Origin of the sequence: Actinoplanes sp. NBRC 103695, from assembly GCF_030269485.1 — a bacterium.
Classification (GTDB): domain Bacteria; phylum Actinomycetota; class Actinomycetes; order Mycobacteriales; family Micromonosporaceae; genus Actinoplanes.
Window position 1 is genome coordinate 57672 of record NZ_BSTL01000028.1, and the last position, 57671, is coordinate 115342.

Genomic DNA, 57671 nt, shown 5'->3' on the forward strand with positions numbered 1-57671 from the left:
CTGGATGGTGAACCCGAAGACGTTGCCGTTGCCGTTCGGGCGGGCCGTCATGACCAGGCCGGTGCTGTCGTAGGTGACCGCGGCGTTCCAGGTCGCCAGGACACGCTGCGGGGACTGCAGCGTCACCGTGACCGTCCAGTTGGTCGCGCCGGAGACGGTGACCTGGCCGTTGAAGCGGTCGTTCCACTTCTGACCCTCGGCGTACGTCGTGGTGCAGGTGCTGCCGCCGGGCGGCGGAGTGGAGCCGCCGTCCGGGGCCACGGCACGGCCGGTCGTCGGCGAGATCATGCCGGCGCACAGCCCGCGGCTGTTCAGACCCGCCGCGATCCGCGGGATCGCCGCGACGGTCGTCGCGTACTGGTCATGCATGAGGATCAGCTGGCCGTTGGTGAGCCGGCTCGCGGCCTGGACGATCTGGTCGGTGCTCGCACCGTTCCAGTCCTGTGAGTCGACGTCCCAGGTGACGGTGCGCAGGCCCAGCGCGGAAGCGGCCGACTGGAGCGTCGCGTTGGTCTCGCCGTAGGGCGGGCGGAACAGGCGCGGGGTGCCGCCGCCGGCGTTCTGGATCGCCGACTGGGTGCGGGACAGCTCCGACGACATCTGCGACTGCGAGAGCGTCAGCATGTGCGGGTGGGTGTAGCTGTGGTTCGCGACCCACATCCCGGCGTTCACCTGGGCGGCGACCAGGCCGGGGTTGGCGGCGGCGTTCTGGCCGACGTTGAACATCGTCGCCCGCACGTTGTTGTTGCGCAGCGCCGTCAGCAGGGTGTTCGTGTTGCCGGGATTGGGGCCGTCGTCGTAGGTGAGACCGACGTAGCCGTTCTGACAGGTGGCGGCCGGGGCTGCTTGTGCGGCGGCCGGCGCCACGATCGCCAGGGCGGCGACGCTGAGGACGAGCGCGCCGGTGCGGAACGGTTTCGGCATTGCGGGGCTCCTTGTCGGGGAGATTCCGGGGGTACGCCGTTCGGGCGGCCGGTGGAACCGCCCGAGCGGCTCCCTCATCGTGGCGGGTTGTTCGATGAGCGTCAATGCCTGAATTACCGACAATTTTCGGAAGTTCCATGGGCTCTCCGGCTGCTGTTGTGGAGGGAGCCGACTACGGCTGGGCGGGCCGACCGGCCGAAACTTCCGGGACAACCCGGCGGCAGCGCGCGGAGAGCTTGGACCGCCCAGCCGGGCTCGATGACGGGACCGTGCTGTGCGCGTACCTAAGAATGGTTGTGATTGAGGTGTGAGCGCTCGCCGGCGTGATCGAGGATGCAGAGGATCTCGGCCGGGCCCTCGGCGGCGCCGAACGCGTGCGGGACCATCGTGTCGAACTCGGCCGCCTCCCCCGCACGGACCACGATCGTGCGCTCGCCGAGGCGCAGCGTGAGGGCGCCGGACAGCACCGTGAACCAGTCGCGGCCCGGATGCACGCGCAGGTCGGCCGGGACCGGGCGGGTGACCCGCATCTTGGCCACCATCATCGGGGCACCCTCGCGCGACAGCAGCCAGGTGGTGGTGCCGCGGGCGTCGTTGTGGTGCGGGCGGATCACCACGTCCTCGTCGGAGCCGGACTCGACCAGCTGGTCCAGCGACGTGTCGAGCGCCCGGGCGATCGAGGCCAGCTGATCGAGCGCGATGCGGCGGTGACCGGTCTCGATGCGGCTCAGCGTGGACGGGCTCAGGTGACAGCGGGCGGCCAGCTCGTCCAGCGACCAGCCACGGGCGATGCGCAGCCCGCGGATCCGCTGCCGGACCAGCTCCTCCAACTCGGCGTCTTGCTTCATACGCAAGATGCTATGCGTTAGCCGCAACTGCTGGGTAGCGTTGCCGGCATGGCTCACACCCACTTCGCCGAACTCCTCGACCTCGACGCCGAGGTCCTGTCCGACTACCACGCCACGGTCTTCGCGTGGGTGGGCGCGACGGCCCCCGACCGCCCGCACGTCCTCGACCTGGGCGCCGGCACCGGCATCGGCTCCCTGTCCCTGGCCCGGGCCCTCCCCGGCGCCACGGTCACCGCCCTCGACGTCGACGAGGAGATGCTCGGCCACCTCAGGCACAAGGCCGAGGCGGCCGGCCTCGCCGACCGGATCCGTACCGTGCGGGCCGACCTCGACCAGCCGTGGCCCGACCTGGGCGGCCCCGCCGATCTGATCTGGGCGTCGGCGTCCATGCACCACATGGCCGACCCCGGCGCGGCACTGTCCCGGGCGTACGCGGCGCTGCGGCCCGGCGGCGTTCTCGCGGTCACGGAACTGGACGCGTTCCCACTGTTCCTGCCCGCCACCGACCCCCACTCCGTCCTGGAACGGCGCGCCCACGAGGCGATGGCCGCCATGCGCGACGAGGCCGGCCTGCACATGCACGAGGATTGGGCGGCACGCCTGAAGGCGGCCGGCTTCGACCCGGTCGAGGAGCGCCGCTTCGACATCGCCCTGGAGCCTCCCCTGCCGGCGGCCGGCGGGCGTTACGCCCAGCTGTCCCTGGAGCGCATGAGCCACGGCCTCGCGGAGCGCCTGTCCCCCGCCGACGTGGCGTCACTGGCGGCGGTCGCGGCGGCCGTCCCCCAGCGCGACGACCTCGTGGTCCGGGCGAAGCGCATGGTCTATCTGGCCCGCCGCTGAGTCCTGTCACGGACTGACACCTGTGCCGGCTCGCGCCCGGTGTCAGCCGGCTTCGGTGAGGAGTCGCAGGCGGAACTCGATCAGCTGGTCGACCTGGCGGCGGTCGTAGCCGCGCAAGGAGACCGGGAAGTCGGCGGTGACCAAGGCTTGGCGGGCCGCGGCTCGGGAGATTTCGCTCCCGGAAGCCAGCGCGTCATCGACCTGGGTGAAGAGTTTGTCCACCTCGGGCACCGCGTAGCCACGGAGAACGACGGTGAATTCGGGCGGGGCAGGGCGTGCCGCCGGCGAGAGAGGACGGTCACCGAACTGAGCGCCGCCACGCTGGTCGGGCTGGGCAGTGCCGGGTCGGTCGGGGCCGCTGCCGGATCGGCCGGGGTCGTCACCGCTGAAATGGTCGGAGTTGTCAGCGCTGGAGCGGTCGCCGGGGCCGGGGCGGTCGGAGCTGCCGGCGCCGGACTGGAGCTGGCTGCCGGCGGCTAGTCGGTCTCGGCGTTGGTTGAGGGCGCGGTCGACCTCGGCACGGTCGTAGCCGCGTAAGGAGACGCCTGGCTTTGCGCCGTTCAACGTTTGCAGGGCCGCCAGCCTGGCCGTCTCGCTGCCCGAGGCGAGCGCCTGGTCGGCCTGGGAGACGAGGCGGTCGACCTGCGTCCGGTCGTAGCCGCGCAGGACGACGGTGAAGGCATGGCTCATGAGCGGGAGCTTAAGCGCGACGGGCTGCCGGCAGGGGGCTCGGCGCGACCGAGGCGGGGCACGCGGGTAGGCCCGGCGTGACCGATCGGGCTGCGGTGGGCGGGCACGGCGGTGACCGGATGGGCTTCGCGGGTGCGGGACTGCGGGCGGGCCGGGCGGGCGTCGTGGGTGGGCCGGGGCTCTGGGGTGGGTGGCTGTGCGGGGCCGGCGACCGGCTCGCAGGGTGGGAAGCAGGGGCTCGCGGGTGGTCTGGCCGGAGCACCGGGAACAACCCGGGGCGCAGCGCGGAGCGTGCCCATCTTCGCAGGTCAGAGTGGGGGCGAGCAGGTGCTGTGGGCGTACGCGGGGAAGGGCTTTCGAAGATCTTGGGAGGGGGTTCCCGGTGACCGTCGGTGTCTGGTGCGATGCTGAGGAGGACGCCTACCAGCAGCGCAGCAGTGGGAGGACACGTGATGTCGCCGCTCACCCAACAGAATCTGACCGAACTGCCCAGTGAGGTGCCCGGGCCCGGGTATGACCGCAACGAGCTGCGGACCGGGATCGTGCATTTCGGGGTGGGTGGCTTCCACCGTGCCCACGAGGCGATGTATCTGGATCGGCTGATGAACGAGGGCAAAGCGCTGGACTGGGCCATCTGCGGGGTCGGGGTGATGCCTCAGGACCTGCAGATGCGGGACGTGCTCGATGCCCAGGACGGGCTCTACACGCTGGTCGTCAAGGCGCCGGACGGGACTTTCGAGCCTCGGGTCGTCGGGTCGATCAAGGAATATCTGTTCGCGCCGGAGGACCCGGAGGCGGTCATCGCGAAGATGGTCTCCGACGACGTGCGGATCGTGTCGCTGACCGTGACCGAAGGTGGGTACAACATCAATGCGGTCACCGGCGAGTTCGTGACCGACAACCCGGACGTGCAGCACGATCTGCGGGCGGGGAATCTGCCGAAGACCACGTTCGGGCTGATCACCGAGGCGCTGGCTCGTCGTCGCGCGCAGGACAAGGCGCCGTTCACGATCATGAGCTGCGACAACATCCAGGGGAACGGGCACGCCGCGCGGCGCAGCTTCGTCGCGTTCGCGAACCTGCGCGACCCGGAGCTGGGCACGTGGATCGAGGAGAACGTCGAGTTCCCGAACAGCATGGTGGACCGGATCACGCCGGTGACCACCGACCAGGACCGGGCGCTCGTGCGGGACCGGTGGGGCATCGACGACGGCTGGCCGGTGGTGTGCGAGCCGTTCACCCAGTGGGTGCTCGAGGACACGTTCAACCAGGGGCGGCCGCCGTTCGAGGACGCGGGCGTGCAGGTGGTCGAGGACGTCGAGCCGTACGAGCTGATGAAGCTCCGCCTCCTCAACGCCAGCCACCAGGCGCTCTGCTACTTCGGGTACCTCGCCGGGTACCGCCTCGTGCACGACGTCGCGCAGGAGCCGCTCTTCGCCGACTTCCTGCTGGCCTACATGGAACGCGAGGCCTCCCCCACCCTGGAGCCGGTGCCGGGCATCGACCTCGACGCCTACCGTCACCAGCTGATCGAACGTTTCTCCAACGCCCAGGTCCGGGACACCGTGGCGCGGTTGTGCGCGGAGAGCTCGGACCGCATCCCCAAGTGGCTGCTCCCGGTGATCCGGCACAACCTGGAGAACGACGGGGAGATCCTGCGCGCCACCGCGGTCGTCGCGTCGTGGGCCCGGTACGCCGAGGGCCGGGACGAGGAGGGCCAGCCGATCGAGGTGGTCGACCGGCTGGCCCCTGAACTCAAGGAGAGGGCGCGCACGCGGACCTTCATCCAGAACCACGACCTCTTCGGCGACCTGGCGGACAACGAGCGCTTCGCCTCGACGTACGACTACGTGCTCGGGCTCCTTCATGAGAGGGGTTCCCGCAAGACGCTGAAGGAGCTCGAGTAGCGCATCAGGCCGCCAGCGCCACCTGGGCGGTCGCCCCGGACAGGTGCCGCAGGTAGGCCGGCAGGGTGAGGAACTCCGTGCAGGTGCGCTCGGTGAGCAGCACGGTCAGGAGGGTGCGGGCCTGCCCGTACCGCCGGGCCGCGTCCTCGTCGAGCGCACCCGTCGCGGACAGCACGTCCAGTTCCTCGCGGAGCATCCGGGTGACCATGCCGGCCGAGATCGGCACGCCGTAGTCGGTGGGGGTGGCCGACGCGATCCACTGCCACAGCTGCGCCCGGCAGATCTCGGCGGTGGCCGCGTCCTCCATCAGCCCGTTCAGCGCGACCGCACCCTGACCGCCGAGCCAGGCCGCGATGTAGCGCACCGCCACGCTGATCGACGTGCGCAGCGCCACCTCGCTGATGCCGCCGTAGTTGCGTTTCACGTCCAGCAGGTCCTTGGCCGTGACCCGCACGTCGTCGCGGCGGCGGACGATCTGGTGCGGCTCGAAGCCCAGCCACTGGTCGAAGACGTCGCGGCAGGTCTCGACCAGGCCGGGGTGCGCCACCCAGGAGCCGTCGAAGCCGTCGCCGACCTCGCGCCGCTTGTCCTGCCGCACCTGGTTGAGCGCGCGTTTCGCGGCGACCGGGTCCTTGCTGGGCACGACCGCGGCCATCCCGCCGATCGCGTGGGCGCCGCGCCGGTGGCAGGTCGCCACGAGCAGTTCGGTGTACGACCGCATGAACGGCGCCGTCATCGTCAGCTGCGAGCGCTCGGCCAGCACCACGTCCGGACGGTTCTTGATCATGCTGAACAGGTAGTCCCAGCGCCCCGCGTTCAGGCCCGCGGAGTGCTCGCGGAGCTCGTACAGGATCTCCTCCATCTCGAACGCCGCGGTGACCGTCTCGATCAGCACGGTCGCCCGGATGGTGCCGCGCGGGATGCCGAGCAGTTCCTGGGCGTGCACGAAGACGTCGTTCCAGAGGCGGGCCTCCAGATGTGACTCGAGCTTGGGCAGGTAGAAGTACGGGCCGCTGCCACGCTCGATCTGCTTGCGGCCGCAGTGGAACAGGTACATGCCGAAGTCGAACAGCGACGCCGAGATGGCCCGCCCGCCGATCCGGATGTGGCACTCGGGCAGGTGCCAGCCCCGCGGCCGGACCATGATCGTGGCGTGTGCGTCGTTGTCCAGAGGCATCGCGTCCAGCAGGTTGAGCTGGCCCTCGATGAGGTTGTCCCAGGTCGGCGACGTGGCGTCCTCGAAGTCGGCCATCCACACCATGGCGCCGCTCTCCAGCGCCTTGACGGTCTTCTTGCGGGCCGGCGGCCCGGTGATCTCCACCCGCCGGTCCATCAGGTCCTCGGCCGGCGGCGCGACCGTCCACGACGTGTCCGTGCGGATGTGCCGGGTCGACTCCAGAAAGTCCAGCTCATCGGTACGCGCGGCGCGCCGGCGCCGCCGCCGGTCGAGCAGTTGCACCCGCCGCGCCCCGAACTCCCTGTCCAGAGCCACCACGAACGCGACCGCCTCGGGGGTCAGGATCTCCGAGTATCGCCCGGCCGTGCTGCCGGTGATGACGATCTCTTCAACGGTCATCAGAACTGCTCCGCTTCGGTCGAGCCGGAAAGGGCCGTGGTCGAGCTGTCGGGGTTGAGGGCGGTCGAGACGGCGTCGAAGTAGCCGGTGCCCACCTCGGCCTGGTGCTTGGTCGCGGTGTAGCCGTCCGCCTCCGCGGCGAACTCGGCCTCCTGCAACTTCACATACGCGCTCATGCCGTTGTCGGCGTAGCCGCGGGCCAGCTCGAACATCGAGTGGTTCAGCGCGTGGAAGCCGGCCAGCGTGACGAACTGGAACTTGTAGCCCATCGCGCCGAGCTCCTTCTGGAAGCGGGCGATCGTCGCGTCGTCCAGGTTGCGTTTCCAGTTGAACGACGGCGAGCAGTTGTAGGCCAGCATCTTGTCCGGGTGTTTCGCGTGGATCGCCTCGGCGAACTCGCGGGCGAACTCCAGGTCGGGCTTGCCGGTCTCGACCCACAGAAGGTCCGCGTAGTCGGCGTAGGCGGTTCCTCGGGCGATCGCGGCCTCCGGCCCGCTCCGCACCCGGAAGAAACCCTCCGCGGTGCGGTCGCCGGTGAGGAAGGGCTGGTCGCGCTCGTCCACGTCGGTGGTGATCAGGTCCGCGGCCAAGGCATCGGTACGGGCGATGACCAGCGACGGGACACCGCAGACGTCGGCGGCGAGCCGGGCCGCGTTGAGCGTGCGGATGTGCTGCTGGGTCGGGACCAGAACCTTGCCGCCCAGGTGCCCGCACTTTTTCTCGCTGGCGAGCTGGTCCTCCCAGTGCACGCCCGCGGCGCCGGCGGCGATCATGGCCTTCATCAGCTCGAACGCGTTCAGCGGGCCACCGAACCCGGCCTCCGCGTCGGCGACGATCGGCGCGAACCAGTCGCGGTCGTGGCGACCCGCGGCGGTGTCGATCTGGTCGGCGCGCAGCAGGGCGTTGTTGATCCGCCGGACCACCGCGGGCACCGAGTTGGCCGGATAGAGACTCTGGTCCGGGTACGTGTGCCCGGACAGGTTCGCGTCGGCCGCCACCTGCCAGCCGGACAGGTAGATCGCCTGGAGCCCGGCGCGCACCATCTGGACGGCCTGGCCGCCGGTCAGGGCGCCGAGCGCGTTGACGTAATCCTCGTCGTGCAGCAGCTCCCACAGCCGGGCCGCGCCCCGCTCGGCGAGCGTGTGCCGTTCCTGGAGCGTGCCCCGCAGCCGCACCACGTCCTGCGCGGTGTAGTCCCGGCGGATGCCCAGCCACCGAGGATCGCCGGCCCAGGTCCGAGTGAGGTCCGCTGCGGTACCGCCTCTGACATCGGTCATCGTGTTCCCCTCCGTCGTAAGAACCTCACTCTTGCCGGTCGGAACGCGACTATGGCAGGGCTTTGTGAGCAGAAGATTGCAAGTTTTTCTGTTAGCGTTAAATCATGGATCTCGTCCTCCTCGGGCAGCGGCTCCGCCACCACCGCCGGGCGAGAGGCATGACCCTCGACCAGCTCAGCGCCGCCGTCGGACGCGCCCCGTCGCAGCTCTCACTGATCGAGAACGGGAAACGGGAGCCCAAGCTGTCGATGCTCCAGGCGCTGGCCGCCGCGCTGGACGTGCCCCTGGCAGACCTGCTGGTCCCCGAGCCGCCGTCCCGGCGCGCCGCCCTGGAGATCGAGCTGGCACATTTTCAAGACTCTTCCGCGTACGGGGTGCTGGACCTCCCGCCCGTGCGGGTCGGTCGCCGGCTCCCCGCCGACGCGCTGGAGTCGCTGATCGGGTTGCACCGTGAGCTCGCCCGCCGGCAGGCCGAGCAGAGCGCGACCCCCGAGGTGGCCCGCCGCGCCAACGCGCAGCTGCGGGTGGACATGCGCGAGCGGGACAACTACTTCCCGGAGATCGAGGCGCCCGCGGCGTCGGTGCTGCGATCGGTACGCCACTCCACGGGACCGTTGTCCCAGCGGGGAATCCTCGACATCGCCGCGCAGATCGGCTTCACCCTGCACTACGTACCGGATCTGCCGAACTCGACCCGGTCCGTGACCGACCTGCGCAACCGGCGGATCTACCTGCCGCAGGTGGCCAGCGGCAAGGGCCACGACCCGCGGGCCGTCGTCCTGCAGACCCTCGGCCACTTCGTGCTCGGCCACAACGACCCGGTCGACTACGGCGACTTCCTGCGCCAGCGGGTCGAGGCCAACTACTTCGCGGCGGCGCTGCTCATGCCGGAGAAGTTCGCGGTCGAGTTCCTGCGCGACGCCAAGGCTGACCGGGCGCTGGCGATCGACGACTTCCGGGACGCGTTCGGCGTCTCCTACGAGACGGCCGCCCACCGCTTCACCAACCTGGCGACCCATCACTTCGGCATTCCGGTGCACTTCACCCGCGTGCACGAGAGCGGGGTGGTCTACAAGGCCTACGAGAATGACAACGTACGCTTCCCCGCCGACGTCACCGGTGCCATCGAGGGCCAGCCGATCTGCCGCCGCTGGGCGTCGCGCACGGTCTTCGGCTCGGAGGACCCGTACTCCAGCTTCTACCAGTTCACCGACACGGTGGCCGGCACCTACTGGTGCACGGTCCACGTCGAGTCGACCCGCTCCGGCGAGTTCTCGGTCACCGTCGGCACGCCGTACGAGCACGCCCGCTGGTTCCGCGGCGGCGACACCACCCGGCGTACGGTCTCCCGCTGCCCCGACCCGGACTGCTGCAGCCGGCCCCCGTCCGAGCTGGTCTCCCGCTGGGAGGGCCAGGCGTGGCCGAGCGCCCGCGTGCACAGCCACCTGCTGGCCGCCCTCCCGCCGGGCACTTTCCCCGGCGTCGACGCCCAGGACGTGTACGAGTTCCTCCAGCGCCGTTCCTCCTGACGTCCCGCGGTGCACACACGCCCGCAGAATCCTCAGAAGGTGACGACCTACTTGCGCGGCCACATCCGCGCCCTTTGACTGGCCACTGTGGACATGAGCGAAGGAAGCTGATGGCCGGACGCGTGCATCGTCGATCACAGTCCGAGACCGGCGATCCGAGACCGGCGGGCAGCGAACCTCTGCACACCGACGGCGGCCATCGACGACTGCTACGCCTGCAGCGCACCGCCGGGAACCAAGCAGTGGCCGCGTTGCTGGGTGAGCGGGCGACGGTGCAACGTACAGCCGCCTTCGTCAACGGCGCGGAGATCCCCGGAACGCGCGCCGAGGACACCACGATGTTCAACGCCCATCGCATCAGCCTCGGCGCCAATGCGGTGTCCCATGCCGATCTCGTGGCGGCTTTCGGAGCGTTGCCGCACCCCTCGCAGTGGGACAACGATCGCATCATCGAGTTGCAGGCCGGGCCGCTCACGGTCGTCGCTGGACATGGGCGCTACAGCGACGAGAACACCAAGCGGCTCAAACGCGCCGCACCTGCGCAAGGGAATGCGCCTAGATCGAAAAGAGCAAAGGTCGAGCCTTTCTTCGCCGTTCCCGCGGGGATGCAGATAACCATGTACGGCCCGCCTGGAACTGCCATGGACGACAGCGTGGGCCATCAGGTCGAGCTCGGCAACTTCCCCGGCACTCAGGACCTGAAGCTGGCTCCCGGCCACGGCGGCGAAACCAAGCCGATGCCACCCGAGTTCCCCAAGACCTACCAGGCAGGCGATCAAGTCCTGAACTACACCGTTTCCCACCCGGGAAATCTTCAGGTCGTGGGCACGTCCTACACGGTGAACGCGAGCACTCTGCTCAGCGATGTGATGAACGACCTTCAGAACCAAGGTTTCACGCACGTTCATTACGCCTGCTGCGGATCAGCCTATTCCGAAAAAGGTATCGACCTCAAATACTTCGGGTACTACATCAAGTACCGGGCCGCCGTCCGCAGGCAACTTGGAATTCCATGAACGTTCGGCCGGCGACTGCACTTCGATGACCGGACGCACGGCGCGTGCATATCGGGCATCGCGACGGTTCGGGTTGCGAACTACCGCTGCTAGGGTCGGCGGGATGAGGGAGCAGCTCGACGTCGTGGCCGCGTTGGTACGGGCGTCGTTCCTGGTGAATGCGGTTTATGGCGAGGCGGCTCGGGAGCACGGGCTCACCCAGCAGCAGGGTCAGCTGCTGTGCGTGCTGATGAAGCAGGCGTACGGGATGGGTGAGCTGTCGTCGACGCTGGGGCTGGCCAAGTCCAGCCTGTCCGGACTGGTCGACCGCACCGAGCGGAACGGGCTGGTGGAGCGCGCCGTCGACAGCCAGGACACGCGCGCCGTGCGGGTGCGGCTCACCCCGCGCGGACGGCGGGTGGCCGGCGCCTTCTACGACGACGCGTGCCGGCGGATCGAGTCGCTGACCGCGGGGCTCTCCGCGGACGAACGTTCGGCGCTGACCGGATCGCTCGGCGGCATCGTGTTCTCCAACGCAGTTCCTGTCGTGTTCCCCTCGACCTGAATTACTGTTCGTTCTACGAACTATCAGGCGGGGGAATCATGACGGTAACTTTCGGATTCGGAGCGGACGACGCGACACTGCTGCCGTCGGCGCGGGCCGCGGACCGGGACGGGCTGGACTACATCTCGCTCTCCGACCATCCCTATCTGGGCGGGCGGATCGACGCGTACGCCGCGCTCGGGTTCGTGCTCGGCGCCACCGAGCGGCTGAGCGGCTTCGTCAACGTCACCAACCTGCCGCTGCGGCCCGCACCGATGCTCGCCCGGACCGTCGCCGGGCTGTCGGCACTCTCCGGCGGCCGGATCGTGCTGGGCGCCGGGGCCGGCGGCCGCTGGGAGCGGATCGCGTCGATGGGCGTGCCGGCGCTCTCCCCCGGCCAGGCGGTGGACGCCTTCGAGGAGGCGATCACGCTGATCCGGTCGCTGTGCGGCGGCGGGGCGCCGGTCACCCACCACGGCCAGTACTACTCGGTCACCGGGCTGGAGACGTCGCCCGAGGCGGCGCCGCCGGTGTGGACCGGGTCGGTGGGGCCGCGATCGCTGGCCGCGACCGGCCGCGTCGCCGACGGCTGGATCCCGGGCCACGCCGCCGATTGGCGCAGCGACCGCTACCGGGCCGGGCGGGCGATCATCGACGAGGCGGCGGCCTCGGCAGGGCGCGACCCGGGTGATGTCCGGACGATCTTCAATCTGCCGGGACGCATCACCGATCAGCCGTTGCCGGCCACCCGCAGCGAGGAGGGGCGGTGGATCGGCGGCTCACCGGCCCAATGGGTCGCCGAGCTCACCGAGGCGGTTCGTGACCATGGGGCGTCGGGCTTCATGCTCTTCTCCCCCACCGGCGGCGCGCCCGACGAGACAACGCTCGCCCGCTGGGCGCACGAGATCGCCCCAGCCGTCCGCCATGCCGTGCCCACCTCTTAGCCATCCGGCGTACCGCCGATCGACCGCCGGCCGCGGTCATCCGGCTGATGCCCTGTCGTCGGCGTGCAGACCACAATGGACGCCTCGAAGGGAGGCCCCGCGATGACCGGGCTGTTCGACGGGTTTGAGGGCTACCAGGTGGTGAGCGAAACCGAGCAGCGTCACGCGCTGACGGCCGCCCTCGTCGCGGTCGACGCGAACGTCCTGCTCAACCTCTATCGGTACAACTCACGCACCACTCAGGATCTGCTCGCGATCTTCGAGCGTCTCGGCGACCGGCTCGTGGTGCCGCACCAGGCGATGCGGGAGTTCCACCGCAACCGGCTCAAGGCGATCGGCAATCCGGCGCAGGCGACCGACGCGGCCCGATCGGCACTGGACAAGAGCCGGTCGGGCGCCGCCCGGGCCTTGGACATCTGGTCCCGGCAGGTCGCCCTCGACGAACATGAGCTCAAGGCCCTGCACGACCAGGTTGACACGGTGTTCGAGGCGTTGCAGGAAGCGATCGACCGGGCCGCGCCGGACCGCGTCCACGCGACCACCCCCACCGGCGACGACCCCGTGCTCAGTCGGCTGGCGAGCCTGCTGCGGGGCAGGGTGCTGGCCCGGCCTGACGAGAAGACCTGGAATGATCTGATCGCCGAGGGTGCGCAGCGCGTGGAGAACCTGGTGCCGCCCGGCTACCTGGACGCCGACAAAGGTGACGAGAACCCCGAAGGCGCGACGGGTGACTTCCTCATCTACATCCAGGCGTGCAACGAGGCCCAGACCCGTCAGCTCGACCTCATCATCGTCACGAACGACGAGAAGGAGGACTGGTGGTGGCGCCGGGGGGCGGACGTCATCGGCCCGCGTCAGGAGATGGTGAAGGAGTTCTTCGACCGCACCGGACGGCGGCTGTTCCTGATGCGTCCGAGCGACCTGCTGATCAGGTCGCAGGCGCTGGACCTCGACGTCAGCCCGGCCTCCGCCCAAGACGCCGTGGTCACCCGGTCGGCGCCCCCCGAGGAGGTCGGCCGGTGGACCGACAAGGCGGTTCTCATGCTGCTGGAAAGGCTGCGCGGGGAGGGCCGCCGGGATCTCGCCGACGTGATCGTGGAGGCGGCGCGACGGGGCGGCACTATCGACCGCGACCACATCTACGCGCTGGGCGGCTATGACGAGGAGCGCATGCTGCGCGGCATAACCCGGCCGACCGCGCGAATCACGGCCGACCTTCAGTCCGAGGGAGAGCTGCCGGACCCGGTCACGCCGATGCTCAAGGCGCTCTACAACGGGCCTGGGCCGCTCTACGCGATGCGTATCCCGAGCGAGGTCGTCGACATCCTCGGTCGCGGCGCTCCGCCGATCACGGACGACAGCGGGTGGGGCGAGGTACTACGGGCGCAGGAAGAGGCGGCCGAGGCGGCCCGGGAATCTCTCTGATTCGGTGGTGATCGGATGCGGCGGTCCTATCGTGAGCGCGCGCTGAGCCCACCTGATGACCTGACTGAGACGGCAACTGTGTGGGCGCCGATCTTGATCTCCCCCACCGGGAACAACCCGGCGGTCATCGCGGAGGTCTCCCCGCGCTCAGGCCGTGGGTGATGACGGGACTTTGCGGACACACGTACTTCAGCAAGGTTTTGACCTTGGGTAGGACTGTGACGGTTGAGGAGCGCAACCTCGTGGCGGCGTGATCGCGGGCTGGTGGTCCGCTAGCCCAAAGGGTACGGCGACTGGGCCCAGGGCGGGCGTGGTGCGGGCTGGATGTCGGTCACCCACTTGACCCACCAGAAGCCCCGGCGGCCCGGGGCGACGATGCGGGCCGGGTAGCCGTGGCCGTAGGAGAGGGGGCTGCCGTTCAGGGCGGTGGCCAGCCAGATGTCGTCGTGGGCGTCGAACCAGCGGGTGTAGCCGGTGACGGAACGGACCTCCACGGTGCCTGTCCGCACGCCGGCCGCTTCGAGGAGGGTGGTCAGGCGGACCCCGGACCACTGCTGAGTGCTGTACCAGCCGCTGGTGCAGTCCAGGGTCGCGGTCAGGGTTTCGTGCGGGAGGGCTCGGAGGGCGTCAAGGTCGAATTCCTTCTGGTGTACGCGCAGGGTCCACGCCTGGCGGTCGATGCGCTGGATGCCGTCGTCGAACCAGGACGTGACGCGTAGCTCGGGCTTGGGGACCGAACCCGTGTAGCGGCGGGGCGTGGCGGCCGCGGTGTCCCAGACGGCCGTCGCCACCGTGGCGCCGGCGCCCAGGACGGCCAGGCGCAGGAGGGCCCGCCGGTCGGCGTCGGTGCGGCGGGGGCGGACGGCGTGGCCGGTGAAGTGCAGGATCACGGCCAGCAGCGAGCCCACCGCGGCGCCCACGTGGATCTGCATCAGGGTCAGCGGGCCGACGTACTCGACCTTGCCGGTCGCATGCAGCAGGCCGGTGCCGATCGTCAGCAGGATCAGCACGGCCAGGATGAGGGACAGCGCCTTGGTCGACCAGGCTCGCGCTGCCCGGCGCAGGCCTCGCCGGATCACCGCGACCTTCCACGGGGCGATCAGCAGGATGGCCAGGGCGGCACCGGCGTGCAACTGGATCGGGTCGATGGGCAGGTTCGCGTCCACCGACCAGCCGAGCAGGCCGGTGAGCACGCCGGCGGCGACCAGCAGGCCGAGGACGAGGTCGACCCGTCTCCCGGCCTGTCTGCTGCGCAGCCGCACCCGCATGCCGGAACGCTAGCGCGGCGGGCAGGGCCGTAAGCCTGCACGGACGGTCATTGTCGGGGTGAAAGCGGTCTGGAACTCTGGTGCGATGACTTTGCCGCTACGGGTGAGTGTGACGCCGGAGCGGGCGGACGCGTCGCCGGGGGATGCGCTGACCTTTGATGTCACGGTGCGCAATGCCAGTGACATCGTGGAGCACTACGGGGTCGAGTTTCTCGGGCTGCCCGACGGGGCTCAGGTGCGCACCGAGCCCGACGTCGCGAAACTGCGGCCGTCGGAGTCGGGGACCTTGACCGTGCGGATCACGCTGCCCGTTCAGCCGCCCGCGCCGGCGGGGACCTACGTGCTGGGCGCGCTCGTGCGGTCCAAGTACCGGCATGACGTGTCGCGGTGCGTCGAGGTGCCGGTGCAGCTTGCCTCGATCGAGTCGATCGCCGTCAAGGCCATCCCGGAAGTCGTCACGGGTGGGCGGGCGGGGCGGTACACCGTCGAGGTGTCCAACGGCGGGAACGCGCCGGTGCGGCTCTACCTCGCGGCCACCGATCCGGAACGGCGGGTCATCGCGACCTTCGAGCCGGGGTGGGTGGATCTGCCTCCGGGGACCTCGGCGCAGGCCCTGCTCACCGTGCAGGCGCCGCTGCCGTGGAACCGGGAGAAGCAGCGGGCGCTGACCATCACCGCGACGCCGGACCTGCCGGGGGCCACGCCGGGCACGGGCAACGCCTCGTTCGTGCAGAAGCCGCGGTTCGCGTCGAAGTTCGCCAAGTTCGCGGGGATCGCGGCGGGGGTGCTGGTGCTCGCCGCCGCGGTCGCGGTGCCGGCGCTGCTGATGGCTCGCAACGCCAAGGACGATCCGCCACAGAACCCGGCGGCCGCCACCGCGCCGGTCGTGGTGCCGCCGACCGTGCCGGTCCAGCCCAGTGCCGCCGCCCAGCCGTCCCAGGCGCCGCCGTCGGCCGCGCCGTCGGAAGCGGCGTCCTCTCCGGCGGCAGAGGAGGAGCAGCCGCCGGGGGCACAGGCGCCGCGCCGGGTCGACCTGACCAAGCCCAAGGACGGGGTGCTGGCCTCCGACACCTTCCGCGACCAGGGCTTCCTGTCCAGCGCCGACCCGGGCTCGATTTCCGTGCCGGGCTGCGAGAACGCGACCGCCACCGCCGTGGTCACCGACGCCGACCAGAAGCGGTTCCTCACCTCGGCCAACCCGGACGACGCCACCAAGTGTCACAGCGTGCCGGTGTTGCTGGACTTCCTGCAGGGGGCGCCGGCCGGCGGGCTGACCGTGGTGCCGCTGACCAAGGACACCCTGGAGATGGAGGTCGGGTACACCGACCTGTCCCGGACCACCGAGCCGTCGCTGGCCGTGCCGGAGGACAAGGCCAAGGCCCGCGGCGGCATCGACTTCGTGCTGGTCCGGCCGCGTTCGCAGGACGGCGCGGCCACGCCGCCGGTCGCGCTGACCGAGCTGGTGATCACACCACTGCGTTAGAGGAGACCGCGGCGTTAGAAGAAGAAGTAGGCCACCACGGCACTGGCGATCGACAGGACGGCGAGGATCGCCAGGATGATCAGCAGGATCACCAGCCAGCGGCGGTCCGGGGCCGCCACCGGCGGCGGGGCGAGCCGGACCTGCTGCGGCCGGGCGGCGCGCAGCTCGCGGCCGCAGCGCTCGCAGCGGACCCGGGTCCGCTCGTTCGGATAGCCGCAGCCCGCGCACTGCGTCCCCGGCCCGGTGTAAGTCGGCTGCGGGGTGGTCACGCCGATACCGCGGTAGACGCCGGTCTGTTCGATCGTCTCGTTCGGCTTGCGCGGCACCGCACGGGCCTCGTCCCCGGCCGGCTGCCGCAGGAACATCAGCGGATACCCGCAGTTCGGGCACAGCTGATCCACCTCGGGCCGGACCGGCGACCCGCAGTCGGGACACGGCATCTGCCTAGCCATTGCTACCTCCAGGCCGCGCCCGGCCCTGCGCCTTGTCGTCCCGCTTGAACCGCACGTCCAGCTGCACCTGCGCCCCCAGCGGCAGCTCACTCTGCAGGAAGCCCAGCACCTGCCGCTCGGTGAGATGCCCGGTATGTTCCATCTGCACGACCACCACCGGGTTCTCGGCCGGCACGTTGTCGTTGCGGCCGTAGATGCCGCCCACGTCGACGACGGTCACGCGGGCGCCGGTCGCCGCCTCCAGCAGCGCCTCCACGCCGTAGCGGGTGCCGCGCCAGCCGAGCAGCCGGCCCACCTCGCGGACCATCGAGCGCCGGTACTCGGCCGGGTCGGTCGGCTCCAGCTCGACACCCAGCCAGGAGCCGAGGAACTGCAGCATCTCGGGGCTCGCCAGGCCGGTGTCCATCTGGTACTCGATGCTGTCGATGCGTTCCCGGACGGTGTCGGCCACCTCCTGGAACGCGAGCACGAAGTCGCGCAGCACCGGATCCTGCGCCATCGCCCGGGGCAACTGGTCCACGAGCCAGGTCATTGCTGGACCACCACCCGGTGCTCGTACGACATGAACAGCGCCTCCGGCAGCAGCCGCAACCGCTGCTCCACCTGGTCGAGGGTGCGCTTGCGGCGCAGGTCGGCGGAGAAGAAGTGCACCGCCTCCACGCCCTGCACGCCGAACGAGCCGTGCAGCACGCCGTACACGTCGCCCAGGCGCAGGTCGGTGTCGAACGGCCAGCCCTGGCCGCTCGGGCCGCCGGTCAGCGGGTTCAGGTACTCGTAGAGGGCCCTCTCGGCGCGCTCGCGCACGGTCTCCGGGCGTACCCCCGGACCTGCCCGCACCTCCGAGACCACCTTGACCCCCTGGTAGCGGGGCGGTTCGATGCGGATCCGCATGGTGAGCAGCCGGCGCGGCTCGAGGTAGGCCTTGATCTGCTCCTCGAGCTCCTCGGGGATGGCCAGATCATCCAAGGTCACATTCTCCGGGGGTACGTCGAGCCGCGGCACCACGAACAGCCGGGCCGGTTCGCCGGGCGACGACGGCGGCAGGCACCGGGCGCGGGCCACGTTCGGGGCCGCGTCCAGGGTGAGGCGCTCGACGTCCTCGGCGGTGACCGCACGCCGCCCGCCGCGCAGCAGCAGCGGGCCGCGGACCTTCGCGTTGTCGACGCTCTCCGCGTCCACGCCGCCGGCGCTCGGGTCGAGGTTGGTGACCGAGGCGACGAACGGGATCGACGTGTGCAGGACGGTCAGCCGTTCGGCCGCCACGTTGCCGCGCTTGCCGCCGCCGAAGCGGTAGCCGGTCACGTAGATCTGAGCGTCGATCGCCGGGATCGCGCCGTGCTGCCAGACCTGGCCGCCGCGGTCCAGCACGCGCGGGCCGAAGCGGATCTCGCCGGTCGCGCCGGACCACGTGTAGACCTTGTCGTGGACGGTCGCGTCGGCCAGGTCGGCGACCTCGGTCCACTCCTCCTCTTCCGGCTCCCCGTGCCGGTCGCGGCGAGGCAGCACCACTTTGACGTACTCGTCGAACCGGCGGGGCAGAACCGGCACGCGGCGCACCTGGAAGGTCTGGCCCGGGCGGCCGCTGCTGGCGCCGAGCAGCTCGGCGGGGGCCGGTTCGGCGTGATGTGCCGGGATGGCGCCACCGAGCGACACCGCCGACAGCGTCTCGAGTTCCGGCGGGTTGGCGTACTGCGGCTGCCCCTCCTCGGCCTGGACCAACCGGCAGCGCAACCAGTGCGCCCGCCGCGAGCCGATCGCCAGGGCCTCGTGCCGGGACGGGAGCAGCAGCGTCACGTCGCCGCTGCTGTTGAAACCGGCGGTGGTGTCGGAGAGGATCCGCACGCCCGTCCACTGCTGGCCGTCCCACGCCTCCCAGACCCGGGGCGGGCGGCGCGGGTCGACGCCGGCGCCCTCCGGGCCGGTCTGCACCTCGAGCCGCAGCACGTTGCCCGCGGCCGAGTCGGCGAGGCCGAAATACACCGCCTCGTCGACGCGCAGGTTCGGGAAGAGCCGCACCGACGACGCCTCTCGGCGCAGCTCCTCCCAGTGGTCGGAGTAGCGGTCGCCGGTGTGCGTCATGCACGCCACCAGCTTGGGCGGGCTGATCGTCAGCTCGGAGTCGGTGAGGAAGACGACCGGCTCCTCGTCGTCCCGGCGCTCGGTGCTGACCTGCGTCCCGGCGGGCACCCGCACCGGTTCGTCCCGCGGCGCGGTCAGCGTGAACATCAGATCCACCCGCGCCGGTACGGCCGAGAACAGCTCGACGCCGACCAGTTCCAGGAACTTCACGTAGAGCCGGTCCGGCACCTGGTTGAGCCGGTACAGGGTCATCTCGGTCATCCAGGCGAACAACTCGACCAGCGCGACGCCCGGGTCGGAGACGTTGTGGTCGGTCCACTCCGGGCACAGCCGGTTGATGCGCCGCTTCGCCTCGTCGACGATGTCCTGGAACCGGCGGTCGTCCAACTCGGGGGCGGGAAGGCTCACGGCTGGGGCTCCTCGTGGGGAATGGTGTAGAAGGGGAACACCAGGTTGCGCACGTCGTTGGTGGACCGGATGCGGTAGCCGACGGAGATGTGCACCGTACCGGTGGACTGCTCGGCCTCGGCCAGGACCTTCTCACATGTGATCCGCGGTTCCCAGCGTTCCAGGGCCTCCCGGACGTACTGCTCGATCAGGCCGAGCGTGCCGGCGGTGAGCGGGGCGAACAGCATCTCCCACATGGCGCAGCCGAAGTCGGGGCGCATCACCCGTTCCCCCGGCACCGTGGACAGGATCATCCGGATCGCCGCGTCGATCTCGTCGACGCCGCTGACCAGGCGGACCGAGCCGGTGCGGTTGATCGCGGCCGGGAACGCCCAGCCGCTGCCGATGAACTCCTCCTCGCGCACCCCGATCACCCCGCCATCACGTCGGTGGAGCCCGCGGTGATGGAGCTGACCGGCAGGTCGACCGGGTCGTTGCAGGTGGCGACCGGGTCACCGACCCGGGCCAGCGGTCTGCCGTTGACGAGGACGGCCGGCGAGCCCGCCACCACGCGTCCCATGTTGGTCGGCGGCTTGCTGAAACTGGCGGGCGCGACGTGTGGCGGCATGTTCTGCGCGACGCTGCCCTGGATCGCCGCCGGTAGGCCGTTGACCAGCACATCGGTGGACAACTGCGCCATCAGCTTCCCGTTGAAGGGCAGCGGGGTGGGCGTGGGCGACGGGGTCAGCAGGATGTGCGTGTCCACCCCGATGACCGGGTCGTTCTGGCGGGCTACGGGCTGCGGCATCAGTTCAACCTGATCGGCTTGCCGGACTGGGTCAGCGGTCCGGAGGCGGTGATCTCGACCTGCGCGCCGGAGAGCGCGAGCTTCTGGGTCGCCTTGATCTCGATGTTCGTCGCGGAGAGCACCAGCTTCTGCTCGCCGGTGACCTGCGACTCGGCCTTGTCCAGCTTCACCAGGCAGGTCGTGCCGCCGAGGCTGAGCGTGACCGTCGGGGTGTCCTCGTCGGCGAACACCAGCCGGGAGTCCTTGCGGCTGACCAGCAGACGCTGCTCGACCTTCCCACCGGTGGCGGCGCCCGGCTCGGGGATCGCGTCGGTGCGGTTCCACAGGCCGCCCAGCACGACCGGCCGGGTGTGGTCGTTGAGCTCGAAGCCGACCAGCACCTCGTCGTCGACCTCGGGCAGCCACTGCATGCCGCGCGCCTTGCCGCCGCCGGGGGTGGCGACGCGCGCCCAGGCGCTCTCGTCGTCGGCGGACAACGTGGGGAACTTGACCCTGACGCGGCCGAGCTTCTCCGGGTCGTCATTGTTGGTCACGACGCCGATGACCAGGCCGTTCCAACCTTTTTTCTCGGTCGGCGTCGTCATGTCGGCCAGGGATCCAGGCTCCTTACCCCCACAGACGAACCTCGTGAGGTACGGCCGGCCGGCGCCGTACGTGTGCTCCACACTGGTCACTCGCCATTTTCCGGTCATGCGGGAGCCGACGCCTTCGATCTGAACGGTCGCGCCCGACCCGATCATCGGATCCCCGGCGGCCTCCCCGCGCAGCACCGCCTCCTCGCCGGAGGCCCGCAGCAGCAGCGACTTCGCCAGCGCGTCCGCCTCGGCCTGGTCGACCACCGGGAACTGGCCGGCGTTGCGCTTCACCCGCCCGAACGCGCGCTCGGCCGCGTCCGACATCTCCTGCGCGGCCGGCGCGTCGGTACCCAGGTCGGTCTCGGTGGAGCGGCCCTCGATGGCCTCCTTGCCCAGGTGGTCCCAGCCGCGGATCTGCACCTCGTCGCTGCGTTCCCCGGCCGAGAAGCGGACCGCGAACCGGGACAGGTTCTGCCCGTAGCGCAGCTTCGGCGGAGTGCCACCGGCGCGCGGCGTCTTCTTGAAGTGGAAGGTGCGTTCGCTGACCCAGACGTCGAAGCCGATCCGGGCGGCGCGGCGGCGCAGGAACGCGAAGTCGGTCTCGCCCGCCTGCAGCACGTACTCGTGCGCGGCGCCGGTCGCGTCCACGTCGGCGTCCAGGCCGTACTCCCCCGCGATCCGGCTCGCGATGTCCGCGTCGGTGACCTTCTGGAAGCTGCGCGACCTGGGTTCGCGGGCCAGCCGGTGGGTCAGGTCGAAGCCGTTGAGCACCAGCTCGTGCCGCCCGGCGCCGCCCGGCTCCACGGACACCGCGGTGATCTCGCCGGTGGTGACCACGACCGGGTCGCCCTCGGCCCGGAAGGCGATCTCCACGCGCGTACCCAAGGTGAATGTGCCTTTGTCGAAGATCTCGAAGTGCGGATCGTCGAAGTGGATGGCGAAGAAGTCGGGCAGCTGCACCGACTCCTCGACCCGGACCAGAGTGACGCGCGGATAGAGCTCCGGCGCCAGCGGCCGCCCGTCCACCGTCAGGACCACGCCGTCCAGGCGCTTGACCGCCTCAGGCACGGCGGCGCACCGGCAGCTCGGGGATGACCAGCAGCATGCCCGGCTCCAGCGTGAGCGGGTCGACGACCCGGTTCGCCTCGGCGATCAGCCGCCAGCGGGTCGAGTCGGCGTAGTGCTTCGCGGCCACCCGGTCCAACGTCTCGCCGTGCGCGAGGCGGTGCACGGTGTGCAGCGTCGGGGTGTGCGAGGTCGGGTTCTGCAGCGGCCGCTCGGCCTCGTCCTTCCACTGCTTCAGCGACAGGTCGGCCTTGGCCCGCAGCGGCATGCCGTCGCTGGCGAAGTACGTGAACTTCAGCTGGAGCCGCTCCACGATCGCCTTGAACGAGTGCAGCTTCCCCCAGTGGAACTCCACCCAGGGCGGCCGGGCCTTGTTCCGTTGCCGGTCCGAGCCGGCCAGCGCCGGGTCGACCTTGAGCAGGTCGAGCAGCTTGTTGGTGTGCTCGGTGACGTCGGTGCCGGTGTCCGTGGTGTCGAGCGTCAGGGTCAGCGTCAACGTCCCCGACTGGCCGCCCTGGAAGCGCAGCTCCGGCGCGTTGCCGCCCTTCTTCTCGGAGGCGTTCCAGGTGTTCGACTTGCTGATGGTCAGCTCCGAAGGGTTGAACAGGCAGTCGATCCGGTCCCCCTGCTCGGTCTTGAGGAACGCCTTGGCGGGCGCGCTGGGTGCGGTCATCAGAACACTCCTGCCCATCGGCCGCCGCGCCGCTCGATCTCGCGCAGCAGGCGTTGTTCCACGATCTCCACGACGCGGTCCGGGTCGAGCGCCTGCTGCGCCGCGCCCGCGATCCCACCGGCCATCCCCGACACCGCGCCGGCGGCCTGCCCCACGGCGCCAGTGGCCTGCCCCACCGCGCCGGCGGCCTGGTCCACGTAGCCCGATGTCTGGTCAGCCAGTCCGGACACCGCTCCGGACGCCTGATCCACGTAGCCGGACGCGGTGTCGAGCGCGCCCGACGCCACGTCCTGCGCCCGGCCGAGCGGCCCGTCTCCGGCAGTCGCCTGCAGAACGGCTGCGCGGGCCGCCTGGGTCGCCATCTGCCCGACACCGCCCAGCCCGCCCACCGGAAGCCGATCAACGATCCCGGCCGCGGTCTCCCCCGCCCCGGCCAGCGCGTTGCGCCCTTGCCCGGCCAGCCCGTCGACCATCTGCCGCCCCTGCCCGATCAACCCCGACGCCGCCCCGGCCAGCCCTGACGCGGCTTGCCTGCCCTGGCCGGCCAGCCCTGACGCGGCTTGCTTTCCCTGGCCGGCCAGGCTCTGCGCACCGGCCGCCAGCGCCGACCGCTCATCGTCGTCGAGCAGCGAACCGAGCCCACCACCCAGGAAGAACCGTGGCCGCCGCACCGGACTACGCGTATGCGTCAGCTCATGCGCCAGCACGGCGGAGACGGACGGCCCCGGCGCGGGCGCGGCATGCAGGTGAATGACCGACCCGGTGGTCGCCCCCAGCGCCCCCGCCTGCCCGAGCGCGTGCCGGGTGTTCGGCCCGGTCGTGAAGAGCGGCGGCCGCGACCGCCCGGAGATCGCCGCGGCCATGGCGTGCAGCCCGGCAGGAAGAGCACGCGGCGCTTCGAGGGGTCGCTCGGAGACGGCGCGCTCCCAGCGTTGGCGCGGGGTTGCGCCTTTTTCCGGTACGCGTGCCGGAACGGTCCCGCCCCGCGGCCCGGCCTCGCTGCCGGGTCCAGGCCGTTCGCCCCGCTGCGGCCCGGCCCTGCGCGCGGGCGTCACAGTGACCGCCCCGGAAGGATCCGGCGTGCTACCCGGCGGCAACGGCGCCGCCCCCATGACCCGCAGATACCCGACACCGTCCGGGTGGGACACCGAAGGCCCCTGCTCCGGCCGAGCCACCAGAGGCGAGCCGCTGCCCACCCCTGCTTCCGGCTTGCGCAGAATCGGCGCCCGCGCCCCGCCCTCACCGCTGGTGGTAGGGCTCATGCCACCCCGCGAGGCCACACCCAGCCCCCACGGGCCCAGGGACTCCCGCCTCCCGGCGGACTCCCGCCTCCCGGCGGACTCCCCTCTCCCCGGGGACTCCCGCCTCGCCTCCGGGCCGCGCGACATCCCGGAGTCCGTCGTCGCCGTAGTCGCGACAGGGCTCGAAACAGTGGTCGTGCCCGGCGGGGCAACGGCCCGCACCGGCATCGGATTTCCCGGGCTGACATCCGGTCCAGGCAGGGGCATGGCGGCCAGCCCTGGCCCGAGCCGTACCGAGGCGGTTCGCCGCAGAAGCCCGCGGGCCGACGGCGAGCCGGAACGCGGCCCGGCCAGCGGCGCCCGCCGGGCTCCGGCCGCCCGCAGCATGACCGGCGGCGCACCGATCTGCCGCGGCACTCTCCCGGCCCTGTCCGAGCCTGTGGACGAGCGTCGAAAACTGTCGGACCCGGGCGCTACGTTCGACCCACCCGGTGCAGGGGTGGGGGAGGTGGCGGCCGCTGCGCCGAAATTCAAGATCGACTCGGCGGCTCGCCTCGCTCGATAGCCCTGCCACCAGCGCATGACCGTCCACGGCACTCGCACCGGCAATTCCCCGACCACGCCGGCGCCGACCGGCCGTGACATGCCCGACGCGTCCCCGGGCCGCCACCCCGCCGTGGCGTCCCCGGGCCGCCACCCCGCCGACGCGCCGCCTGGACGCGGCCCGGGCGAGCTGTCGCCCGGGGAGCGGCGGCCGGTGAGGCGGCGCACGACCCGGCCCAGCACCCGCGGGAGCAGCCGGGGCCGGCCGTCACTTCGTCGAGCGGAAGCCACTGTGGCACACCTCCAGCTCCTCGATGGCCAGGTCGCGGGACGAGGCGGCGAGCTTCGGGCCGGTCCACTTGACCGGCTTGGCGCCCATGATCGTCCAGGTGCGCATCGGCTCGCCCTTGGCGTTGAGGACGCTGATCTTGCCGTTGCGCGGGGTGACCTTGTTGCCCGCTCGGGTCAGGCCGTCGCCGGACGCCGTCATGAGCCATTCGAAGAGCGCGTCGGTGTCCGTGACGCCCCGCTTGAAGATCAGGTTGGGCCACTTCATCCGGCCGAGCAGCTTGTGCGTGTAGGCGTTCTGCCCGCCCTCGGCGAGTTCCTCCACGTCGATCTGCACGGACAGCCCGGACACCTCGGTGAAGGCGCCGATGGTCGTTCCGTCGATCTCGAACGTGAACTTGCCGACGAACGGCGGGTCGACGGTGTGCGCGTCAGCCACCCTGCACTCCTTGCCATGCGCGTTCGTTCAGTCCGCCGACCTCCTGGAGCAGGCGGATGCGGTCCCCGTGCTCCAGGTCGAGCAGCCGGTCGAGGTCCCAGTGCAGGTGGTACGCCAGGAAAGCGATCTCCTGCCACAGCTCGTCGTGGGCGTAGTGCCCTAGCCCACCTCCACGGACGTCTGCGGGAAAGGGGTACCGGGCTCCAGCGCCTCGAGGATGCTCGGGTCCTGGAAGTTGACGATCCGGTACAGGTCCTGCAGGTATCCGAAGTCGCTGACGAACAGCGACTCGATGGTCTTGGTGGTCACCCGCTGCACGGTGCCCAGCTCGGTCACCACCCGGGACAGCACGATCACCGTCGCGTACGCCTCGTTCTCCTTGACCCGGCCGTCGCGCAGCGGCTCGATCTCGTCGCGCGCGCAGGCCAGCCGCATGATCCCGGTGCGGTGCAGCGTGCCGTGCTCGTCCACGAAACCCTTCGGGAGCGTGAACGGAAATTCGGTCTGCAAGCTCATGCCCTATGCAGACCTTCGTGCGTGATGACCACCTTCTCGGTCGCCACCTCGTTGCTGCCGGCGTCGAGTTCGGCGCCGGTCCACTTGGAGACCCAGCCGCGCTCGAAGTTCCAGCGGGCCACCTCGGACTTCATCGAGTCCTTGATGACGATGGAACCGTCCCGGCGGGCCGCGTCGATGTCGCCGTCCTCGACCTGCTTGCGCCACTCCCACAGCGCCTTGGACTCGTCGATGCGGCGCTCGAGCGTGATGTCGGACCACTTCATCGCGCCGGGCACCTTCCGGATGATCATCCGGCCGTCCTTGGTGGCTTCCTTGTACTCGATCGTCTCCGTCTCGGACTCCACGCCGGAGCACTTACGGAAACTGGCCATCTCCACCCCGCCGATCTCCAGGATGAAGTTGAAACTGGTCATCAGGTCTGGCATCGCTTACCTCCTACAGAGTTCTTCCGCCGCGAAGTCGAAGATCGGTTCTCAGTCGGTGGCCGAGCCGCCGCCCTGCCACTGGCTGATCCGGAAGATCACGAACTCGGCGGGCTTCACCGGCGCGATGCCGACCTCGACGATCAGCTTGCCCTCGTCCACCGAGGACGGCGGGTTGTTGGAGGCGTCGCAGAGCACGTAGAAGGCCTGCTCGGGGGTGGCGCCGACGAGCGCGCCCTGGGTCCAGAGGCCGCGCAGGAACGACGTGATGTTGCGCTTGACGCGCTGCCACAGGTCGAAGTCGTTGGGCTCGAACACCGCCCACTGGGTGCCCCGCTGGATCGACTCCTCGACGAAGTTGAACAGCCGCCGGACGTTGATGTAGCGCCAGCTCGGGTCGGTCTTGGCGAGCGTGCGCGCGCCCCAGATCTTGGTGCCGTAGCTGCCGAACGAGCGGATGCAGTTGACGCCTTCCGGGTTCAGCAGATCCTGCTCGCCGTTGGTGACGTCGTTCTCCAGCCGGACGATCCCGCGGACCGCCTCGTTGGCCGGCGCCTTCCACACGCCGCGCGCCGCGTCGGTGCGCGCCCAGACCCCGGCGACGTGACCCGAGGTGGGCACGGTCAGGTAGAGCTCGCCGTTGGTCGCGCCGGGCCGGGCCAGCGGGTTCGGCACCACCACGTTCGGGTAGTAGAGCGCGGCGAACGCCGAGTCGCGGGCCAGCCGGGAGCGCCACTCCAGGGCACGGGTGGCGTTGAGGCCGGGCGGGGTGTCCAGGATGGCCATCTTGTTGTGGCTGGCCTCGCAGAAGTCGATCAGCTGCTTCTGGGCACCGAGGAACAGCTCCTCGTCGATCGAGCCGTCCTCCTTCGTGGCCACCGTGACCAGGTCCGGGACGGCGACCATGGTGACGTTCTCGGCGATGGCCAGGCCGGAGTAGCCGGTGCGGTCGGACTCGTTGCCGGCCAGGTCGTTGACGCTGACCTCGACGGCGGAGACGGGCGGCGACTGCAGCGTGTAGCGGCCGGCGGCCGGGGTGCGCTCGGCCAGCGAGGCGCCCTGCAGCGGCTGCATCTCGACGCGGAGGAACTTCGACCTTTCATTCACCGTACGCTCGACCGTCCGCGCGCTGCGGCCGCTGAACTGCAGGCCGCCCAGTTCCTCGCGCAGCTGCCCGCCCTCGTAGACGCGCAGGGTGTACTCGCCGCCGGCAGCCGCCCCGGCGTCCTCGCCCTCGGCCGCCGCCGGCGGGACCACCTCGACCTCGAGGGCGGCGCCCGGGTTCAGCGCGGAGAGCTGCAGGCTGGGCGTCTGCGGGTTGTCGGCAGCGGGCAGGACCAGCGTCGGGTTCCCGTCGCCGCTGCCGCCGTCCGCGGAGCCGCCGGGGATCCGGCAGATGTAGGCCTTGCTGCCGCCGTTCTCGAAGAAGCCGCGCACCGCGTGCGGCAGCATGGCGCCGCGGACGAAGCCGCCGTAGACACGCTCGTACTGCGGCCAGCTGGTGACGAGCTGGGGCTTCACGCCGTCGGGGTCGGTGGGATCCCCCTGGTCGACGTCGTAGCGCTCGGTGAAGCCGACGAACGCGGCCACCGCGGTACCCACCCCCTCGATGGGCATGGAGCCGCTCGGCTGTTCCTCGATGTAGACGCCCGGGGCACCGTACGACGCGGCCATGGGATGACACCCTTCGTTGTCAGGCCTGCACCGCGCTGGTGAGCAGCGCGGGGTCAAGATCCGTCTCGTAGAACTCTCCGTAGTGCAGCGGCGGGAAGACCCGCACCGTGGGCCGGATCGACGAGCAGGCCACCACCTTGACCCGGGGGAAGCGGTGCACGATCACGTGCACCAGGTCGGTGGTGGCGCGCCGGTCGAGATCCAGCACGATGACGTCGGGCAGGGCCTCCAGCACGCGGGCGAGCACGTCGTCGCCGGCGTCCATCAATTCGATGCCGTCCTGCCGGAGGATTGCCTCGATGCCGAGCCGATGCAGCGCGCTGAAGTCGCCCATCAGGACCCTCGTCAAGCCGCACCCCCTCGAAGCCTCGCCGCCGAGTTGAGGGTCCACGCGTACGCGCGTGGGTAGAAGGTGCGACAGTGCAGCCGAAGGTGCATGTCGCACACCCGGAGTTGGGATTCCGGCCGCCGACCGCCTTTAATGCGAGCGTGGCCTACACCCTCGGCGTCGATCTCGGCACCACGTACACGGCTGCCGCCGTGCGCACCGACGGGCCCGCGCCGATCGGACAAGGCCCGTTCGGCCCGGCCCAGATCGGACAGGCCCAGATCGTGCAGCTGGGCAGCCGGCGCGCCGAGATCCCGTCGCTGGTGTTCCTCCGCGAGGACGGCGTGGTGCTGGTCGGCGACGCCGCCGAGCGTCGCGGCGCCCGCGAGCCCGCGCGCCTGGCCCGCGAGTTCAAACGCCGGTTGGGTGACCCGGTGCCGGTGCTGGTCGGTGGCTCGCCGATCCCGGCGCACGCGTTGATCGCCCGCGTCATGGAGCACGTGCGGGAGACCGTGATCCGCGGTCAGGAGGGTCCGCCCGCACGGGTCAGCGTCACCCATCCGGCGAACTGGGGTCCGTACAAACGGGAACTGCTCCTGCAGGCGATGACCTTGGCCGAGGTGCGCGACGTCGAGCTGCGCACCGAGCCGGAGGCCGCCGCGGTGCAGTACGCGTCGCAGGAACGGGTCCGGCCCGGCGAGGTGGTCGCCGTGTACGACCTGGGCGGCGGCACCTTCGACGCGGCGGTTCTGCGCAAGACCGACACCGGGTTCCAGCTGCTCGGCGAGCCGGCCGGCATCGAGCAGCTGGGCGGCGGCGACTTCGACGAGGCGGTGCTCGCGCACGTCGTCGACCAGCTGGGCCCACTGGCCGCCGACCTCGATCCCGCCGACCCGGCCGTGGTGGAGGCGCTCGGCCAGCTGCGCCGGGAGTGCGTGGTCGCCAAGGAGGACCTGTCCTCGGACACCGAGGTGCTGATCCCGGTCGCGTTGCCGTCGGTGCACACCCGGGTACGGCTCAACCGGTCCGAGTTCGAGCGGATGATCAGCCCGGCGCTGCGCGAGACGGTCGCGGCGATGCGGCGGGCGCTGCGCTCGGCCGGGGTCGACGCGGGCGCCCTGCGGTCGATCCTGCTGGCCGGGGGGTCGTCGCGGATTCCGCTGGTCAGCGAGTTGTTGTCCACCGAGTTCGGGCGGCCGCTGGTACTGGACGCGAACCCGGAGCACAGCATCGCGCTGGGCGCGGCCCTGGCCTCCGGCACGACCGTCATGGCCGCTCCCCCGGCCCGCCCCGTCGCCGCCGCTGTCGTCTCGGCGCCGGCCCGGCCGATTCCGGATGCTCTCGCCCCGCCGTACCCGAATGCTCCCGCCCCGCCGCACCCGAATGCTCCCGCCCCGCCGCACCCGAATGCTCCGGCCCGGCCGTACCCGACCGCTCCGTACCCGACGAAGGCGCAAGGATCCCCTCTCCTCGCCGTTCCGCCCGCGCGGACGATCTCTCCGCCGGCGCCCGCGCCGCTGCTTCCGGCGCAGCCGAAGCGGACCGGGCGCGCGGCCGCGATCACCGCCGCCGCGCTGGCCGTGGCCTTGATCGCCGGCGGCACGACGTGGTTCCTCCTCGCGAACAACGGCGACGAGGACAACCGAGGTGGCGGTCCCACCCCGGGCACCGGCGCGAGCCTCGGCGTCGCACCGTCGACCGTCGCACCACAGATCGTCGGCGCCTGGAAGCGGCTGGCCGACCTGCCCGTGGCCGTCGACGGCGCCGCGGTCACCGCGTACCGGAACAAGGTCTGGGTTGCCGGCGGGCTGGCCAAGGGTGCGAAGCTGACCAGCGTGTACGTCTTCGACCCGAGGTCCGGCAAGTGGTCCGCGGGACCCGCGCTGCCCCGGCAGACGAGTGGCGGCGTCCTGGTCGCCACGCCGTGGACGCTCTACCTCCTGGGTGGCGCGACGCAGGACGGCGGCGCCTCCACCCAGGTGCTCAAGCTCAGCCCGGACGCCACCGCCTGGCTGCCGGACGTGCCGCTGCCCGAGGCCCGGGCGGCCGGCGCGGCGGCGTTCGACGGCTCGCACGTGATCTACGCCGGCGGCGCGACGAAGGGCGGCGTGTCCGCGGACACCGTCTGGTCGCTGGAGGACGGCCGGTGGACGTCGATCGGCAGACTCTCCGAGCCACGTCAGGACCTGGCCGCGGTCGGCGGCGACGAGGGCGGGGTGTCGGTGCTCGGCGGCCGGGACGCGCAGCGGGACACCACGTCGGGCGTGATCGACCGGATCGCCCAGGGCAAGGTCACCCGGCCGCGGACGGTCGAGGTCGACCCGCCGGTGCACAGCGGCGCGGCGGTCCGGGTGGCCGGCATCGGCACCTGCCTGGTCGGCGGCGAGACCGGCCAGGGGTACAGCGACTGGTGGTGCGACACCCCGAGCGCCACCGCGACGCAGCCGAGGCTGGACCCGCAGCGGGCCGGGCTCGGGTCGGCCCTGATCGGCCGCACGGTGTACGTGGTCGGCGGCCACGGCGCCGGCTTCCAGGGCCTGAACCAGCTCGAGGCATTCACGGCGCCCGAATGACGTACACGCTGGGAATCGACTGCGGCACCACGCACACCGCCGCGGCCGTCGCACGGGACGGCACGGTCGAGGTGCTGCGGCTCGGCGTGCGCCGGGCCGAGCTGCCGTCGCTGGTGTTCGCGGCCCCCGACGGCAGCACTGTGATCGGCGACGCCGCCGCCCGCCGGGGCGAAGGCAATCCGGGGCGGCTGGTGCGCGAGTTCAAGCGGCGCATCGGTGACCCGGTGCCGATCCTGGCCGGTGGGTCGCCGTTCTCGGCGCACGCGCTCACCGCCCGGGTGCTGGAGCACGTGCTGCGCGCGGCGGTCACCGCCCAGGGCGGCCCGCCGAGCTCGGTGGTGCTGACCTGCCCGGCGAACTGGGGCCCGTACAAACGTGACCTGTTCATGCAGGCGGCCCGGCTGGCCGACCTGCCGCCGGCCGCGCTGCGCACCGAGCCGGAGGCCGCGGCGATCGAGCACGCGGCCGGGTCGCGGGTCCGCGACGGAGACGTCATCGCCGTGTACGACCTGGGCGGCGGCACCTTCGACGCGGCGGTGCTGCGGCGCACCCCCGGCGGCTTCGAGGTGCTCGGCCAGCCGGAGGGCATCGAGCAGCTCGGCGGCATGGACTTCGACGAGGCGGTCTTCGAGCATGTGCTGGGGTCGCTGCCGGCCGACAAGCTGGGGTCCGCCAACGACCCGGAGGTTCGGTCGGCGCTGACCCGGCTGCGCCGCGACTGTGTCGAGGCCAAGGAGGCGCTGTCCGAGGACACCGAGGTGCTGATCCCGGTGGCGCTGCCGCAGATGCACACCCGGGTCCGGCTGACCCGGGCCGAGTTCGAGGCGATGATCCGGCCGGCGCTGACCGACACGGTCGGCGCGATGCGGCGGGCGCTGCGCTCGGCCGGGGTTCCGACGGAGCAGGTGAGCGCCTTCCTGCTGGCGGGCGGCTCGTCGCGGGTGCCGCTGGTGTCCCAGTTGCTGTCCACCGAGTTCGACCGGCCGGTGGTGCTCGACCCGCACGCGGAGCACAGCGTCGCGCTGGGTGCGGCCCGGGTGAGCGCCCAGACCCCGGCGCCGCGGCCGGCCGAGGTGACGAGCATCGTGTCTGCCCCGCCGCCGCCCACTCCCACGCCACCCACTCCGTCGCCACCCACTCCGACGCCGCCTCCAACGCCTACTCCAGCGCCGCCGCCTCCTTCGCCCGAGCCCTCGCCGGTTCCCCAGGGCACCACCTACGGGAAACGGCGGGAGACGCCGCCGGAGACGCCGGTGTCGGAGGTGAAGACCCGGGCGGTGCACCCGTCCGACGCCCCGACCGAGATGTTCCACCAGGCGCCGGAGACCGAGGTCGTGGCCGCGACGCCACTCCCGCACGTGCCGGACAGCGACGACTCGCCGATGCTCCTGACCCGGGCCGGCCTGGACCGCACCGCCGCCGCTCCCCCACCGCCCGCCGGCCCATCCGCGCCGCCCGTGAGCCCACCCGTGCCGCAGACAGCGCCCGACGCGGCACCGGGCAGCCGGCGCGGGCTGGTGATCGCCGCGGCCGCCGTCGCGGTGCTGCTCGCGATCGGGACCGCCGTCTTCTTCGTCTGGAAGGGATCGGACCGGGACGACCCGGACACCCCCGCCGCGGCCGGCCCGTCGAACAGCGCGACCGCGAGCGTGCCACCGCCGTCGTGCGGGTTCGACGACACCTTCGACGGCAGCGCCCTGGACCCGGCGTGGGAACGCACCCAACCCGGCGCCGCGCTCGCGGTCGGCGGCGGCGCGGTGACCCTGGACGCGCCGGACGGCGCCGACATCTACGCCGACCACACCGCCGCGCCGATGTTGCTGCGCGCACAGTCCGGCGACTTCACCCTCGAGGCCGACCTGACCGTCCAGGCCGACCAGTGGTACCAGGGCGCCGGCCTGGTGGTGTGGGACAGCCCGACGTCGTTCGTCCGGCTGGAGCGTGGTTTCGGCAACGTCGGCGCGATCGTGTTCGAGTACCGCGACGGCGGCCGGCACGTCAAGGTCCACCCGCCGTCGAAGGGCCTCAAGGGCCTGGTCCGCACCGACGCCGGCCGCGTCATCCTCCAGCTGCGCCGCGAGGGGAACACGGTGCACGCCGGGTGGCGGGTGCCGGAGAAGCCCGGGTTCACCGATCTCGGCGACGCGACCATGGAGCTTCCGGAGTCCGTACGCACCGGGGTCTCGGTCTTGAACCGCGCCCAGAACGGCACCGAGCCGGAACGCTTCAGCGCGAAGTTCGACCAGGTGTCGCTGACCTGTTAGGGCTCGTCGGGGCCCCGGGCGGCGAGCTGGATCTCTTCGAGGCCGGCGACGCGGGACTCGACGACCTCGACCGGCGGGCCGGCCGGGCCGCGCAGCGCGGCGTCCAGGGTGGCCGTGACGACCAGATCCAGGCCGGGTTTGAGCTGGCCGCCCAGCGCCGACCAGAAGTCCGAGTTCTCGCTGCCGTCGCCGGTGCGCAGCTTGAGCGTCGGCAGCGGGCGGACCTCGGCGAACGGCCCGTGCAGGTGCTCGGCCTCGATCACCGGGTGCAGCAGCAGCGCGGACAGCACGTCGCCGAGCAGCGAATGCTCGTCGCGCACCTCGCTGGTCCACGCGGTGACCAGGTAGCGGCAGTCGACCCGGGGCAGCGGGTCGCGGCGGAAGCGGCGGCCGTCGGACTCGACGATCACCTCGCCGTAGTCGCGGTCGGCCAGGTTGGGGCGCACGTCCCAGAGGTAGAGGTCGACGGTCGGCTTGGAGGACAGCGCCGCCGACCATTCGCCGTCCGGCGCCTCGAACGCGATGTCGACGTCCCGGGCCGGCAGCGGCACCACCTTGCGCAGGAAGGTCTCCAGCGTCTCATCGAGCAGGTGCAGCATCGGCGTCTCGATTCACCAGGTCGAAGTAGCGGTCGAACTCCTTCTCGGTGCGCAGCCGCCCGAGTTTCTGGAACTCCCGTTTCACGCTGAGCACCGCGTGCCGCATGGTGATCGGGCTGTCCTCGGCGGCGGCCAGGAACGCCGCGCCCAGGGCCGCGTTGCTGATCACGCCACCGGTGATCTTGAACTGCCGGGCCAGGAAGTCCAGGTCGAGGTCGGCGACCGGTGCCGTCGAGGGGAACGCGCGGGCCCAGATCAGGCGGCGTTCCGGTTCCTCGGGCGGGACGAAGTCGACGGCCACGGCGATGCGCCGCAGGAACGCCGGGTCGATGTTGCGCTGCAGGTTGGTGGCGAGCACGACCAGCCCCTCGTACGTCTCCAGCCGCTGCAGAAGGTAGGCGACCTCGATGTTGGCGTACCGGTCGTGCGCGTCGCTCACCTCGGACCGCTTGCCGAACAGCGCGTCCGCCTCGTCGAAGAAGAGCACCAGGTCGCCGGCCGCGGCGGCACCGAAGATCCGCTCCAGGTTCTTCTCGGTCTCGCCGATGTACTTGCTGACCACCGAGGACAGGTCCACCTTGTAGAGGTCCAGGCCGAGGTCGCCGGCCACCACCTCGGCGGCCAGCGTCTTGCCGGTGCCGGACGGGCCGGCGAACAGCGCGACGACCCCGGCGGACGGCAGCGGGCTGAACCGCCACCGGCCGTAGACGGTCTCCCGGCCGCGGTGCCGGGCGGAGAGCTCCCGCAGCTGCTCGGCCTCGGGCGGGGGCAGGATCAGGTCGTCCCAGGAGCGGCGCGGCCGGATCCGGACCGCCACGTTGTCGAGGTGGCCGCCGGCCAACCGGCGGACCCGCGCCGAGACGCCGTCGTCGCCGGCCGCGGAGATCAGGCGGAGTTGCTCGCGGCTGAGCCGGTACGCGGGGTCGGGTTCCCGCCCGAGCGCCCGCTGCCAGTCCCCGGCGTCCGCCTCACCGTCGACGACCCGCAGTTCCCGCCACGGCCGGTCGGGCACCGACTCGAGCGGCTGCTCCCCCGGCGAGCTGAGCACGAAGCCGAGGTGGGACGCCTTGCGGATCTCGTCCCGGGCGGCCGGGCCCGGCGGCTCCGCGAGTTCCAGCACGACGGTGAGATTGCCGATCGTCGCTTCCCGGACGACCGCCGACCAGCCCGCGGCGGTGTCGGGCGGCGCGGAGATCAGAAGGCCGTCGGCCGGTACCGCCCGCAGGCGGCTCTCCCGGTCCGCGCCGTGCACGAGGAGGAGCTCGTGGAAGTCCGACGGACCGGGGCGGATCGAGCACCCCGGAGGCAGTGCGGGGTCGGGTGCGTCGTCGCCACGCAGATGCCAGATCAGCCGGGCGCCGGCCGCGACGGCCTGGACCGCCCAGGTGCCCTCGCCGGCCAGCTGCACCAGGCCGGCGCGGAGGAGGCCGCCGGACGGCGTGATCGGCGACGCGTCCTCGAAGATCCGGTCCAGCGTGGCCAGCGTCAGCCGCGGCAGCTGCACGGAGTCCTGCACATAGGACACCAGGCGTTGCCGTGCCGTGGACTGCTCGACCGCCACCACCAGGGCCAGCGCCTCGGCCTCGGCCACGTCCAGCCGCGCGTGGCGGACGACCGCCGCGAACCGGGAGTCGTCACCCAGCGCGGCCTCGAAGGCGGAGCGCGCCGCGGAGACCTGCGGGGCCAGCCCGGCGCGGACCGCGGCCACCCGTTCCGGCCCGGGACCGTCCAGCCCGGGCAGGGCGGCGAGCGCGCGTTCCAGCTCCTCGTGACCGACGTAGAGCCCGGCGAAGTCGCGCGGCGGGCGGCCCTCGGCGAGCCGGCTGACCAGCGCCTCGCGTTGGAGCAGGGTGTCGGCCAGGACGGCCCGGGGATCCACCGGCGATGTCACCGGGTCAGATCACGCCCTCGCGGGTGGCGACGGCCACCGCCTGGGCGCGGGTCCGGCAGTTCAGCTTGGTGAGGACGTCGTGCACGACGTTCTTGACGGTGCGCTCGGAGAAGCAGAGGTCCTCGGCGATGCCGCGGGTGTCCATGCCGTCGGCGAGCAGGCGCAGCACCGAACGCTCGCGCGGGTTGAGGCCGGTCGGGCCGAGGTGCGAGGTCTGGGTGACGTGCAGCAGGAGGCGGGCCAGCATGTCGCCGGGGAGGGTGACGGTGCCGGCGACGACCGCGCGGAGGCTCGCGATCAGGGTGTCCGGGGTGAGGGTGCGATGCGGCAGCACGGCGCCGACGCCGGCGTCGACGATCTCGCGGACCGCCTGCTCGTTGACGTCACGGACGGTGGCGACGAGGCGGACGCCCTTGCCGTCGGCGAGCCGGACGGCGCGGCGCAGGGTCGGTCCCGCGTACTCGAAGACCAGAATGTCGAGGCCGGCGGTGACCGGCGCCGGGGACAGGGTCGAACTCTCGCCGCGAACCACGAAATCCGCCTGTTGCAGGCAAGCGGCCATCCCGCGCCGAACGATGGCATGACTGTCATCGATCCAGACAGTGGGCGGCCTTGTGGCTAGCATGATTTCCATTCCCCCAGGTGAGCGACACCCCCGCCGCGCGAGCACATGATGCCCCGGCGAAGTCGATCAGAACAATAGGGTCATCGGTTCTGTCGGACATCCAACTGAATTGACGGATCTGATAGTCGCGCAGCCGCGCAACTTGGCCGCGGTGGCTGTCGTCTCCTACGCTCGGGGGATGCCCAGGTACTCGCCGGAACAGATCTACGGCTTCGCGCGCCGCGCCGGCTTCAATCCGGACGAGGCGGCGACGATGACGGCGATCGCGATGGCCGAGTCGGGCGGCAACAGCCGGGCGCACAACCCGCACGGCGAGGATTCCAAGGGCCTCTGGCAGATCAACGGACGCGCTCACCCCGACCTGGCGTCGCGCTCCGATCTCTTCGATCCGCTGCAGAACGCCAAGGCGGCCTTCCTGGTCTCGCGCAAGGGTGAGGACATCTCGCCGTGGACGGTCACGCACGGCGGCAACGCCGCCCGGTACCTCCGGTTCAAGGACGAGGCCCAGGCGGCGGCGATCGCTTTCGGCGACGGCGGCGGGCGCGGGGTGTGGACCGGCACTCCGGGGTACGGCCACCCGGTGTCCGCATCCAAAACGGACAGTTCCGGAATAGACGACGTAGCACTCGCTGCCAAGGGTTCCGGCGGGGGCGACAACGCGGCCCTGGAGACATTCTTAAAGGTTGCTAAAGCGCAAGTAGGTGACCGTTATGTCTTCGGCGCCGAGGTGAAGCTCGAGGACGACGATCCGGACGTCTTCGACTGTTCGGAATTCACCCAGTGGGCCGCGCACCAGGCCGGCACGAAAATCCCGGACGGCGCCACGGCGCAATACCTCCACCTGAAGCAAAAAGGTCTGTTGATTCCGGTGGAGAAGGCGAAGGACACGCCGGGGGCACTGCTGTTCTCCTTCGACCGTGAGCCACGGGCCGGCGACGGCCGGACGCCGGGCGCGCACGTGGCGATCAGCCTGGGCGACGGCAAGGTCGTCGAGGCGGCCAACCGCAAGGCCGGGGTCCGCGAGAGCAACGCCGGCGACCGGTTCGAGTTCGCGGCCGTGCTGCCCGGCATCTCGGACGGCAGCGGCACCCCGCTACCCCAGCCCGAGGCGGTTCCGGTCGCTGCGCCCGTACCCCCGGAAACACCCCTCGTGCCGGACCCGCCGCAGCTGGGTGGGCCGGACACCGATCGCGACGGTCTGAGCGACGCGATGGAACGCCGCCTCGGCCTCGACCCGCAGCGCGCCGACACCGACGGCGACAACATCAACGACGCGCAGGAACTGATCGTCCACAAGACCGACGCGCGCAAGGCGGACTCCGACGGCGACCAGCTCGACGACGCCTTCGAGCTGGCGCAGGGCCTCAACCCGCTGTCGCCGGACACCGACCTGGACGGTCACCTGGACGGCAGCCTGGCGCCGCTGCAGACGGACACCGACGCCGACGGCATGGACGACCGGCTGGAGCAGGCGATGGGGCTGAACGCGCGGCTCAGCGACAGCGACCTCGACGGCTTCAGCGACGGCCTGGAGTACCGGATGGGCGCCAGCCCCCTGAACGCGGCCGACAACCCGATGCTGCACCCGCAAGGCGCGGCGGCCCAGCAGGCCGGACTTCAGCAGGCGGGGGCCCAGCAGCCTTTCACCGGCCTTGTTCCGGTCGCCGGTGGGCAGGGCGTCTACTTCAGCGGTGCCGCCCAGGTCCCGTTCACCGAACCGCCGGCCCCGCTGACCCCGGTCGCCGACCCGCCGGACGATGTGATCCCGCTCCCGTGACCCTCGAGCTCACCCTCCAGCCGACGCCCGTCGCCCTGGCCCCCGGCGTCGCCACGCGCGTCCCCGTCCAGCTGCACAACCGGAACGTCGCCCCGATCACCGTCCGCGTGGGCGTCGCGCGCGGACGCGCCTCCGGCTGGGCGTCCGTGGAACCTCCGGACGTCGTGGTCGGCGCCGGCGACACCGAGACGGTCGACGTGGTCCTCGCGCCCCCGGCCGACCAGCCGCCGAGCGCGTCGATGGTGCCCTTCACCGTGCAGGCCACCGAGCACAGCACCGGCGAACCGGCGGGCTTCACCACCGGCCTGCTCACGGTCGCCGTCCCGATCCCGGTCGTCGGCACGATGGTGGAACGCCCCCGCGCCACCACGACCTACGACCTCACACTCACCAACGAGGGCCCCGCCGCCGCGCCGGTCCGGATCAAGGCCGAGCTCGACCCGCCCGCCGGCACCATCTCCGCGGCCCCGCAGGCGGTCCGGCTCGAGCCGGGCGAGTCCGTCACGGTGGTGATCAAGGCCAAACCCTCGAGACCCTTCATGGGTACGCCGAGACCGTTCTTCGTGGTGGCCGCCATCCTCGACGCCGACGACCCCGACCGGCCACCGCTGCTCACCCGGACGGCGAGAGGCAAGCGCAAGCCCCGCGTCGCCACCTGGGCCGCGGCGACCACGGCCATCGTGCTGGCCCTCGGCGCCACGGCCGCGGTGGCCTTCTCGGGGCTGCGCATCCCGCTGCCCGGCGGGCGCCGCGACACCCCGGCGGCGAAGGCTCCCGCACCGGCCGCGGTGACGGTCGCCCGGCCGTACGCGCTGATCGATGTTTTTCCGCACAAGGGCGACGACGGCGGACGGGGCGCGGCGGAGGCGGCCCGGCGCAAGCTCGCCGACGCCGGGATGCCGGTCAAGCTGGTCGACAGCCTGCAGTCGAACGACCTGGCCGACCAGGGCACCGGCTTCTGGGTGCTGCTCCAGGACGGCTTCGCGGGCGTCGAGGCCGCCCAGCAGTACTGCACGCAGTGGAAGCCGGTCGCTCCCAAATGCACGGTGACCCCATAGCTCATCGACCATCGTCCATGATGGGCGGTACCGCTGGACCGGCGGCGGCTTCGAGACCCAGCCCGACGGCCAGCAGCGCCGCCGGCTCAGCACCGGCTTCACCCAGTACGCGACCGCCGCCTACCGTAACAAGATCACGGTCGACGAGATCGGCGACATCTACCTCGTCGACGGCAACGGGGTGCTGCGCTGGTACCGCTACGACGAGGCCCTGGGCGCCTTCACCATCGGCGGCCGGCCGATCGACACCGGCTGGAACCGCTACGAGCTGATCGTCTCGGCCGGTCCCGGCGTCCTCTACGGCCGCACCTCCAACGGCGACCTGTTCCGCAGCCGGTTCGAACCGGCCAGCCAGCGCTGGATCGCGCAGCACCTCAAGGTCGGCGCCGGCTGGGGCGGCTTCAAGAACCTCTTCTCGGCCGGCGGCGACACCCTGTTCGGCGTCCAGACCGACGGCGACCTGATCCACTACCGGTACGTCGAGGACAGCAACACCTGGACACTGCTCGCCAAGGACATCGACGACGGCTGGGCCGTACACAACAACGCGTGGGCGACCACGAACACCTGCCGGCTGACCGACCGCAAGACGCCGGCCCGCCCCGCCACCCCGATCCAGCCGAACAGCCCGACCGTCGCCATCCAGCGCCCGGCCGCCGGCACCGCGATCGGCGCCCTCGAGTACCTGTTCGCCGACAACATCGGCCGCCTGCGCCACGCCTACCAGGAGAACCCCGACCTGTTCGGCAACATCCAGTGGGCGGCCGTGCCGACCGACGCCGCGTTCACCGGCCGCCCGGCACTCGTGGTGAACCCGCAGGGCAACGTGCGCCTGCTGGCGCAGAACACGAACAGCGACGCCTGGTCGTTCACCCGCCAGCCCACCGCGGGCACGTCCTGGCTGGCCGGCGTCGACTCCGGCGGCGCGCTGGCGTCCCGGCCCGCCGCGGTCAAGCTCACCGACGGCACCCTGGCGGCGTTCGGCCTGGACGCCGGCGGCGCCCTGTGGAGCCGCCGATACGACACCGTCGCCGGTGACCTCCTGGCCTGGGTCAAGCTGGGCGGCACCGACCTGACCGGCGAACTCACCGTGATCGCCGGCCCGGACAACAAGGCGTCGGTCTTCGCCCTGAACGCCGCGGGCACACCGATGATGGCGACCTGGACGGCCGGCACCCTGTCGGCCTGGACGTCGCTCGGCGGCACCGGCCTCACCGGCACCCTGTCGGTGGTCAAGCTGCCCGGCCAGGTGCTGCGGTTGTTCGCCCGCGACGCGACCGGCACGGTGGTGACGCAGCAGCAGGGCGCCGGCGTGTGGACACCGGTGGGTTCGTTCACGGCCGCCGGTTCCCCCGCGGCCGTGCTCGACCCGCCGACCGGCCGGCTCGTGGTCGTCGCCCGGGGCACCGACAACGAGATCCACCGCGTCGTCGAGGCGTCGACGGGCACCGCCACGTGGGGCGACTGGCTGCCACTGAGCCTCGACGCCTCCGACCCCGCCGCCACCGACCCGACGATCACCGAGTTCACCGGCGGCACCGGCCAGACCTACGAGATCGTGTTCCGCAACCCGAACGACGCGACCCGCGTCTACACCCGGCAGACGCCGTCCGGGGCGGCGGCGGCCCGCACCGCGGCCGCCGCTGGGCCGGGCTTCACGGCCCACGGCCTGCCCGTACCTCCGAAGTAGGCGGTGCCGCGCTGCCGGTGCCGCCCCGGCACCGGCAGCGCGGGCCCGGCGGCAGCGCGGGCCCGGCGGCAGCGCGGGCCCGGCGGCAGCGCGGGCCCGGCGGCAGCACGGGCCCGGCGGCAGCACGGGCCCGGCGGCAGCACGGGCCCGGCGGCAGCACGGGCCATTCCGTCGCCGGCGCGTCAGAGGTGATCGTCCTCGTCACTGTCGATGCGGACGGCAACTCCAAGTCGCGGCGGAAGCCGCACAAAGGATGCGACACGGAGCGGCTGCCCGGTGCCAATCTGCCGGGATGAATACCACGATGGAGACCATCGGGCCGGTCGAGATGCTCCGCGAGCAGCCGGTCACGGAGGCCGTCTGGGGTTGCGCGACCTACTTCTTCGAGATCACCCACCCCGGCGCCGGCGCGGTCGTGGAGTGGACCTACCGCGCCGTGCAGGCGGTGCTGTCGGCCCAGCCGGTGCAGGCCGGCACCGGCTTCGACCTGACCGTCGACCTCCTCCCGACCCCGGTCAGCGACCTCTCCTTCGCCTTCCGCATCCGAGACCTGCCGCCCGGCGCCACCCTCCTCCCGGACGGCGGCCTGATCCTGGACGTGTCGTTCTTCGCCCTGGCCGACGAGGAGGCCGAGCCTGCCCGCCCGTGGCATGACTACCGCTCGCGCATCGCCTCGACCGAACCCGACGCGGTCCTCGAACACGTCGTGGTCTGCGCCCCGGGCACCCCGCTCACCGCGTTGACCGGCACCGACCGCGAGACCACCCGCTGGGCGTTGCGCGTGGCTCTCGACCACGCCGGAATCTTGCAGGCCCTGGGAATGCGCCGCGGCGACGCCCCGAACTAGAGACCACTCGTGGTGGCGGTCTGATCGGCCGTCCTTTCTGATGCGTGGCGTCGCCGGCGTTTCCGGGTGGGTGACGCCGCCGCCGGCGTTTCCACTGGGTGACGCCGCCGCCGGCGTTTCCACTGGGTGACGCCGCTGCCGGCGTTTCCGGTGGGTGCGGGGTCGGGCCGGGTCTGCCAGGCCCCCGACTGCCCGCTCACCGTCGCTGCCGCCGCTCGCGGTGGTAGCCGGGCACGGCAGTGGCAGCCGGGCACGGCAGTGGTAGCAGAATGCGGCATCTGCGGCGTTGACGGCCGGCCCGGCCTTGCGCGCCGCCAACACCGGGCGGCCGGTGGTAGGCCCGGGCGCTACCCACTGAGCCTCCCCCGCTCTGAGCTACCACGCGCGCGGACCGTGGTAGCCAGGAGCGGTATTTCGACCCGGATACCGCCCTGACCCACCACCGCGTGCCCGGTCTACCACCCGCGCCCGCTCCTACCACCGGACCGCGCCCAGCCACGGCCGCGAGCGGCGGCAGCAACGGCGAGCGGGCACCCGGACGCCTGGCACACCCAAGCGAAACCCCACGCCGGGCGCGAGCGGCGGCAACAACGGCGAGCGGGCACCCGGACGCCTGGCAAGCCCGCATGGACCCGCCGCAACGCGATGGCGGCGGCAGCGACCGGCACCCAGCCCGCATGGACCCGCCGCGACGCGATGGCGGCGGCAGCGACCGAGACCGGCACCCAGCCCGCTCGGACCCACCGCGACGCGACGCCAGCGGCAGCAACCACGACCGACACCCAGCCCGCTCGGACCCACCGCGACGCGACGACGACGGCAGCAACCACGACCGACACCCAGCCCACACGGAAACCCCAACCCCACACCCAGCGGAAACGCCGGAAGTAAGGCCAGACCAGACAGGTGGTCTAGGCCCGGCCACCGCTGGCCTGGACATGGGCCACGATCGCCTCGCGGGCGGTGCGAGCCGCGGACACCGGCAGCAGCGGGTAGACGTGGATGGCGCCGGGTTCTTCGTGGTAGGTCAGGGGCACCCCGGCCGGCATGCGATCGCGGAGCAGGCGGCAGTCCGGCAACGTGATGTCGCGGGTGCCGACCAGGATCTGGGTCGGCGGCAGCCGGGTCAGGTCGCCGTTGATCGGGCTCAATGTCGGGTCGGTCAGCGGCAGGTCGCCGGCCCACGCGGCGGCCATCGGGCGCAGGCCGGCCCGCCGCAGCCACGGGTCGTGGGGTTCGACCTGGTCGATGCCGGGGTTGCTCATGGTCAGGTCCAGCCAGGGTGCGATCAGTGTCTGGCCGACCACCTGGTCCGGTGCGGCCTGGGTGGTGAGCAGGGCCAGTCCGCCGCCGGCCGAGTCGCCGAGCAGGTACGAGGGGCCCAGGTCGGCGACGACCTTGGTGGTGAACTCCAGCGCCTCGGTGCCGTGGTGGGCCGGCGCCAGGCCGTAGAGGGGGACGTGCACCGCCAGGCCCGTGGCCGAGGCGAGGTCTGCGATGAGCGACCAGTGCTGCGGGACGATCTCTGCCATGTACGCGCCGCCGTGCAGGTAGACCACCGCGGGACCGGGCTTCACCTGGCGTGGCGCCACCCGGTAGACGTCGAAGCCGTGGTCGCGGGTCCGGCTCACGTCGAGACGGCGGGACAGCCCGGGTGGCGGCGTGGGCGAGGACTTGGGTTCGGCGAGGGTCCGGCGCCCGTACTCCTCGGTGGTGAATTTGCGCTGGCGGGTGAGGCGGATGACCGCCGCCACGACGGGCATCGGAAGACTCGGCACCCGCTGATCAAACCACCTGGAGGATGCCCTCGCAGGTTCGCATCGCGGCGCGGGCCGCCGTCCGCAGCTCGCGCGCCGAGAACGGGTGTTCGCCGACCGCCTGCCAGCTCGCCAGCGCCGCCTTGGCGGCCATCGCGATCCGGGCCGGCGGCGCTTCCGCGGGCAGGCCCAGCCGGTGGTACGCGGCGCCGCCCTGGCCGCCGAGCAGCATGTCGAGGCGGGCCAGCTGGTCGTCCGTGCCGGGCAGCCGGCCCGAGCGCACCAGGTGCAGCAGGCGGAGCTCGACGAACTCGTGGGCGCTCGCCCGGATCCGTTCGGCCTCGGCGGCCAGCCACGACTCGGCGGGCACGCACTCGTCGATGACGGCGAGCGCCGAGCGGGCCTTCAGCACCTCGCTGCGGCCGACGAACTGGGCGGTGAACACTTCGCGGAGCCGGTCGATGCCGCTGTGGGCGGTCAGTTCGCGGGCCAGGTCGGCGGCGTCGCGGACGATGTCCTCCCGGATCAGGCGTACGGACAGGCGTACGCCGAAAAGGCCGAGCCTCTGCAGCACCCGCCGGCGCCCGGGGGCCTGCGCCGCGAAGCGTCCGGCGGCCGACGCGAAGCGGTCGGCGGTCAGCAGCAGCTCGACCACATCGGACATCGGTTCCGCCGCGACCGCCGCCAGGACCCGGAACTCGTCCTCACGCAGGGTCGCACCGGCCGCCCCGAGCAGGCCGGCGACCGGGATGACGACGGGGCAGAGCCGGCGTAGCCGTTCGTCGGTGGCGTAGCGTTCGGCGACCCGGCCGGCCGCGTCCATCGCGTCCAGGCGGCAGCCGCCGATCTCGTCGGCCCGGGACAGCACGCCGACCGCGTTGACGGGGGTGCCGGTGGACAGGCCGTCGCCGTGGAAGGACTCGAGGAACCGCACGTCGCTGCCGTGCATGTGGCGCAGCAGGTAGATCACCGCGTCGGTCTGCGCGGCCCGTTCCCCCTCGGCTTCCAGGAACGCCATGGTGCGCAGCGAGACGTCGGTGGAGAGCGAGGCGATGCCGGGCGTGTCGATCAACGTGTGCCGGCGCAGGCGGGCGCTGGGCACTCGTACCTCGAGGTGGTCGACCTGGTCGGCGGGCCGGCCCAGGTCGATCTGCACGGCGCCCTGGATCCGGTTGAACGGGCGCTGCTCGGCGTGGCCGTCCTTGAGGAAGGCGGTGACCGCGTAGGTGGGTCCGTCGGCGTACCAGGTGACGATCTTGGTGCACTCGCCCGCGTCGGTGGGTGCGAGCTCCTCGCCGACCAGGGCGTTGAGCAGGGTGGACTTGCCTGCCTTGACCTTGCCGGCGATGGCCACGCGGAGTGGTTCGTCGACCCGGCGGCGGGCGTCGGCGAGCCGCTGGTCGCGGGTTTCCGCGTACGCCCTGTCCAGCAGGGTGCGGACGTCGGCGAGCAGGCTCATGCCAGGTGGTCCAGTCGGCGTCGCTGCGACGCCAGCTCGGCGGCCCGCTCGCGGCGGCGGTCCTCGGGCAGGGCCGCGGTCTGGCGTACGGCCTCAGCGGCCGACGCCGCGGACCTCTCGACCGCCATCGCCCGCCCCGCGAACTCGTCGCGCAGGAACCGCTGGGTCCGCCGGACCGCCTCGCGTGAGTCCCGCCCGACGTGGAACGTGACGTCGTCGACGTAGCGCCGCAGCTCCTGCTTGGCCTGCGCGCGCCGGTGCTGCACCTGACGCTCGCGTTCCGCCCGGACCAGCCGGCGGCCGAGCGTCATGCCGGCGAGCAGCCCGAGCGGCGCCGCAACGGCCACGTTGAACAGGGCGCCGACCGCGCCGAGCATGTAGAAGCCGCCGTAGGTGACCCGGGCCGCCGTGAACGCGCCGAGGAACTGCTGCATGCCGGATTTGTGGAAGCTGACGTCGAGGTCGCCGACCTTGCGCAGGGCCAGGTCGGGGGCGGGCAGGTCGACGTCGAGGCTGTCGTACTCGATGCCGAACCGCTCGGCCACCTCGCGGGCGAGCTGCTCGGTGCTGCTGACCAGCAGCATCAGGTTGTCGACGGCGGCCGCGGCCGCCTCCCGCGCGGCCCAGGCCTGGAAGTCGCGCCAGGTCTCCCGCGGGTCCGAGTCGTCCAGCAGCTCCTCGCCCTTGCGGACCATGAGCCGGAGCCGTTCCCGCAGGTCGTGGTCGATGTCCGCGGTGAGGTCCTGGATCCCGTCGCCGAGCACGGTCTGCCAGGAGCCGCCGCCGAGCCGGGCGGCTGCCAGCCGACCCTTCTCGGCGTACCGGCGGGCGATCTCGGCCGCCGCCGCCGGCGACTCGGCGGCGGCCTCCTCGGCGACGACCCGCTCGCGCAGCTGGGCGACCACGAAGCCGAGCTCGGACCGCGCCGTGGCCAGCCCGTCCGCCTCGGCGGCGCCCAGCACGTCGCGGCGCAGCAGGTCGACCAGTCGTGGGAAGCCGGACTCCTGGTTGAGGTCGGCGCTGTCCTTGGCCTGGGCGCGCATCCGCAGGAACGACGAGACCGTGACGATCGGCACGTCCAGGCCGGCCCGGGCGAGGTGGCCGGCGTTGATCTCGGCGATCCGCCGCCACTCGGCGTAGAGGTCGGTCTTGGTGATCACGCAGAACGCCCGCGGGCAGCGTTCCAGCACCCGGCGCAGGAAGTCGACCTCGGGCGCGGTGAGTTCCTGCGCGGCGTCGGTGACGAACAGCGCGGCGCCGGCCAGCGGCAGCGCGGCCAGCGTGATGTTGCCCTGCGCGGAGTCGAGGCCGCCGACGCCGGGGGTGTCGATGAAGCTGAGCCCCGCGCCGAGCAACCGGCGGTCGAGGCGGACCTCGACGCTGCGCGGCGCCGGGCCGTCGACCGGCTCACCCTCGGTGATGTGCTTGCGCAGGGTTTCGAAGGCGACGGGTACGGACTCCAGCCGCCCGTCCGCGGCCGGGATCTGCAGCGACACCGACGGCGGCCGGCCGTACCGCAGCACGGTCGGCACGGCGGTCACCACGTCGGAGTCGACCGGGCAGATGTCGGTGCGCAGCAGCGCGTTGACCAGCGTGCTCTTGCCCTGTTTGAACTCGCCGACGACGGCGACCGCCACGTCGTCGGCGCGCAGCCGCTCGGCGGTCCGTTCCAGGCGCTCGGCGAGATCGGAGCGCCCGGCGTCCGCCGCGAGCTGTCGCGCGTCGGAGATCTCGGCGAGCACGTCCGTGACCGAGCCGCCCCGCGTCACCGTGGTCACCGCTCCCCCCAGATCAGTTACGAAAAACCCTACCCGAGCTCGGGAAGCGCCTCGATCACGGCCGTGTCACTCTCGTTGCATGACTCACGACGTCGTGAACCAGCCTCCGCCCCTGTCCGGCCATGACGTGGCAGAGGATGCCGCATTGCTGGATTCGGTGCGGCGGGAGGGCGCGGACTGGTCGCTGGAGGCGTTGCACGCGCTGGGCCGCCGGGCGGGCGAGGCCGAGCCGCGGCGCTGGGCGGACGAGGCGAACGCGTACCCGCCGAAGCTGCGCACCCACGACCGCTACGGCCACCGGATCGACGAGGTGGACTTCCACCCGTCGTGGCATGAGCTGATGCGCACCGCGGTGGAGGCGGGGCTCGCCGGATCCGCCTGGGCGGCCGATCAACCGGGGGCGCACGCCGCCCGAGCCGCGGCCCTCTACACCTGGTCGCAGGTCGAGGCGGGACACACCTGCCCGATCTCGATGACGTACGCGGTCATCCCGGCCCTGCAGCACGAGCCGAGCCTGGCCGCCGCCTACGGTCCGCTGCTCACCTCCCGCGAGTACGACCCGGGCCTGCGCGCCCCGCAGACCAAGCGTGGCCTGCTCGCCGGCATGGGCATGACCGAGAAGCAGGGCGGTTCGGACGTCCGGGCCAACACGACGCGGGCCGCGGTGACCGCCGACGGGTCCTGGCGGCTGCGGGGGCACAAGTGGTTCACCAGCGCGCCGATGTGCGACCTCTTCCTGGTGCTGGCGCAGGCGCCCGGCGGCCTCTCCTGTTTCCTGGTGCCCCGGGTGTTGCCGGACGGCACACGCAACGACTTCCGCATCCAGCGCCTCAAGGACAAGCTGGGCAACCGCAGCAACGCCAGCAGCGAGCCGGAGTTCGAGAACACGGTCGGCTGGCTGGTCGGTCCGGAGGGGCGCGGCGTCCGGACGATCATCGAGATGGTGGCGACCACCCGGCTGGACTGTGTGATCGGTTCGGCCGCCGGGATGCGGGCCGCGCTCACCCAGGCGATCCACCACGCCCGGCACCGGTCGGCGTTCGGCCGTCCGCTGGTCGAGCAGCCGCTGATGACCGCGGTGCTGGCCGATCTGGCGCTGGAGTCGGAGGCGGCGTCCACGCTGATGATGCGCCTGGCCGGGGCGGTGGACCGGGACGAGACGGCCTTCCGGCGGCTCGCGGTCGCGGTGGGCAAGTTCTGGGTGTGCAAGAGGCAGCCCGCGGTGGTCGGTGAGGCGCTGGAGTGTCTCGGCGGCAACGGGTACGTGGAGGAGTCCGGCCTGCCCCGCCTCTACCGGGACGCGCCGCTCAACTCGATCTGGGAGGGCTCGGGCAACGTGCAGGCCCTGGACGTGCTCCGGACGCTGCGCAGGGAGCCGGAGTCGGCGGAGGCGTTCCTGGCCGAGGCGGGGGCGGCCGGTGGCGCGGACCGGCGGCTGGACGACGCGGTGACCGGCCTCAAGGACCTGCTCGCGCATCCGGAGGAGAGCCAGGCCCGGCGGATCACCGAGCGGCTGGCCCTGGTGCTGCAGGGGTCGTTGCTGGTCCGGCACGCTCCGCCGGCGGTGGCGGACGCCTTCTGCGCGACCCGGCTGGGCGGCGACCAGGGCGCCACGTTCGGCACGCTTCCCCAGGCGGCGCGGGCGACCGAGATCGTCACTCGGAGTGCATCAATGCTTGACTGAGAGCAACCGATGTTCTCGGTGAGCCGTTCCGCGGACCGCCGTCACCGAGGCGCTACGGTGCTCCGGTGGCGCTGGGTCCGGACTTCCGACGGCTGTGGGCGGCCTACTCGATCAGTGAGCTCGGCACGGGGGTGACGATCGGCGCGCTGCCGCTGGTCGCCACGATCGCGTTGCAGGCGCCCGTCTTCCAGGTGTCGCTGCTGTCCGCGGTGGCCGGGCTGGCCGGCGCGGCGATGGCCGTCCCGCTGGGGCCGTGGGTGGAGTTCCACCGCAAGCGGCCGATCATGGTCGGAACGGATCTGGCGCGGTTCGCCGTGCTGATCAGCGTGCCGCTCGCGGCGGCGCTGGGCGTGCTCACCTATGCCCAGCTCTGCCTGGTGGCGATGGTCCAGGCGGTCGGCGTGATCGTGTTCAATGCGGCCGGCGGCGCGCACCTGAAGGCGCTGGTCCCGGCCGCGCAGCGGGGCGAGGCCAACACCCGGCTGGAGATGACGCTCTGGACCGTCTACAGCGCCGGCCCGCCACTGGGCGGCGTGCTGGTCTCGGCGGTCGGCGCCACCGCGTCGATGGCCGTCGACGCGGTGTCGTTCCTGCTGTCGGCGCTGGGGATCCGCCGCCTGCGGACGCCGGAGCCGCCACCACCGGAACGGCATCCGACGCCGCGGCTGCGCGAGCTGACGGCCGGTTGGCACTACATCCTCGGCCACCGCGACCTGCGCGCGTTGTGGCTGAACTCGCTGGTCTTCGGCGGCTGCGTGATGGCGACGGCGCCGCTGCTGGCGGTGCTGATGCTGCGCGAGCTGGGGATGGCGCCCTGGGAGTACGGCGTCGCCCTGGGCGTGCCGTGCCTCGGCGGGATCCTCGGCGCGTTCCTGGCCCGGCGGCTCCCCGAACGGCCCAAGCTGCTCGGGTTCGGGACGGCCCGGGCCCTCTTCCTGATCTTCCTGGCCGTCGCGCCGGCCGGCACCGCCGGGCTGATCGTGATCACCGCGTCCCAGCTCGTGCTGCTGATCTGCGCGGGCGCGTTCAACCCGACGTTCGCGACCTACCGGATGCGGGTGACCGAGGACAGCCACATGTCCCGGGTGCTGTCCGCGTGGTCGATCAGCCAGCGGGTCGCCCAGCCGATCATGATCGCCGTCGGCGGCCTCCTCGCCACCGTGACGAGCACCCGGATCTCCCTGGCGATCCTGGCCGGATTGCTGCTGACCAGCATCGCCCTGCTGCCGTGGCGCTCGTTCACGCGGCCGGAAGCGGCCCTCGCAACTCGGTGACCGACGCGACCAGCTCCTCCTGGGAGATCGGCTCGGCCTGCCCGCCGGAGTGCGCCTCCTGCATCGCCTTGGCCAGCTGCACCCGGCGCAGCACCTCCTTGATGTCCGCGCCGGTCATCCCGAAGCTGACCCGGCCCAGCTCGGCCAGGTCCAGGTCGTCGGCGAACATCGTGAAGCCCGGCGCCTCGTGCGCGGAGATCAGCCCGCGGATCATCTTGCGGAAGATCTCCGCCCGGCCCGCGTCGTCCGGTTTCGGCACGGACATCTTCACGTCGAAGCGCCCCGACCGGATCAGCGAGTCGTCCACCCGGTGCGGGAAGTTCGTGGTGGCCACCACGATCACGTTCGGGTTCGCCTCGATCAGGTCGTTCATCTCCTGCTTGAAGATGCCGGCCACCGCGTTGATCGCCTGACCGGCCGCGTCGCCGCCGGACCCGACGTAGCTGATGATCGAGTCGAACTCGTCGAACAGGATCAGCGTCGGCACCCGGTAGCGTCGCGCGTCCCGGAAGATCTGCTTGATGTTGCGCTCCGAGCCGCCCAGCCACTTGTCCAGGATCTCCGGGGTGCGAACCTCCCGGAAGTCGGCGCCGATCTCGTTGGCGAGCGCCCGCGACAGCATCGTCTTGCCGGTGCCCGGAGGCCCGTACATCAGAATGCCCTGAGGTCTGCGCGCTCCCCACCGGGCCATCGCCTCCGGGTGCCGGAAGGACACCGCGATCTGCCGCAGCTCGGCGACGATGTTGGCCAGCCCGCCGACCTGGTCGAGCGTCACCTCACTCGTCGTGATCGGCTCGACCGGCAGGCTCTCCCGGCTGAGCGTGAACCGCCGTCCGGCGAGACTCTCCGGCCCGGCGATCTCCAGCACGACCTGCAAGGTCAGCCCCGCGAAGGCCTGCAGGTGCGCCGGGGAGACGTCGTCGCGCGGCATCTCGGCGCGCAGCCGCACCAGCGTCCCGTTCTCGTCATAGGTCACGGTCGCCTGCAAACCCACCGCCGCGTCGGCCACCGTCGCCGGCTCACGCTGCACGGCCGGTTGCGGCACCCGATCAAGACCGAGTTTCCGGTACGCGGCGACGGCGGCGTTACCCACCCCGTCGACGAGCCGGGCCGCCAGCTGGTCTCCCTGCTCGATCCGTTTCGACAGCAGCACCCCGATCGGGTCGGCGCCGAGCACCAGCGCCCGCACCTTCGCGGTGGTGAACCTGTCCGCGGCGGTGGAGATCTCACTGGCGAAGACCTGAACCCCGTCCTCGCTGCTCACGCTCAGCTCGACCCGCCGGACGGGCTCCGGCCAGCTCGCCCCGCGCAGCATCTCGACCCGGTTGACCCGGGCCGCGGCCAGCGCGGTGACCGCGTCGACCATCTCCACGGTGGCGCCCGCATATTCGAACGTCACCCGCTGCCCGCGCGCTTGATCACTCATCGAAGGCTCTCCACTCGCTGTGGTTACCCAACCAGCCAAGAGTGACACGCGCCTACGACAACCGCCCGCGCCCTCAGCCGAGCGACGCGTAGAGGTCGAGGTGGCGGCGGGCGGCGTCGGCCCAGGTGTGGGAGAAGGCCAAAGCGCGGCCGGCGGCGGCGCGGGCCGGGTCGGGCTTGTCGATTGCGGTACGCAGGGCGTCGGCCAGCGAGGCCGGGTCGGTGCCGTAGCGGACCGCGGCACCGAAGACCTCGCGCAGGACGGGCAGGTCGCGGACCACGACGGGCACCCCGGCGGCCAGCGCTTCCATCGCCGCCAGGCCGAAGCCCTCCTTGGTGGACGGGAACGCGAACGCCGCCGCGCCCGCCACCAGACCGGGCAGCTCGTCGTGCGGGACCGGGCCCAGGATCAGCGGGTCGACGCCGAGCCGCGTGCCCAGCTCGTCGAACTCCGATCGGTAGCCGCGATAGTCGAACAGAGTCTCGCCGCCCGCGAACACCAGGCGTAAATCGGGAATATCCGACAGATGGCTGAAGGCCCGTAGCAGATCGAGCGACCCTTTCCGCGGCTCGATGCCGCCGACCGCCAGCACAGATCGCCCATATCGCCGGTCGGGCGTGGCGTCGGCGAAGCGCGCAGCGTCCACCCCGTTCGGGATCACGGTCGGGCTCAGACCCCAGCCGGCCCGGACCTCGGCGGCCACCGCCTCCGAGACGCACAGGTGGGCGTAAGGATCGACGATCGCGCGCTCATGACACCTTGCCAGCGCGGGAGTCGTGAACGTGTCCAGGTGGTGGATCGTGCGGATGCAGCGGCCGGCCGCGTTCGCGCTGATGCAGTCCTGCGCGTGCACGATGTCGTACGCCGAACCGTCGAACGCTGCCCGCAACACCCTGATGGAGCGCAGGATCCGGTCGCCGACGTCCTCGCCCGGCACCTCGTCGAACGGCACCGCGGACAGGCGTACCCGAGGATCGACCGGGCGGAAGAACCCACCACCGCGAGCGAGCGTCCACACCGTGACGTCCTGGCCGAGCGCAGCGAGGGCCTCGGCCAGCGCCAGCGTGTGCACCACCCCGCCGCGGGGCCGGGTCGAGTAGGTGAGCAGCGCGATCCTCACCGGTAGGTGTCCCGTCGCAGCTCACGCAGGTGGGACAGCACCCGGCGGGCGGCCGCGATCTCCGCCGCGACGTCCAGGGACGCCACGGCGAGCCCGGCCTTGGCCCAGGTGCGGGCGAGGATGTTGCCGGCCGGGCCGACCACCTTGGCCTGGCCGAGGAAGCGCATCCCACCGACCGCGCCGGTCTGGTTGGAGGAGACGACGACGATCTGGTTCTCCGCGGCGCGGGCGCAGTCGTAGAGGTCGAAGAGGCGGGACTGGCGGTCCTGGGAGATCTTCGGCGCCGCGTTGGTGATGCTGGCCGGCCAGGCGGACAGGCAGGCGACGATCTCGGCGCCGTCCAGGGCCAGGGTGCGGGCCGACTCGGGGAACGTCTTGTCGTAGTCGATGAGCATGCCGATCCGGCCGGCCGGCGTGTCGAAGGCCGCGAAGGTGTCGCCTGCCGCGTACGCGGTGATCTCGGCCGCCGGGAGGTGGACCTTGCGGTGCCGGCCGAGCACGCCGTCGCCGGTGAGGCAGACCGCCGCGTTGTAACGCAGGTCGCCGTCCGCCTCGCAGTAGCCGACGCACACCACCATGTCGCGGGCCAGCGCGGCCACCTGGTCGAGGATCGGGTCGTCCGGTTTCAGCGCGGGCGGCAGCGCCGACGGGTCGGGGTGCCGCAGGTCGGCCAGGTATCCGCCGATCGCCGCGTCCGGCAGCACCAGCAGCGCCGCGCCCGCGTCCCGGGCGTCGCCGATCAGCTTGCCGATCCGGCCCAGGCAGTGGTCCAGGTCGCGGCCGAAGTGCGCGGCCGCCGCGGCGATCCTCACCATCACTTCAGTACGCCTCGGGCCGGCGGTCCCGCAGGTGGCCCATCGAGCGCCGGGCCGCGGTCAGCGCCGCCGCCACATCCACCTCGGCGGTCGCCATGCCGGGCGCCACGCCGGTGGTGGCCAGCACGTCGCCGCCGGGATCGACCACCTTCGCGCTGCACACGAAGCGCAGACTGCCGAACGTCCCGGACTGGTTCGCGGACACCCAGACCACCTGGTTCTCCAGCGCCCGGGCCCGGTCGAAGAGGTCGAAGCGCCGCGTCCACCGGTCCTCGGCCAGGTCCGAGGCGGCGTTGGTCCGGCTGCCCGGCCACGCCGACACGCACACGATGATCTCGGCGCCGTCCAGGGCCAGCGCCCGGGCCGACTCGGGGAACGCCTTGTCGTAGCAGATCAGCAGCCCGATCCGGCCGACCGGCGTGTCGAACGCGGCGAACGAGTCACCGGAGTCGTAGCTGGCGTCCTCCCGCAGCGGCTGGTGCACCTTGCGATGGTTGCCGAGCACCTCGCCGCCGCCGACGCACACCACGCTGTTGAACCGCCGGTCGCCGTCGGCCTCGCAGTAGCCCGCGCACACCACCATGTCCCCGGCGATCGCGGCGAGCCGGGCGATCTCCGGACCGTCCACGCGCAACGCCGGCGGCTGGTCCGCATCCCCGTCGAGGTCGGCGAGATAACCGCCCAGGCAGGCTTCAGGCAGAGCAAGCAGATGTACGCCCTCCGTCCGCGCCGCCTCCACGAGCTTCTCGACCCGCCCGAAGTCGCCCTCGAGGTCCCGGTCGAACTCGTCCGCGACCGCGGCCACCCTGATGAGCGTCATGCCGGCCCCATTCCGGTTACGCCGCCGCTGAGGGCGACGGTCAGCTCTTCGTCCGGCCAGCGCAGCCGGACCCCTCGGCCGGCCACCAGCTCACCGCACTCCGCGGACGTGGCCGGCCCGGTCTCCGGCGGCCTCGACGTGGTGACCATCGCGAATCCCGGGAAGCAGGTCAGCCAGTCCCCTGCCGTGGCACCGGCCGGGCGGGGCACCGCGGCGACGTCCAGCACCGCCGCGCATCCACTCGCCTCGGCCAGCATCCCGAGCGTCCCGGCGATCCCGGCCATCGACACGTCCTTGGCCGCCGCCGGGCGCGCGGCGGCCACGATGCCGTGCAGGCGCCTCAGCTCGCCGGACGTCCGGTGGCTGGTCGAGTCCCACTGCCGGCCGTGATATCCCGGTCGCCAGCGCCCGGCCGTGTCGGCGGTGAGGTGGACGCGCATGCCCGGCCGCCCGCCACCGCCCGGGACCGGATGCGCGGTACGACCGAGGGCGGTGGCCGAGAGGGCGGCGGGCACGCCCAGCTGGGTGTGCCCGCCGAGCACCGGCACGCCCCACGCCTCGGCGGCTCGTCGCAGGCCACCGAGGATCCGGGCGGCGTGCGCGGCGTCGCGGGCGCCGACCGCGTTCAGCAGGCCGACCGGAGAGGCGCCCATCGCGGCCAGGTCGTTCATGTTCACCAGCACCGCGCACCAGCCGGCCCAGTCCGGGTCACGTTCCACCATGGACGGCACGATCGCGTCGCAGGCGGCGATCAGGTCCGATCCGGGGACCGGGGCGCCGTCGTCCCCGGCGTACCCCCGCGGGGTCATCTCTTGAAGGAGCGGCCCCAGCGCCTGCTTGGTGGCCGTGGCGAGCGCGGCGATCCGCCCGATCGGCCAGCGCATGAGCACGTGCGGGCGCCCGGCGACCGTGGTCGCACGCACCCGGTCCCAGCCCAGCCGGGTGAAAGAACGTTCGTTCTGATTCTGAACGGTCGCATCGAAGCGCAACGCCCCGGCGTTCTCCGCGTAGGCGCAGGCCGCCCGCACCAACGCCGAGCCGACTCCCTGCTCTTTCCGGACCACCGCCAGGCGGCCGCCCTGCCACCACCCGATGTCGGGGCCGTCGACGGCCGGCCCGACCCGGACCCCGCCGAGGAACTCCCCTCGCGCCGACCTGGCCACCAGCACCACCGTGCGCGGGTCATCGTCTCGGTCGTCCAGGTCATGACCGTCGAACAGGCCTTGCTCCTCGACGAAAACCTTTCGCCGCAACGCGTGGTAGTCCGTCCTGTCCTCGGTGGGAAGGACCGTGAACGCGGGCCCGAGCAGCGCGGGAACGAGATCGGTCATCCGCCGGCCGCCTGGAGCACGCCGCACGCCCCGCAGGCGGCGCAGCCGGCCTTCTGGTCCGCGCCGAGCATCCCCGCCTCCCGCAGCAGCGCCGCGACCCTGCCCGAAATATCCCGGACCATCGACGGCGCCGGCGCCGGCCACCCGTCCCGCCGCGCGAGCGTCCCCGCCATCGGCCGGAAGGGCACCACGAACGGGTAGACGCCCCGCTCGATGAGTCCGGCCGCGCCGTTGATCAACTCGTCGGGATCCTCGCCGAGACCGATCAGCAGATAGGTCGACACCTGATTACGGCCGAAGACCGACACCGCACGGTCCCAGGCCGCTTCGTATTCGGCCATCGGCACCGATCCCTTGCCGGGCATCCACGTGCGGCGCACCTCGTCATCGAGAGACTCGACGTGGATCCCGATCGACGCAGCACCCGCCGTTCGCAGATCGTCTATCACCGACAGATCGCCCGGCGGCTCGATCTGCACCTGGATCGGCAGCCCCGGCACGGCGTCGAGCACCGCCCGGACACACCGGACCAGGTTGCGGGCGCCCCGGTCCGGCCCGGTCGTCGTACCCGTGGTCATCACCATCTGCGTGACACCGTCGAGCTCGACCGCCGCCCGCGCCACCTCCGCGAGCTGCGCCGGTGTCTTGGCGGCGACCGTGCTGCCCGACCGCAACGACTCCTCGATGGTGCAGAACCGGCAGCGTTGCTCCTCGGCGTACCGGATGCAGGTCTGCACCACTGTCGTGGCCAGCACATCCTTGCCGTGCAGCCGCGCGATCTGCTCGTAGCGCACACCGTCGGCGGTCGTGAGGTCGTAGAACCGCGGCCGCTTGACGACGTCGAGTGTGAGCCCGGTGTCGATCTCGCCGAGCCAGATCTTCCCGCGATCGACAGTGTAGGGACTGGCCGGGTCGATCGGCAGTGCCGCGTTCCGCCCCTCGATCACCACATGGCCGTCGTCCGAGGGGCCGGCCCCGGACGGGCGGCGCACGGGTGTCGCCACCCGCACGCCGCGCACGGCCAGGTCGGCGCGAGTGTCGAGGGACATCAGAACATGTAGGTCGAGTTGATGATCGCGCCCTTGCGCGCGTAGTGGATCAGCGCGTCCTGCACGTCCAGCGGATGCGTCGGGATGACGCCCTCGATCAGGTCCTCCTCGCGGGCGCCGTGCAGGGAGAGCCCGAACCGGCAGCAGTACACCTTGCCGCCCTCGGCGATGAACGTCTTCAACGAGTTGTTGATGTTGTGCTCACCCGGGAACGCCGAGGTTCCGGTGGTCGGGAAGCCTCGGGTGGCCAGGGCGTTCAGCGATCCCGGACCGTAGAAGTAGATGGCCGACTCGAAGCCCTTGCGCAACGCCCGGGTGGCCTGCAGCACCGCCACGAAGCTCACCGACGACTCGTGCGCGATGCCGTGCACCAGCGTGAAGTAGCTCTGGCCCTCCTCGGCCTTGTAGTCCGGGAACACCTTGGTGCCGCCGTAGATGCTCGACCCCTCGGACAGCGCCGGGTGCGGGATCTCGTTGAGGGACTTCTGCTCGAGGTCGGTCAGGTCGGTCATTTCTCTCCTCCGTAAAGCCGGTCGAAATTGTTCTTCAGGACCATTGCCGCCAGTTCCGGGTTTTCGAAGGCATGGCGGACCCGCGCGGACTCGCCCGCCTGGTCGCCCCACGGCTCGTCGCTGGCGAAGAGCACCCGGTCGTGGCCGATGCCCCGCCGGTCGATCTCGGCGGCCAGCCAGCGCGGGGCGAAGCCGATCGCCCACGACAGGTCGGTGTAGACCTGCTTGCCGGCGGCGATCCAGTCGAAGAACCGGCCGCCGATCAGCTTGATGTGGCCGCTCATCCCGCCGCCGAAGTGCACGAGGTGGACGCGGGTGTGGTCGCCGTACCGCTCGACCAGCTCACCGACGCGGTCGATGTCGGAGGCCGCGCCCGGCGAGGTGTGCACGTGGACGGTCAGGTCGTGCTCGCGGGCGGCCGCGAAGATCCCGTCCAGCCCGTCCGCGTCGCCGGCGTCGCCGCCGAGCAGGAAACTCAGCTTGAGTGCCCGGACGCCCCGCTCCCCCGCCAGCTTCAACGCGCTCCTTGTCCGGGAAGGCTCCAGCGGCGACACCCACAGTCCACAGCGGATCCGGTCGTCGCGCTGGGCCGCCTCGACGACGAGCTCGTTGAAACCGAACGCCACGGCCGGGTCCGGCACGCCGTAGTTGGGCAGCACCAGGGCCCGCTCGGTGCCCTCGCGGTCGAGGTCTTTCAGCAGCTCGTCGATGGTCGCGCGGGCGGTCACGTCCGGGTTCACCGGAGGTCCGCCGTAGAAGGGGTACGCGGGGAGCACGCCGAGGTGCCGGTGGGCGTCGTTCACGCGGCTGCCCACCAATCCATCGCCGGGTAGGTCTCGGTGGGGGTTCCGGCCAGCCACGACACGTCCTCGACCACCTGGCGGCGGCGCGCCTGCACGATCCGGCCGGCCAGGTGCTCGGCGTCCCGCGCCACGCCCGCGAACCGCCCAGACCCCCACGTCCACTGCCACGGCAGCCCCAGGAAGTAGAGCCCCGGCACGCTGGTCACGCCCCGGTCGTGGGTCGGGTAGCCGCGCCCGTCGAACACCGGCGCCTCGATCCAGCGATGGTCCCGGTGGAAGCCGGTCGCCCACACCACGGCTGTCACGTCGTTGACATCCAGGCTGCGCGGCCCGTCATCCGGCTGCCACACCGGCACATAACGCTCCTCGGCCGGCGCGTCTCTCCGCTGAGCCGAGATCCAGTTGTCGATGGCGTCCTTGATGCCCTCGGCGACCGCGTCGGCATGATCGAGATGCTTCGCCAGGTCGTCGCCGAAGTACGCGGTGCCGTCCTCGATCGCGGTCAGCCGCCCGTACAGCCGCATCCCGTCCCGGGCGAACGCCCGCAGGTCGATGTCCCGCCCACCGTCCCGCCCCGTCATGTAGTGGTTGGCCCGCAGCCGCACCTCGTCCGCGTCGCCGAACTGGTCGATGCCGCGCGTGTAGTGCCCCATCTCGTCCAGCCAGGCCAGCGTGTCCCGCCCGCGGTACCGCCGGGCCGCCCGCGGCGCGCTCCCCACCGCGAGGTGCACGCGCCGCCCCGCCAGATGCAGGTCCTCGGCGATCTGACACCCCGA

At 71.9% G+C, this 57671-nt stretch carries 51 protein-coding genes (2 of these 51 cut by a window edge); 16 read left to right on the forward strand and 35 right to left on the reverse strand.

Features of this window, described 5'->3' with window-relative positions:
* On the reverse strand, positions 1-924 hold the 5' portion of the coding sequence (locus QSK31_RS37835) for a polysaccharide deacetylase family protein (RefSeq protein ID WP_285689520.1). Its footprint begins 45 nt before the window's first position; the window shows 924 of its 969 coding nt (coding positions 1-924); the start codon lies at positions 922-924; its stop codon lies beyond the left edge, outside the window.
* 284 nt (positions 925-1208) lie between these two features.
* Positions 1209-1772 carry a helix-turn-helix domain-containing protein gene (locus QSK31_RS37840; RefSeq protein WP_285689521.1) on the reverse strand — a complete coding sequence of 188 codons (564 nt, stop codon included), beginning with the start codon at positions 1770-1772 and terminating at the stop codon, positions 1209-1211.
* 48 nt (positions 1773-1820) lie between these two features.
* Here QSK31_RS37840 and QSK31_RS37845 point away from each other — a divergent pair, with 48 nt between their 5' ends.
* Complete coding sequence (locus tag QSK31_RS37845; RefSeq protein WP_285689522.1) at positions 1821-2612, forward strand: class I SAM-dependent methyltransferase; 792 nt, start codon at positions 1821-1823, stop codon at positions 2610-2612.
* 42 nt (positions 2613-2654) lie between these two features.
* Here QSK31_RS37845 and QSK31_RS37850 read toward each other — a convergent pair whose 3' ends face one another.
* Positions 2655-3302 (reverse strand): hypothetical protein, encoded by a 648-nt coding sequence (locus QSK31_RS37850; RefSeq protein ID WP_285689523.1) that lies wholly within the window; start codon positions 3300-3302, stop codon positions 2655-2657.
* A 452-nt stretch (positions 3303-3754) separates the two neighbouring features.
* On the opposite strand from QSK31_RS37850, the gene QSK31_RS37855 reads away from it, so the two are divergent.
* Positions 3755-5209 carry a mannitol dehydrogenase family protein gene (locus QSK31_RS37855; protein ID WP_285689524.1) on the forward strand — a complete coding sequence of 485 codons (1455 nt, stop codon included), beginning with the start codon at positions 3755-3757 and terminating at the stop codon, positions 5207-5209.
* A 4-nt stretch (positions 5210-5213) separates the two neighbouring features.
* Here QSK31_RS37855 and aceB read toward each other — a convergent pair whose 3' ends face one another.
* Together aceB and aceA are read right to left on the reverse strand one after the other, a co-directional pair.
* Positions 5214-6785: a malate synthase A gene (gene aceB / locus QSK31_RS37860; RefSeq protein ID WP_285689525.1), complete on the reverse strand. Its 1572-nt coding sequence runs from the start codon at positions 6783-6785 to the stop codon at positions 5214-5216.
* Complete coding sequence (aceA, locus tag QSK31_RS37865) at positions 6785-8062, reverse strand: isocitrate lyase (protein WP_285689526.1); 1278 nt, start codon at positions 8060-8062, stop codon at positions 6785-6787. Before aceA ends, aceB begins: the two co-directional genes overlap by 1 nt.
* 104 nt (positions 8063-8166) lie before the next feature.
* Between aceA and QSK31_RS37870 the strand changes: the two genes are divergently transcribed.
* The 5 genes from QSK31_RS37870 (at position 8167) to QSK31_RS37890 (ending at position 13499) form a co-directional block, all read left to right on the forward strand.
* Positions 8167-9591 carry an XRE family transcriptional regulator gene (locus QSK31_RS37870; protein WP_285689527.1) on the forward strand — a complete coding sequence of 475 codons (1425 nt, stop codon included), beginning with the start codon at positions 8167-8169 and terminating at the stop codon, positions 9589-9591.
* A 110-nt stretch (positions 9592-9701) separates the two neighbouring features.
* Positions 9702-10607, forward strand: a complete 906-nt coding sequence (locus tag QSK31_RS37875) for a putative adhesin (RefSeq protein ID WP_285689528.1) — start codon at positions 9702-9704, stop codon at positions 10605-10607.
* Positions 10608-10710: 103 nt separating this feature from the next.
* The gene (locus QSK31_RS37880) at positions 10711-11151 is read left to right on the forward strand and encodes a MarR family winged helix-turn-helix transcriptional regulator (RefSeq protein ID WP_285689529.1); all 441 of its coding nucleotides are present in this window, start codon (positions 10711-10713) and stop codon (positions 11149-11151) included.
* Between the two features lie 38 nt (positions 11152-11189).
* Positions 11190-12074, forward strand: coding sequence for an LLM class flavin-dependent oxidoreductase (locus tag QSK31_RS37885; RefSeq protein WP_285689530.1), 885 nt, complete (start codon positions 11190-11192; stop codon positions 12072-12074).
* A 102-nt stretch (positions 12075-12176) separates the two neighbouring features.
* The gene (locus QSK31_RS37890) at positions 12177-13499 is read left to right on the forward strand and encodes a PIN-like domain-containing protein (protein WP_285689531.1); all 1323 of its coding nucleotides are present in this window, start codon (positions 12177-12179) and stop codon (positions 13497-13499) included.
* A gap of 272 nt (positions 13500-13771) precedes the next feature.
* Here the strand turns inward: QSK31_RS37890 and QSK31_RS37895 are convergent, their stop codons facing one another.
* Positions 13772-14767 carry a molybdopterin-dependent oxidoreductase gene (locus QSK31_RS37895; RefSeq protein ID WP_285689532.1) on the reverse strand — a complete coding sequence of 332 codons (996 nt, stop codon included), beginning with the start codon at positions 14765-14767 and terminating at the stop codon, positions 13772-13774.
* An 85-nt stretch (positions 14768-14852) separates the two neighbouring features.
* Here QSK31_RS37895 and QSK31_RS37900 point away from each other — a divergent pair, with 85 nt between their 5' ends.
* On the forward strand, positions 14853-16250 hold the full coding sequence (locus QSK31_RS37900) for a COG1470 family protein (protein WP_285689533.1): 1398 nt from the start codon (positions 14853-14855) through the stop codon (positions 16248-16250).
* Positions 16251-16264: 14 nt separating this feature from the next.
* Here QSK31_RS37900 and QSK31_RS37905 read toward each other — a convergent pair whose 3' ends face one another.
* The 14 genes from QSK31_RS37905 to QSK31_RS37965 form a co-directional block, all read right to left on the reverse strand.
* Positions 16265-16702: a zinc-ribbon domain-containing protein gene (locus QSK31_RS37905; RefSeq protein ID WP_285689534.1), complete on the reverse strand. Its 438-nt coding sequence runs from the start codon at positions 16700-16702 to the stop codon at positions 16265-16267.
* A complete protein-coding gene (locus QSK31_RS37910; protein WP_285689535.1) occupies positions 16695-17234 on the reverse strand; it encodes a phage tail protein in 540 nt (179 codons plus the stop codon). Before QSK31_RS37910 ends, QSK31_RS37905 begins: the two co-directional genes overlap by 8 nt.
* Positions 17231-19189: a putative baseplate assembly protein gene (locus tag QSK31_RS37915; protein WP_285689536.1), complete on the reverse strand. Its 1959-nt coding sequence runs from the start codon at positions 19187-19189 to the stop codon at positions 17231-17233. The genes QSK31_RS37910 and QSK31_RS37915 overlap by 4 nt, the downstream gene beginning before the upstream one ends.
* Positions 19186-19593, reverse strand: coding sequence for a GPW/gp25 family protein (locus tag QSK31_RS37920; RefSeq protein ID WP_285689537.1), 408 nt, complete (start codon positions 19591-19593; stop codon positions 19186-19188). The genes QSK31_RS37915 and QSK31_RS37920 overlap by 4 nt, the downstream gene beginning before the upstream one ends.
* 5 nt (positions 19594-19598) lie before the next feature.
* Complete coding sequence (locus tag QSK31_RS37925; protein WP_285689538.1) at positions 19599-19976, reverse strand: PAAR domain-containing protein; 378 nt, start codon at positions 19974-19976, stop codon at positions 19599-19601.
* Complete coding sequence (locus QSK31_RS37930; RefSeq protein WP_285689539.1) at positions 19976-21619, reverse strand: VgrG-related protein; 1644 nt, start codon at positions 21617-21619, stop codon at positions 19976-19978. The genes QSK31_RS37925 and QSK31_RS37930 overlap by 1 nt, the downstream gene beginning before the upstream one ends.
* A complete protein-coding gene (locus tag QSK31_RS37935) occupies positions 21612-22289 on the reverse strand; it encodes a CIS tube protein (RefSeq protein ID WP_285689540.1) in 678 nt (225 codons plus the stop codon). Before QSK31_RS37935 ends, QSK31_RS37930 begins: the two co-directional genes overlap by 8 nt.
* Entirely contained in the window at positions 22289-23551 is a 1263-nt protein-coding gene (locus tag QSK31_RS37940) for a hypothetical protein (RefSeq protein WP_285689541.1), read from the reverse strand. The genes QSK31_RS37935 and QSK31_RS37940 overlap by 1 nt, the downstream gene beginning before the upstream one ends.
* Before the next feature lie 790 nt (positions 23552-24341).
* On the reverse strand, positions 24342-24800 hold the full coding sequence (locus QSK31_RS37945) for a phage tail protein (protein WP_285689542.1): 459 nt from the start codon (positions 24798-24800) through the stop codon (positions 24342-24344).
* Complete coding sequence (locus QSK31_RS48965) at positions 24793-25065, reverse strand: DUF6760 family protein (protein ID WP_352244538.1); 273 nt, start codon at positions 25063-25065, stop codon at positions 24793-24795. Before QSK31_RS48965 ends, QSK31_RS37945 begins: the two co-directional genes overlap by 8 nt.
* Positions 24960-25316, reverse strand: a complete 357-nt coding sequence (locus tag QSK31_RS37950; RefSeq protein WP_285689543.1) for a hypothetical protein — start codon at positions 25314-25316, stop codon at positions 24960-24962. Before QSK31_RS37950 ends, QSK31_RS48965 begins: the two co-directional genes overlap by 106 nt.
* Positions 25313-25744, reverse strand: coding sequence for a phage tail protein (locus QSK31_RS37955; RefSeq protein WP_285689544.1), 432 nt, complete (start codon positions 25742-25744; stop codon positions 25313-25315). Before QSK31_RS37955 ends, QSK31_RS37950 begins: the two co-directional genes overlap by 4 nt.
* Before the next feature lie 48 nt (positions 25745-25792).
* Positions 25793-27415, reverse strand: a complete 1623-nt coding sequence (locus QSK31_RS37960; RefSeq protein ID WP_285689545.1) for a phage tail sheath family protein — start codon at positions 27413-27415, stop codon at positions 25793-25795.
* Between the two features lie 19 nt (positions 27416-27434).
* A complete protein-coding gene (locus tag QSK31_RS37965) occupies positions 27435-27764 on the reverse strand; it encodes a helix-turn-helix domain-containing protein (protein WP_285689546.1) in 330 nt (109 codons plus the stop codon).
* Between the two features lie 140 nt (positions 27765-27904).
* Between QSK31_RS37965 and QSK31_RS37970 the strand changes: the two genes are divergently transcribed.
* On the forward strand, positions 27905-30316 hold the full coding sequence (locus QSK31_RS37970; protein WP_285689547.1) for an Hsp70 family protein: 2412 nt from the start codon (positions 27905-27907) through the stop codon (positions 30314-30316).
* Complete coding sequence (locus QSK31_RS37975; RefSeq protein WP_285689548.1) at positions 30313-32580, forward strand: Hsp70 family protein; 2268 nt, start codon at positions 30313-30315, stop codon at positions 32578-32580. The genes QSK31_RS37970 and QSK31_RS37975 overlap by 4 nt, the downstream gene beginning before the upstream one ends.
* Here QSK31_RS37975 and QSK31_RS37980 read toward each other — a convergent pair.
* Genes QSK31_RS37980 through QSK31_RS37990 form a run of 3 tightly spaced genes read right to left on the reverse strand, consistent with a single transcriptional unit; the run spans position 32577 to position 35632 of the window.
* Entirely contained in the window at positions 32577-33179 is a 603-nt protein-coding gene (locus tag QSK31_RS37980; RefSeq protein WP_285689549.1) for a Pvc16 family protein, read from the reverse strand. The two genes, QSK31_RS37975 and QSK31_RS37980, sit on opposite strands and share 4 nt — an antisense overlap.
* Positions 33160-35070 carry an ATP-binding protein gene (locus QSK31_RS37985; RefSeq protein ID WP_285689551.1) on the reverse strand — a complete coding sequence of 637 codons (1911 nt, stop codon included), beginning with the start codon at positions 35068-35070 and terminating at the stop codon, positions 33160-33162. Before QSK31_RS37985 ends, QSK31_RS37980 begins: the two co-directional genes overlap by 20 nt.
* 4 nt (positions 35071-35074) lie before the next feature.
* A complete protein-coding gene (locus tag QSK31_RS37990; RefSeq protein WP_285689553.1) occupies positions 35075-35632 on the reverse strand; it encodes a response regulator transcription factor in 558 nt (185 codons plus the stop codon).
* Between the two features lie 241 nt (positions 35633-35873).
* Here QSK31_RS37990 and QSK31_RS37995 point away from each other — a divergent pair, with 241 nt between their 5' ends.
* The 4 genes from QSK31_RS37995 (at position 35874) to QSK31_RS38010 (ending at position 41067) form a co-directional block, all read left to right on the forward strand.
* Entirely contained in the window at positions 35874-37472 is a 1599-nt protein-coding gene (locus QSK31_RS37995; RefSeq protein ID WP_285689554.1) for an NlpC/P60 family protein, read from the forward strand.
* Entirely contained in the window at positions 37469-38530 is a 1062-nt protein-coding gene (locus QSK31_RS38000; RefSeq protein WP_285689555.1) for a COG1470 family protein, read from the forward strand. Before QSK31_RS37995 ends, QSK31_RS38000 begins: the two co-directional genes overlap by 4 nt.
* Before the next feature lie 133 nt (positions 38531-38663).
* Positions 38664-40220, forward strand: a complete 1557-nt coding sequence (locus QSK31_RS38005) for a tachylectin-related carbohydrate-binding protein (protein WP_502873073.1) — start codon at positions 38664-38666, stop codon at positions 40218-40220.
* A gap of 292 nt (positions 40221-40512) precedes the next feature.
* On the forward strand, positions 40513-41067 hold the full coding sequence (locus QSK31_RS38010; protein WP_285689556.1) for a hypothetical protein: 555 nt from the start codon (positions 40513-40515) through the stop codon (positions 41065-41067).
* A gap of 911 nt (positions 41068-41978) precedes the next feature.
* Here the strand turns inward: QSK31_RS38010 and QSK31_RS38015 are convergent.
* From QSK31_RS38015 to QSK31_RS38025, 3 genes are read right to left on the reverse strand one after another with little or no spacing between them, the layout of a single operon-like run.
* On the reverse strand, positions 41979-42830 hold the full coding sequence (locus QSK31_RS38015; RefSeq protein WP_285689557.1) for an alpha/beta hydrolase: 852 nt from the start codon (positions 42828-42830) through the stop codon (positions 41979-41981).
* Positions 42831-42852: 22 nt separating this feature from the next.
* Complete coding sequence (locus QSK31_RS38020; protein ID WP_285689558.1) at positions 42853-44283, reverse strand: dynamin family protein; 1431 nt, start codon at positions 44281-44283, stop codon at positions 42853-42855.
* On the reverse strand, positions 44280-46061 hold the full coding sequence (locus QSK31_RS38025; RefSeq protein ID WP_285689559.1) for a dynamin family protein: 1782 nt from the start codon (positions 46059-46061) through the stop codon (positions 44280-44282). Before QSK31_RS38025 ends, QSK31_RS38020 begins: the two co-directional genes overlap by 4 nt.
* A gap of 79 nt (positions 46062-46140) precedes the next feature.
* Here QSK31_RS38025 and QSK31_RS38030 point away from each other — a divergent pair, with 79 nt between their 5' ends.
* A complete protein-coding gene (locus QSK31_RS38030; RefSeq protein WP_285689560.1) occupies positions 46141-47745 on the forward strand; it encodes an isovaleryl-CoA dehydrogenase in 1605 nt (534 codons plus the stop codon).
* Positions 47746-47810: 65 nt separating this feature from the next.
* The gene (locus QSK31_RS38035; RefSeq protein ID WP_285689561.1) at positions 47811-49019 is read left to right on the forward strand and encodes an MFS transporter; all 1209 of its coding nucleotides are present in this window, start codon (positions 47811-47813) and stop codon (positions 49017-49019) included.
* Here the strand turns inward: QSK31_RS38035 and QSK31_RS38040 are convergent.
* The 9 genes from QSK31_RS38040 to QSK31_RS38080 form a co-directional block, all read right to left on the reverse strand.
* Complete coding sequence (locus tag QSK31_RS38040; protein WP_285689562.1) at positions 48985-50445, reverse strand: ATP-binding protein; 1461 nt, start codon at positions 50443-50445, stop codon at positions 48985-48987. The genes QSK31_RS38035 and QSK31_RS38040 overlap by 35 nt on opposite strands.
* Positions 50446-50518: 73 nt before the next feature.
* On the reverse strand, positions 50519-51565 hold the full coding sequence (locus tag QSK31_RS38045) for an MSMEG_0565 family glycosyltransferase (RefSeq protein ID WP_285689563.1): 1047 nt from the start codon (positions 51563-51565) through the stop codon (positions 50519-50521).
* Entirely contained in the window at positions 51562-52380 is an 819-nt protein-coding gene (locus tag QSK31_RS38050; protein ID WP_285689565.1) for a carbon-nitrogen hydrolase family protein, read from the reverse strand. The genes QSK31_RS38045 and QSK31_RS38050 overlap by 4 nt, the downstream gene beginning before the upstream one ends.
* 4 nt (positions 52381-52384) lie before the next feature.
* Entirely contained in the window at positions 52385-53200 is an 816-nt protein-coding gene (locus tag QSK31_RS38055) for a carbon-nitrogen hydrolase family protein (protein WP_285689566.1), read from the reverse strand.
* Entirely contained in the window at positions 53197-54531 is a 1335-nt protein-coding gene (locus tag QSK31_RS38060; protein WP_285689567.1) for an MSMEG_0567/sll0787 family protein, read from the reverse strand. Before QSK31_RS38060 ends, QSK31_RS38055 begins: the two co-directional genes overlap by 4 nt.
* Positions 54528-55580 carry an MSMEG_0568 family radical SAM protein gene (locus tag QSK31_RS38065; protein WP_285689568.1) on the reverse strand — a complete coding sequence of 351 codons (1053 nt, stop codon included), beginning with the start codon at positions 55578-55580 and terminating at the stop codon, positions 54528-54530. The genes QSK31_RS38060 and QSK31_RS38065 overlap by 4 nt, the downstream gene beginning before the upstream one ends.
* Positions 55580-56092, reverse strand: a complete 513-nt coding sequence (locus tag QSK31_RS38070) for an MSMEG_0572/Sll0783 family nitrogen starvation response protein (protein ID WP_285689569.1) — start codon at positions 56090-56092, stop codon at positions 55580-55582. The genes QSK31_RS38065 and QSK31_RS38070 overlap by 1 nt, the downstream gene beginning before the upstream one ends.
* Positions 56089-56895, reverse strand: coding sequence for an amidohydrolase family protein (locus QSK31_RS38075; protein WP_285689570.1), 807 nt, complete (start codon positions 56893-56895; stop codon positions 56089-56091). The genes QSK31_RS38070 and QSK31_RS38075 overlap by 4 nt, the downstream gene beginning before the upstream one ends.
* A protein-coding gene (locus QSK31_RS38080; RefSeq protein ID WP_285689571.1) for an MSMEG_0569 family flavin-dependent oxidoreductase crosses the window boundary here: on the reverse strand, positions 56892-57671 show its 3' portion. It continues 540 nt past the right edge of the window; only the last 780 of its 1320 coding nucleotides appear in the window; the start codon falls outside the window, past its right edge; the stop codon is at positions 56892-56894. Before QSK31_RS38080 ends, QSK31_RS38075 begins: the two co-directional genes overlap by 4 nt.

Bases quoted from the DNA above. Each gene is read 5' to 3' on its own strand.
- QSK31_RS37840 (WP_285689521.1), bottom strand. From the start codon at position 1,772: ATGAAGCAAGACGCCGAGTTGGAGGAGCTGGTCCGGCAGCGGATCCGC.
- QSK31_RS37845 (WP_285689522.1), top strand. From the start codon at position 1,821: ATGGCTCACACCCACTTCGCCGAACTCCTCGACCTCGACGCCGAGGTC.
- QSK31_RS37850 (WP_285689523.1), bottom strand. From the start codon at position 3,302: ATGAGCCATGCCTTCACCGTCGTCCTGCGCGGCTACGACCGGACGCAG.
- QSK31_RS37855 (WP_285689524.1), top strand. From the start codon at position 3,755: ATGTCGCCGCTCACCCAACAGAATCTGACCGAACTGCCCAGTGAGGTG.
- aceB (WP_285689525.1), bottom strand. From the start codon at position 6,785: ATGACCGTTGAAGAGATCGTCATCACCGGCAGCACGGCCGGGCGATAC.
- aceA (WP_285689526.1), bottom strand. From the start codon at position 8,062: ATGACCGATGTCAGAGGCGGTACCGCAGCGGACCTCACTCGGACCTGG.
- QSK31_RS37870 (WP_285689527.1), top strand. From the start codon at position 8,167: ATGGATCTCGTCCTCCTCGGGCAGCGGCTCCGCCACCACCGCCGGGCG.
- QSK31_RS37875 (WP_285689528.1), top strand. From the start codon at position 9,702: ATGGCCGGACGCGTGCATCGTCGATCACAGTCCGAGACCGGCGATCCG.
- QSK31_RS37880 (WP_285689529.1), top strand. From the start codon at position 10,711: ATGAGGGAGCAGCTCGACGTCGTGGCCGCGTTGGTACGGGCGTCGTTC.
- QSK31_RS37885 (WP_285689530.1), top strand. From the start codon at position 11,190: ATGACGGTAACTTTCGGATTCGGAGCGGACGACGCGACACTGCTGCCG.
- QSK31_RS37890 (WP_285689531.1), top strand. From the start codon at position 12,177: ATGACCGGGCTGTTCGACGGGTTTGAGGGCTACCAGGTGGTGAGCGAA.
- QSK31_RS37895 (WP_285689532.1), bottom strand. From the start codon at position 14,767: ATGCGGGTGCGGCTGCGCAGCAGACAGGCCGGGAGACGGGTCGACCTC.
- QSK31_RS37900 (WP_285689533.1), top strand. From the start codon at position 14,853: ATGACTTTGCCGCTACGGGTGAGTGTGACGCCGGAGCGGGCGGACGCG.
- QSK31_RS37905 (WP_285689534.1), bottom strand. From the start codon at position 16,702: ATGGCTAGGCAGATGCCGTGTCCCGACTGCGGGTCGCCGGTCCGGCCC.
- QSK31_RS37910 (WP_285689535.1), bottom strand. From the start codon at position 17,234: ATGACCTGGCTCGTGGACCAGTTGCCCCGGGCGATGGCGCAGGATCCG.
- QSK31_RS37925 (WP_285689538.1), bottom strand. From the start codon at position 19,976: ATGCCGCAGCCCGTAGCCCGCCAGAACGACCCGGTCATCGGGGTGGAC.
- QSK31_RS37935 (WP_285689540.1), bottom strand. From the start codon at position 22,289: ATGACCGCACCCAGCGCGCCCGCCAAGGCGTTCCTCAAGACCGAGCAG.
- QSK31_RS37940 (WP_285689541.1), bottom strand. From the start codon at position 23,551: ATGAGCCCTACCACCAGCGGTGAGGGCGGGGCGCGGGCGCCGATTCTG.
- QSK31_RS37950 (WP_285689543.1), bottom strand. From the start codon at position 25,316: ATGAGCTTGCAGACCGAATTTCCGTTCACGCTCCCGAAGGGTTTCGTG.
- QSK31_RS37955 (WP_285689544.1), bottom strand. From the start codon at position 25,744: ATGCCAGACCTGATGACCAGTTTCAACTTCATCCTGGAGATCGGCGGG.
- QSK31_RS37960 (WP_285689545.1), bottom strand. From the start codon at position 27,415: ATGGCCGCGTCGTACGGTGCCCCGGGCGTCTACATCGAGGAACAGCCG.
- QSK31_RS37975 (WP_285689548.1), top strand. From the start codon at position 30,313: ATGACGTACACGCTGGGAATCGACTGCGGCACCACGCACACCGCCGCG.
- QSK31_RS37980 (WP_285689549.1), bottom strand. From the start codon at position 33,179: ATGCTGCACCTGCTCGATGAGACGCTGGAGACCTTCCTGCGCAAGGTG.
- QSK31_RS37990 (WP_285689553.1), bottom strand. From the start codon at position 35,632: ATGGCCGCTTGCCTGCAACAGGCGGATTTCGTGGTTCGCGGCGAGAGT.
- QSK31_RS37995 (WP_285689554.1), top strand. From the start codon at position 35,874: ATGCCCAGGTACTCGCCGGAACAGATCTACGGCTTCGCGCGCCGCGCC.
- QSK31_RS38010 (WP_285689556.1), top strand. From the start codon at position 40,513: ATGAATACCACGATGGAGACCATCGGGCCGGTCGAGATGCTCCGCGAG.
- QSK31_RS38015 (WP_285689557.1), bottom strand. From the start codon at position 42,830: ATGCCCGTCGTGGCGGCGGTCATCCGCCTCACCCGCCAGCGCAAATTC.
- QSK31_RS38020 (WP_285689558.1), bottom strand. From the start codon at position 44,283: ATGAGCCTGCTCGCCGACGTCCGCACCCTGCTGGACAGGGCGTACGCG.
- QSK31_RS38030 (WP_285689560.1), top strand. From the start codon at position 46,141: ATGACTCACGACGTCGTGAACCAGCCTCCGCCCCTGTCCGGCCATGAC.
- QSK31_RS38040 (WP_285689562.1), bottom strand. From the start codon at position 50,445: ATGAGTGATCAAGCGCGCGGGCAGCGGGTGACGTTCGAATATGCGGGC.
- QSK31_RS38050 (WP_285689565.1), bottom strand. From the start codon at position 52,380: ATGGTGAGGATCGCCGCGGCGGCCGCGCACTTCGGCCGCGACCTGGAC.
- QSK31_RS38055 (WP_285689566.1), bottom strand. From the start codon at position 53,200: ATGACGCTCATCAGGGTGGCCGCGGTCGCGGACGAGTTCGACCGGGAC.
- QSK31_RS38060 (WP_285689567.1), bottom strand. From the start codon at position 54,531: ATGACCGATCTCGTTCCCGCGCTGCTCGGGCCCGCGTTCACGGTCCTT.
- QSK31_RS38065 (WP_285689568.1), bottom strand. From the start codon at position 55,580: ATGTCCCTCGACACTCGCGCCGACCTGGCCGTGCGCGGCGTGCGGGTG.
- QSK31_RS38070 (WP_285689569.1), bottom strand. From the start codon at position 56,092: ATGACCGACCTGACCGACCTCGAGCAGAAGTCCCTCAACGAGATCCCG.